Origin of the sequence: Gordonia sp. NPDC062954 (assembly GCF_044543825.1) — a bacterium.
GTDB lineage: Bacteria > Actinomycetota > Actinomycetes > Mycobacteriales > Mycobacteriaceae > Gordonia > Gordonia tangerina.
Window position 1 is genome coordinate 56,278 of record NZ_JBITWL010000020.1, and the last position, 49,553, is coordinate 105,830.

Genomic DNA, 49,553 nt, shown 5'->3' on the forward strand with positions numbered 1-49,553 from the left:
TCAAGGCCAGCACCGTCGCGAACCCCAAGAACCCGGCGAGCAACCATAATCCCTTGCGGCCCTTATTCGGTGGCCGACCACCGGGATGCGGCGGGTACACACCTCCCGGATAGGGCGCAGGCGCGCCGTACGGGACTCCCTGTCCCGGAAAGCCGGCGTTCGGCGGATGCTGCCCGGGCTGTCCGGGCGGGCCCTGGAACCCGTAACCGGGATGGCCAGGACCAGGTGGCGGCATGGTCACGCGCGTAGCCTAACCCGCCGCAAGCGGTCGGTCGCCAGGGACTTCACAGCGCGAAAACTGACGTACTCCCGGACTCTTCGACTCGACGGTATACGGATAGTCCGCGGTCGCAGACCTTGAGGTGGACAGTTACGGGTACTGTTTGCGATAGGTTCTCTGCTGCAGATCCCTGCTGGTTGCCGTCGGCGCGGGTCTGCTGAGAACCGCACGTTCACAATCAAATCGAAAGGTTGACTGATGCCGTCCAGTCACTCTCGCTCCACGCTGCCCACCCGCAGCCTCCGCACCCATCTCCTGGCCGCCAGTTCGGCGCTTGTCGTTGGATGCGCATCCATCCTCGGCGCCGGCGCTGCCGCCGCCGGGACCTCCCAAAATGGGTACCCTCTCATCACTCAGGCCCAAACCACCCAATGGGCCGTTAACGGGGTCAATTTCTGGACCGCCCCCGGTAAGCCCACCGAACTGCTCCGCGAGTTCGTCACCTGGTTCGACGCCAACGTCGAGCCCATCACTCTCGGCAACGGTGACGACTGGTCATGGGCCGAACCGGCACTCGTCCCGCCGACGAATACGGCCTACTCCAACCACGGCAGCGGCACCGCCGTGGATCTCAACCTCGAAATTCATGGCGGGCAGGGCTTCTCGGGCACCTTCACCCCCGAGCAGACCGGCAAGATTCGCGCCAAGCTAGCCAGCACGGGCGGTCAAATCGTTTGGGGCGGAGAATGGTCCAGCCTCCCTGACGATCCGCACTTCGAAGTGAGGTAACGGCCAGCGCAGCATTGAGCGTTGCTGGCGCCGATCTCGTCAGAACTAGACACCTGCTCGGGTGCCGATCGGGTTCGTCCGATGACAAGCACTGCGTCGTAGCCGATGTCGCCCGCCCCGTACGCGGTCGACGAGGGTGAGCATCGACGCATCGACGGTCACTACAGGCGCCCACCTTTCGGCAGCTTATGAAACCAATCACGTTGTGTAGCGATCACACACACTCCAAGAAGAGGTCACTATGGACATCACGAAGAAGAGAATGCGCGCCTCAGTGGTCGCCTGTGCCGTCGCCGCCGCCGGAATCGGTGCGTCCGTGGTCGTCGGCGGGCTCGCTGCGTCACCCGCGCAGGCGACCACCTACACCTACACAGGTTTCGTGGAATGCGACGCGTGGCGCAACACGGTCCTCGCGCAAAACTCGAGCCTGGGCGCAACGGCCTGCGCGCGGGGTTTCAAGGGCTGGCAGTTCGACACCTACCAGGCTCCGACGAAACAGCCGCAGCTCACCTGGTGATCTCCTGCCCGACTGTGTATTGCGCCCCGCCAACCGCATCAGTTGGCGGGGCGCGGTCGTACGGCGTCCTACTCCCAAACCCCAGCCGCTCGAGACGTCTTCAAATGCATAGGGGAGTGGGGCTGTCGGTGCGCTGGCCGTCGATGGTGGCCCATCCAGTGACACAGAGTCGGTCGGTGGGGTTGTCGCGGATGAGGAGAGTGCTGAACGCCGAGTGGGTGTCGGGTTCGGTGGCTAGCTGGCGCGATGGTCCGGAGGGGTCTGCATTGCGGTAGATGGTGACCGACAAGATGTTGTTGGTGTCGGCGCCGGCCAAGCGGGTGATCCGCCCCCACCCGGCGTCGCAGCTCGGAGAGAAGATCAACTCGAGCAAGAAGGCTGGGTTGTCGGTGCTGTTCGCGGCAGGGCGCGCGTCCGCCACGCAGTCGGTCGCGATGGGGTTGTCCCCGGTGCGAACAGCAGGCGGCGATGGTGTCGACATATGGCGGGTGATGAAGAAGGTGGCCGCGTTGCTGCCGATCAGCACAGCGACAATCGCAACGACGAGCAACCACCGCCGCTGTCGCCAGCCTGGGTAGCCGCCGGTAGTCGATAGCTCTGTTGGTGCGAGCGGAGACGGGGCCGCAGACGGGGTGAGATCGGCGAGACGTTGCTGCCAGTCAGCCACCTCGGCCGGGTCGTCTGTCAACGCCATCACCATGGCGGTCAGCGTGCGCGGCGTGGGCAGCGGCCGATCAGCGCGAGTCGCGTCATTCAGCGTGGTCTTGCCCACTGTCAGGTGAGGATGACGTCGGGCCACAGTCTTCTCCAACGCTTCGAAGCTGGAGTTCGGATGACGTTTACGGAACGCGTTGAGTTCGGTCTTGAACGCTGCCACGGCCGCGCGGTATTCGTCGTCTGGGTCCGATGAGGCAGGGGGCTGGTCGGAGAGTTCGTCGTCCGCCGATGACGTCATCGCCACATCACATAGTCCTTCCACGGTGCACGTTGGGTGTCGGTCATTCGATCTGACCGTCCAGGCTCGGCTGCGGCAACCGAACCGGACTGGACGACGAGCGCAGATCATCCGAGCTTGTCCGTCCAGGTGCGGACGGGCGGCCGGACGCCTCAGATCGAGAGGGCATACACCCATCCACACCCCGAACGGAGCACGCACATGTCATCGAAAGCACCCTCCCCTCTGGGGCCGCGGCGTATCCTCTCGCCTACGGTCACCATCGTAATTTCCCTGCTCCTAGGGTTGGCGATGACCTTCGCCGCCAGCTCCCCGGCCATGGCCCAGCCTTCCGCGACCCCGCCCGCATCAACGGCGCCCGCGACAGAGCTGGCCCCCGCCCACGCGCAGCCGAGTCCGCTGCTGGCCGACTCAGGTCGCCACCAGGTGAGTGTCGCCGGTGACACTGCACGCTTCGCCGGCTGCCTGGGCGGATTCGGAGTCGCTGCCGCCCCGATCGTCATCGGCTTCACCTTCGGCGGCCCCTCGGGCGCGATCTCGGCGGCCAAAGCGTGGATTCCGCGGCTCGGCCCCGTCGGGGCTGGAGTGATGAAGTGGTGCATGCAAGCCATCTTCGGAATCCGCATGTAGCCCTGCCCCCGGACACCCGCGCCGTGCGACCACCCGCCATGAACGGGGTGGCCGTACGGCGCGCGGCCGTAGTACCTGGCGAGACCGAACAGCAGGACTTCATCCTCGTTGTCGACGACGGTGCCGAGCGATGGCCGGCCCGCCGCGCTCGTTCGCGCGAAACGATGGGCCGCGGGATAGTTATGACATGGGTATGGCCAAGCACATGATGGAGCAGGGTTGGTCCTACTCTGACGCTGTTGTCTGTTCGCAGTGCCTCGACGACCCGATCCTCAAGCAGTCGGTCCATCACGCCGCTGACACCTCGGTCGGACCGTGCACGTTCTGCGGTCGGCGACCCGCGGCGTCGCTCGACGTCGTCCTGGAGCTGGTCGTCGACGGCCTGAGGACTGAGTACACCGACCCGATCAACGAGGCGTACTACGACTCCAGCGAAGGCGGGTATCAGGCCGCGATGCAGGACACCGAGGAACTGCTCTACGAGAACGACGTCAGCAGCGATCACGCCGTCATTGAGGAGATCGCGCGCAGCGTCCACACCACCGAGTGGTGCGACCGCGATCTCGCCATGCCCCCGGTGGGCATGGGCCTGGCGTGGAGCTGGAACCGGTTTCGCGAGGAGGTACGGACGCGGCGCCGCTACACGTTCCTGTTGCCCGATCCTGCCGAGGAAGACGAGCCGGGGATGCATCTGGTGCACGAGGTTCCCGCCGCCGTCACCAGAGCCGTCCAACTCGCCGATCTGGTCATCGACCAACCCGCCGGTGGCACCTGGTGGCGTGCGCGGGTCGGCAACGCCGGGGAGACGTTCGCGACCGCCTCCGACATTGGTCCACCGCCGTCGGAGTACGCGCGTAGCAACCGTATGACGGCGGCGGGGATCAGTGCGCTCTACGGCGCCTCGACGCGTGCCGGTGCCGTCGGGGAGGTGAGCAAGTATGCCGATCCCGGAAGCGGGCTCAGCGTCGGCGAGTTCGCGCTCCACCGTGGAGTGCGGGTACTCGATCTGCGTACCCCGCCGCCCGTTCCGTCCCTGTTCAACGCAGCGGACCGGGACCGGAGGCCGGCGACTGTGTTTCTGCGGGAGTTCATCAAGTCCATCGGTGAACCCACCCGCCCCGGTGGCTCCGATGACGTCACCTACATCCCGACCCAGATCATCACCGAGTTCCTGCGCTACGGCCTCCCACATGGTCCCGTCGACGGCATCCTGTGGCGGTCAACAGCAGTCGATGATGTCGACTGCTGCGTGCTGTTCGTGACCCCAGAGGAGTGTGCGGACCGCGGGAACGAGACACCGGACACCCGGCTCGTACTCGACCACCGGACGATCATTCATCAAGCAGTCTGACGACCGAATCGCGCGCAGACCCAACGAACGTCGGCTCCAATCATGCCCACTGACATGTTGTTGAACGGGTCGCGATGACCTGTGCCGCAATCACAGTCGTATGCGGTGCTACCGCAGCGGCCCTCAACAACGGACGCAGCACGACGTTGGTGTACGGCGCTGTGGTGCTTTGTCCGGGAGCGGCCGTATGCTTCCTTATTGCGCGGGCTCGCATTCCCGAGGCTCAGGACATTCGTGCCCTCGGCTTCGACGAGGGTGCCGGCGAGTAGTGGGTGTGGCGATGATTGAGTTACGGTGGATCGCCCGCTGGCCGGAGTTGTTCTCAGGTCTCACCGACCTCCAGGTCCGTGGAGTCGTGCAGGCGATCGACAACAACCTTCTCAACGGCTGGGATCATCCGCAACGTGACGACATCGAGTTCTCCACGCTCTACAGACTGGCCGACCACTTCGGCGTTCCGGTCTCGGACTTGTTGGCGGAGTAGAAAACGACGGTAGGGAGAGATGGCCGAGTGCTTTTTCTGCGGAACTGATGCCAAGCTCACCCGCGCGCACCTGTTCCATAAGGACATCCGCGCAGCGCTTCCGAATGAGTCCACGGAGGTGACTCTGGCGGCGTCGAGCATCGCTGGGGGGCTCGTACAAGACCTCATTTACACAGGTGATGTTCGTGAAATGAACGTCAAAAAGCTGTGTGGCCCCTGCAATCGACTCTGGATGGAACCGATCGAGAGGGCTGTTGGTCCTATCATCAAAGCCCTCATGGGAGGACACGGCGCTCCGCCCCCGAAAGACCTTTTCCGGCTGGCCCACTGGGCGACGATCGTCGGCGCACTCGCAACGCAGACAGGCCCGAGGTTCGACGTACCGGTCGAGCACCGTCGCCAGATCAGGTTCACGAGAACAGGGCAGCCTCGAGACTTCGGAACGCACCTCATCCTGACCCTAGATACCTACCCGGGCACACAGTTCGACTTCATGCGCTTCGAGACCGAGCCCGGCTCGACCGACGGAGGGGTGTCGTGGTTCAGCGCGCTGCACGCCGGACCGGTGGTGATCATCTCCGCCGAGTTCAGGGTCAACACGATGATCGCCCGCGAGCTGCACTACAGCGGCTTCGAGAGCTACCTCGGCGCGGTGTCGAGCAACCTCGCCTGCATTCCCCCCGCGATCCGCAACGGGCGAGCACTGGTCCCTGGGCTCAAGTTTCCCACCCACTTCGCGGTCCAGGAGATGTATCGAAGTCTCGTCGGCCCCAACGTGTCCTACGTCGACACCGCCCACGGAGGCTCACTGGTGTCAATGGACACCAAGACGTGGACGCACCCACAACCGTTCGACTACGACGGGACCCTTGTCGATATGCGATCCCAGCTCGATTTGAGCTACCTGGATGGCGTGTTCGAGGCGTAATGCCGACGGCCGTCGACGCACCGGCCCCGTTGCTATTATTGCTGCATGGCGGCACGGGTTTCGAAGTTGCGGGCGGTGGCTACGGATCAGTTCGGCTTGTTGGGGTCACGGTAGTAATGGCGCAAAAAACAACGAAGTTCGCGTAGTGCCTGGTCAGCGGGTAGACGGACGCTCTTGTTGGTGGCCGCTATCGGTGGCTGCGGTCGGGGCCGATGAGGCTGGTGATGCCGCGCATGGCTGCCGGTGAGGGTTTGAAGTAGCGGCGTAGGTTCTCGGGTTTGCGGTGGCGGGACTTGGCCATCAGCTCCACCAGGCTGGCACCGGCCTCGCCGAGATGCGTCAGGCCGGAATGCCGAAGTTCGTGCAGATCCCAACCGGTGCCGGGCCCATTCGTCGCGGTGGCGGCATCCAGCACGGCGCGGGCCTGGCCGTAGGACAGCCGGGCCAGCCCGGTGTCGGGGCAGATGTCCCGGTCGGCGGCGGCCTTTCCGGGGCCCGGTCGGCGGTGGGTGACGAACAGCGGTCCGCGGGTGCGGCCCTTGGTGAGGCGTGGCAGGAGCCGGGCGGTGCCCGCGTCCCAGTACACGAGCTCGTGCGCGTACTCGTGGTAGGTGGCACCGCGGCGGCGGGTGCGGGGCTTGGCGCCCTTGGACTTCACCGGGCAACACCGCCCGGCCAGATCGAGGTCCTCGATGTTGACCTGGAGCAGTTCCTCGGTGCGGGCGCAGGTTTCGTAGAGCATCCGCCACAGCGTCTTCTCCCGGAGGTCGATGTCGCGGCGGGCGATGAGCCGGTCGATCGCGGTGCGCGAGTGCACCGGGGTGGTGGAGTCCGGTGGAGTGGAGCGTTTCACCCAGGCCGGGACCGCCGGGGCGGTGTGGCCGTGCTCGCGGCACCACGCCAGCCACGACGCGACCGCGGCGCGGCGGGCGTTCCAGGTGTTGACTGCTGAGGAGCCCCACAGGGTTTCGAGGGTTTCACCGATCTCATCGTCGGCGACGTCGGCCAGCCGCCGGGTCTCGCCGAGCGTGGCGGTGGTCTTGTCGACGGCGATGCCGTAGGCGCGGCGGGTGTTCGGGGAGCCGATCGAGTCGAGGAAGCTGTCGCCGGCGGCGCGGACGGTGATCCCGGACGGCACGGTGGTACCTCCCTCACTGGGCTTGCCGCAGATAACAGGTCCGCGTCGCGCACCGCCGGAGCGGAGTCGGCGCAGGCCGGATGTCATGATGCTACAGATAACAGGGTGTTATCCGTGGCAGTCGGAAAATGGCCTCACCCGAGTACCGGGCGATGCTCATGGGGTGTCTATGCGCCGATTTCGCGGTGGACGCCGCCGGCGGCGGTGTTGACCGCTTCGGCGAGGGTGGGGTGGATGTGGATGGCTTGGGCGAGTTGGGTGTAGGTGGCGCCGGTGGTCATGGCGATGACGGCCTCGTGAACGAGGTTCCCGCCGTCGGGTCCGGCGATGTGGCAGCCGAGGATACGGTCGGTGGCGGCGTCGGCGACGAATTTGACCAGGCCGCGGGTGTTGCCGATGGCGCGGGCTTTCACGACGCCGGTGAAGTCCTGGCGCCCGACGACGACGTCGTAGCCGGCGGCGCGGGCGGCAGGTTCGGTGAGCCCGACGGCGCCGACTTCGGGGTCGGTGAACACCGCGTGAGGCACGATGCGCCCGGTTGTGGTGCGGTCCTGGCTTCGGAATATGGTGCGGTAGACGATGTCGGCGTCGTCGCGGGCGGTGTGGGTGAACATGGGCCCGCCGCGCAGATCGCCGAGCGCCCAAACATTTTCGGCGTCGGTGCGCAGGGAGGCGTCGACGGTGAGGAAGCCCTGTGGGTCGGGTTCGAGACCGAGGTACTCGAGGCCGAGATTGTCGCTGTTGGGGGTGCGTCCTGTCGCGATCAGCAGGTGGCTGCCGGTGATGTCGTCGGCTTCGCTGCCGGTGCAGCCGAGCCGGATGTTCCCGGTGGTGCCGGTGGCCGCGGTGCAGGTGGTGCCGGTGAGCACGGTGATGCCGTCGGCGGTCATGCCCTCTCTGACGGCGGCGGAGATGTCGGGGTCCTCGCCGGGGAGCAGCCGGTCGGCGCGTTGGATGAGGGTGACCTCGGAGCCGAATCGCCGGAACATTTGGGCGAACTCGCAGCCGACGTAGCCTCCGCCGACGACGAGCAGATGTGAGGGCAGGTCGGTGAGGTCCAGCAGGGTGCGGGAAGTGAAGTAGGGGACGGTGTCGAGGCCGTCGATGGCGGGGATGGTGCTGCGGGTGCCGGTGACCAGCAAGATCCGGTCGGTGGTCAGGTCGGTGCCGTCGACGGTGAGTGTGCGGGGTGCGGTGAAATGTCCTGTGGCGTGGTAGAAGTCGAGGTCCGTTGATTTCTCGACGGTGCGGTAGGAGCCCGCGCGGATGGAGTCGACGATGGTGTTCTTGCGGTCGACCACGGCGGCCAAATCGACGGTGACCGGTCCGGGTAGGCGGACCCCGAATTCGGCGGCGCGGCGCGCCTGGTGCGCCACGGCGGCGGAGGCGATCATGGTCTTGGTGGGGATGCAGCCGCGGTTGAGGCAGGTCCCGCCGAGCAGTTCTTTCTCCACGAACGCGACGCGGCCGTGCCGGGCCGCGCGCAGCGCGAGCGGCAGGCCGGCCATGCCGCCGCCGAGTACCAGGGTGTCGTAGCGTTCGCTCATGTGCTCGGTGCCTTTCCTCGATCGAATCGCTCTGGAAGGGGTACGGCAGTCGACCGGTCGGCGCGGTCAGCGCGCGTGTTTCTCCTCGATTGTGGCGGGTGCGGGGGCGCAGCAGTCGTTGTCGGGGGTGGCGTCGCGGTGTCGGGCCCGGGTGTTGCGGGCAACGACGGTGGCGGCAAGCGTGGCGGCCACGGCCGCCACGGCGAGAATGATGACCGTGCCGGTGTGGTTTTGAATCCAGATGCTCACCGCGGCGGACCAGGCGGTGGAGCCCATCGCGGCACCACCGGTACTGCCGATAGCGGCGGGCCACCAATACCAGACGAGGTAGGCGCCGGTAGCGACGAGCACGACGGCGGTGATGCGGGTGCCGTGGCGGGCGAGCACCGCGAGGTAGCGGGTGGCAGCGGTGCCCGCCGCGGCGGTGGCGAGGCTGACCAGCAGCAAGACCGTCGCGGCCCCGGCGGCGTAGACGGCGAACACCACCAGCAGCGCTGCCCATCCGGCGGTGGCCTGGGCTTGGGCGATCACGGCGAGCAGCACCCCGAAGGTGCACGACAGCGACGCGGCCGCATAGCCGGCACCGGCGGCCACCATACCGGTGGTGGTCATCGATGCGCGGGGCGGGCGCTGAGCGCGGCGGGGCAGGCGCAGGCCAAGGCCACGGCCGGTGAGCATGACCAGCCCGAGCACCGCCAGCGCCGCGCCGACGGCCAGGCCGAGGCGGGGGCCGCGGCGATGAGCGCGCGGGCGCCGGCGCTGACGGCCAGGCCCGCCGCGGCGAGGGTGCCCGCGAATCCGAGGGTGAGCGCGGTCCCGGCGCGCAGGGCGCGCGCCATGCGGACCGGGAACGCGTCGGTGGTGGTGTCGCCGAGGGTGTGGGTGATCCAGGCGGGCAGCAGCGCGAATCCGCACGGGTTGACCGGGGCGAGCATCCCGGCGGTGAACGCCAGCGCCAGCAGTCCGCCCATCACGCCGCTCCCGCGTCGCGCAGTGCGGTGGTGATCTGGTCGGCGGACGGGTCGGTGGCGCGGTAGGTGACCTTGCCCGCCGGATCGACCACGACCAGCGTCGAGAGCGACGCCACCGAGAGTCGTGTGGTGAGGGTGGCGCCGGTGTCGATCACGGCGGGCAGCGCCTGGGTGCCGGTGAAGTCCTGGAACCCGGCCACCGTCTGCGCGGATTCACCCGGATCCATGTCGACCAGCACGAACGACGCCTTGTCGCCGAGTTGTCCGGCCGCCTGCGCCACCGATTTCGCGCCGCCCACGCATTCGCCGCAGCCGACGGAGAAGAAGAACAACGCGGTCGGCTTGTCACCGGGCACGCTGATGGAGGTGCCGGTGACGGTGTCGACCTGCACCGGCGCCACCGGATCCTGCGCCGTCGTGTCGGTCGAGGTGCACCCGGTGAGGGCCAGGGCTGCGGACAGCGCCAGCGCGGCGGCGGCGAGGGCGGGGCGGCGAAAGCGTGGCAGAGTGGCCATTCGAGGACAGTGGCCTTTCGTGCGGGGGGCGAGGGAGTGTCAGCGCGGTCTCGCGACCGCTCATCGGGGTGTCAGAGTTCGAGACGGTCATGCCGGGGTTTCCGTCCGGTCGCGGTCGGCCGGAGCCGACCGAGGGGATCCGGGTCGGGGCGGACAACACCCCGTGGCCTTACGGGCGCGGCGCCGCAGGGTGTAGCCGACGGCGGCGGCCACGACCAGCACGCCTGCGGCAAGCAGCCACGGGCTGGTCAAGACACCGCCGAGACCGGCGAGCACGCCGCCGGCGATCAGGGCGGGACCGGCGCAGCAGGCGACCATCACCAGCACGCCACCGGCCACTGCGAGCAGACCACCGAACCCGCCCGAGTCGTTGTCGGGTGTGTTCATCGCCTTGTTGTCGGGTGTGTTCATCGCCGCCCACTACCGTCCGCGGCGGGGATGCGCGGGCAGCAGCCCAGCGCGGCGGAGTTGTCGGCCGCCAGCGACCGCGCCAGCATCACCAGGTCAGCTACCCGCGGATCACCCACGGAGTACCGCAGTTTCTTCCCGTCGCGGCGCGCGAGGACATACCCGCAGTCGGCCAGGCAGGACAGGTGTACCGACACCCGGGGCTGCGAGATGCCGGCGTGTTCGACGCAGTCGGCGGAGGTGCGCTCCCCGGCGAGGATGAATTCGAGGAGCTTGAGCCGGGTCGGATCCGACAGGGCGCGAAAAAACTTCGCCGTCGTATCCAGATGCGTACACGCCGACTCGGCACCGGGCACGGTGACAGTGGCGGTGGTGGACCGGGCCATGGGATCGCCTCCACGAGACTTGAACTATTCGGATAAACGCATAATATGGTTCCGGTAGATATTCGTCAACACGAATAGCAGCCGTTGTCGGTTCAGCGGTTGCCCGACCAGGAGGCACCCTCGTGACCTTGACAGATTCCCGCGCCGATCTGGCGATCATCGGTTCCGGCTCGGCGGCGTTCGCCGCCGCCATCGCCGCGGTCAACCTCGGCAAACGGGTGGTGATGGTGGAGCGCGGGACGGTCGGGGGCACGTGCGTGAACGTCGGGTGTGTGCCCTCGAAGGCGCTGCTGGCCGCCGCCGAGGCCCGCCACGCCGCCGAGGCGGCGGGCCGGTTCCCCGGGCTCACCCCCGCCGAGGTGCCGCTGGATTTCCCCGCCCTGATCGCGGGCAAGGACGCGCTGGTCGGGCAGCTGCAGGCGGAGAAGTATGTCGACCTGGCCGCCGACTACGGGTGGGAGATCGTCTCCGGCACCGCGGTGTTCGACGGCAGCGCCGAGGCACCCGTGCTGCGGGTCGCGCGCGCCGAGGGCGGTGTACGGGTGATCGAGGCCGACCAGTATCTGATCGCCACCGGTGCCGCGCCCTGGGCTCCGCCGATCGACGGCCTCGTTGAGGCCGGGTATCTGACCTCGACCACCGCCATGGACCTCCAGCAGCTGCCGGAGTCGCTGATCGTGGTGGGTGCGGGCTATGTGGGGCTCGAGCAGGCCCAGCTGTTCGCCCGCCTGGGCAGCAAGGTCACGGTGATCGCGCGTAGCCGGCTGACCTCGGGTGAGGAACCGGAAATCTCGGCCGCGCTCGAGGCCGTCTTCGCCCACGAGCGCATCGACGTGCTCACCGCCGCCACCGTCGAGAAGGTCCTCGCCGACGACGGGCACAAGGTGGTGACCGTGCGCACCGGCGGCGGCGCCAGCACCGAGCTGCGGGCCGAGCAGGTGCTGATGGCCACCGGCCGCCGCCCCAACACCGCCGGGCTGGGCCTGGATGCGGTCGGCGTCGCCGTCGACGAGCGGGGCGCGGTCGTGGTCGACGACCGCCAGCGCAGCAGCAATCCGCGCATCTGGGCGGCCGGGGACGTGGCCGGGGATCCGCAGTTCGTGTACGTGGCCGCCGCGCAGGGCACCCTGGTCGCCGACAACGCCCTGGCCGGTGCCGATCGCGTCCTGGACTACACCACGGTGCCGCGCGTGACGTTCACCAGCCCCGCGATCGCCTCGGTCGGACTGACCGACGCGCAAGCCGCCGCGGCCGGGCTGGCCTGCCAGTGCCGGGTGCTGGGGTTGTCGAGCGTGCCGCGGGCGCTGGTCAACCGGGACACCCGCGGCCTGGTCAAGATCGTCGCCGAAGCCGGCACCGGCCGGATCATGGGCGTGCACGCCCTCAGCGACGGCGCCGGGGACCTGATCACCGCCGCCACCTATGCGATGACCGCGGGTCTGACCGTCGACCGGCTCGCCCACACCTGGGCGCCGTACCTGACCATGGCCGAAGCGCTGAAACTGACCGCGCAGACTTTCACCACCGACGTCACCAAACTGTCCTGCTGCGCAGGCTGACGCCGTCGGACGGGAGGCAGTGATGAACGGACACATGACGATCGGGGACCTCTCGGCCCGCACCGGGGTGCCGGTGAAGGCGCTGCGCGAGTACACCGACCTCGGCCTGATCTACACCCTGGGCCGCAGCCCGGCCGGCTACCGCCTCTACACCGACGACGCGGAGTGGTGCGTGCGGTTCATCGGCGAGCTGCGCGGCCTCGGGCTCACCATCGCCGAGATCTGCCAGCTCACCTCCACCGACCGTGACGACCACGGCCGTTCGGTCGGCGCCCATCTCGCCGAGCTGCTGCAGCGGTCGCGGCAGCGGCTGCGCCCGATGCCGAGCAGATCCTCGACCGCATCGACGCCTTCGAAACCGCACACCGTGCGCATCTGGCCACCGACGACCTGTGCTGGGCCGGTGACCCGTGCGGATGCGAGCTACGGGCTTGACCCTCACCCCGGGGACAGACCCTACCGTCGGCACCGTCACTGTCCGATCGCCCTCGAGGAGTCCGATCCCATGAGTACCGACAACCTCACTGCCGACGTTTTCGCCAAGATCCTGCCCGCCGGCCGGGACCGGGCGCTGATGCGCGCCGCGCTGCGGCTGCTCGCCCACGGCACCCCGGTCACCGTCACCGAACTCGCCGCCGCCGCGGGAGTGCCCGACCTCGACCCCGCGCAGACGCCGATCGGCGCCGACGTCGAATACGACGAGGCCGGCCGGATCGTCGGCTGGGGCCTGACCCTCAACCCGACCCCGCACCGGTTCAGCGTCGGTGGCCACCAGCTCTACACCTGGTGTGCCCCCGACACCCTCATCTTCCCCGCCGTCATCGGCGCACCCGCCTGCATCGAATCCGACTGCCCGATCACGGGCACCACCGTGCGCCTGACCATCGACCCCGTCACCGGGGTCAGCGACCTGGAACCGGCCACCGCGATGGTGGCCTTCGTCGACCCCGACCGGATCCAGCCCGGTCACCTCCGCGCCACCTGCTGCAACCCGCAGATGTTCCTCGCCACCTCCGACGCCGCCCACCACTGGCAGGCGAAATTCCCAGGCATGACGGTGCTGCCGGTCACCGACGCCTACCACCAGCTCGCCCGCCCCCTCGCCGACGCGATCACCGACCCGACCACGACCACCGGAACCAGCGCCTGCTGCTAGATCGCGCCGCCGCCGATCCGGGCCGGCGCTGCGGGTCAGAACAGGGTGTCCCGCACGCGCAGCGGCCGGTACCCGGTGGGGCCGAGCTGGGCGAGTTCGGCGTCGATGTCGACCTCGATGGCGCCGAAGAAGTTGATGTTCTCGCTGTGGGCCGGGGAGATGTGCGTCAGCACCTCGTCGTCGATGCGCCGCCCGGCCCGCCGCATCTGTTCGGTCGCCAGCCCGTAATACTCTGTGGTCCAGGCGATGACGGCGTTGGTCGCCAACGTGAGGCACCATGCCTGTTCGGTCTGTCCCTCCAGGTGCCTCGCGCGCACGGCGCCTTCGTGCGCGTAGAGCAGGTCGCGGCGGAGCGCGTGCAGGGATTCGCCCTTGTTGAGCTGTCGGGAGATCTTGCGCCGATAGCCCGGGTCGGACAGGTACCGGGCGGCGTAGATCGTGCGCCGCAGCGCCCCGTATTCCTTGAGCGCCGCCGCGAGGGCGTTCTGCCGGCCCGACGCGGAGAGCTTGCCGACCAGCAGCGACGCGGTGGCGTGCCCGAACTTCAGCGACCCGCTCAGCCGGAGCAGGTCGTCGTAGTGCTCGGCGATGAGATCCAGATTCAGCTTGCGGGTCAGCAGCGGCCCGGCGTGCGGGAACGCGGACTCCACCTGGGCCCGAGGCGCCGCCCGATACAGGGTGATCCGGCCCAGGTCCCGGATGCGGGGCGAGAGCTGCAATCCGAGCAGGTCGAACAGCCCGAAGTTCACGAGGGTGACGCCGTGCGTGTCGGTCGCATGCTCGGTGATCGGCAGATCCGTTGCATTGCCGAGGATTTCGTCCAGCACGTAGTGAGCTTCGCGTCTCGTCGCGACGATGACCTTGGTGCCGTAGGTGGCGTGCTGATCGGTGACATGGGTATACGTGCTCAGTCCTTCGTTCGCGAAATAGCGGCTCAACGCTCTGGCGGTGACCGATTTGCCGCGGGTCGGGAACCGTTGCCCATCACTCGACGACAGGGTGCCGGCGCCGAAGACCGGGGTCAGCGGCAGCCTTTGGTGGTAGTCGATGATCGTCAGGTTCGCCGCCCGCAGCGTCTCCTCCCGCACATACCATTCGCTGGTCCAGGCCAGGATGTCGTAGGAGAGGCCCGACGCCTCGGCCATTCGGGTCAGCCCGAGGTTGGTGGAGTAGGCCAGCAGGACGGCGATGAGGTTGCGTTTCAGCTCCGGGCTGCGGGCCTGTTTGCCGCCGGCGTGGGTGAAGCAGTCCAGGTAGCCGGTGCGTTTGTCCAGCTCGATCAGCAGCGACACGATCGGCGCGAACGGCAGCATCTCCGTCAGCTCGGCCTTGAGCGCCGTCGCCTCCGCGGGCACATCCTCCGCCGACAGCGGTGAGATCACCAGGTCACCGGCCTCATCGAGACGGACCGGCCCGTCGCCGCCGGCGAGCACCTTCTCCAACTCGCCCATAGCGGCGTCGAGCTCGTCGGTGGCGGTCGCCAGCGCGCGAGCGGGATCAGCGGACTTGCCGACCAGGCGGCAGAACTCGTCACGCTGCGGCTCCCACGCCTGCGGGGTCAGCAGGTACGCGGCCGGGTCGGCGTAGCGGCGCGACCCCGGCACGAACACATCCCCGCTGCGCAACCCGTCACGCAGCCCCAGCAGCACGCACAGCTCCCAGTAGTGCCGATAGGCGGTGGTGTTACCGGCTTTGCGGGCCTCGTCGAGGTAGCCGCGCCACTTCGTCGGCACGAACCCGGTCGGCGCGTCGTCGGGCACCTTGCGGGTACCGGTCGCGTTCAGCTCCCGCAGCATGTGCACCCCGATCAGCAGCTCGGTCGCGGCGGTGCCGCCGGCGAACCGGACTGTCGACAGCACCTGCGGGGTGAACTGCCGCAGGTAGGAGTACGAGCTGTCCAGAGCGGCCAGGTGCCCGTGATCGCGCGGCAGCCGAGGCTTGGCCTGCGCGACCGCGGCCCGCAACCGCTCCCATCCGATCCGATCGCCCCGGATCAGGCCGCCGATCTCCTCGTCGGGGATCTGCAGGTCACAGACGATCGCCAGCAGGTCGTCGAGCAACCCCTGCCGATCCTCTCCGGCCTTACCGCGCTCGGCCAGCTCGTCGCGCATCCGGCGTTCGGCCTTGCTCAACCTGGCCGAGATCGCCTGATCGAACAGCTGCACCACCTCGTCGAGCACATCGGTGGCCGACTGCGCCAACACGGTGAGCAGAATCGGGTAGCGGCGTTGCGGATCCCGGCGTTCGAGGGCTTGGCCCGTCAAGCGGCGGCCCACCGTCGCCAGGAACCGCCGCCGCTCCGCCGGCAGCACCGACATGTCCAGCTCATCCGCGCCCAGGTTGCGCAGGAACACCAGCTTCTCGACCTCGGCCTTCACCGCGGTCGCCGACGCCTCCACCGGGCCGGTCGACAACCACCGCAACCGCGACATCTCGATCGACGGGTCGACGACCAGCAACGCATCCAGTTCCTTACACCGCTGCGGCGTGAACTCGCGCGCCAACCGGTCGTAGGTCTCCCGCTGCGCCCGCGTGCGAGCGTGCGCGACCCGGCGGACCACCGTTTCCGGGCCCGGCCGGATCACCCGCGCCGAGATCAGGTACTCACACGCCAGCCGGAACAACAGCGTCGGCGAATCGTGCTCCATCGCCCGCGCCAGCAGAAACTCATCCAGCTCCTTCAACTCCATCGCCCCGGCAGGCCGCCACCCCAGATACTGGGCCACCAGCCGCACATGCTCGGTCCGCGTCTGCGCCCGCTTGCCATACGAACGAAGCTGCGCTGCATCGATATTCAGCTGATCCGCCAGCCGGGCCACCGCCACCGGCGGCGCCGACGGCACCTTGTCCGGCACGAACCCCAGCCACGGCAAGGTGCACAACGCCACCGCCAGGCCCAGACGGACCGCAGGGCCCCTGCCCTGCGGAGCAACAAACGCCAGATCCGCCGGGGTCAGCGTGAAGTACCGGAACAACTCCTCACGACTGATCTCCGGGAACTCCCGCAGGCGCTGCAACTCCTCGTCCGCGAATACCCGCGTCGCCACGAACCCCAGCCTCCAACACGCCGACCAACCTCATCGGCAGACAAGCCAAGCACCAACCACCCCGGCCCGCAGCCCGAACCGAGAAATCGCCGCTGACCAGGCACTACGCGAACTTCGTTGTTTTTTGCGCCATTACTACCGGGACCCCTACTTCAGCGGTGCTCCATCGTTCGCGCGCGCCTCTGGTGTTGATGACCGCCAGTTGCGGCAGCGAGACAGCCTCGGCCAGGCCGTGGAGTGCGAGTGCGGTGGTCGCGGTGACGACGTAGTCAGGCCACTCGGCTGCCAATCGCTCGGCCGGGAACAAGTCGCCACCGGCGGCCACCCACGCAAGCCGAGCGCCATAAAGGACACCGGACCTGACTCTGCGAGGTCGGCGCATCACTCCGTGAGCAACCCCATCGAGGTAGCCGGGCTGGCGCAACCGCGTGATATGGGTGCGCGTCAGGCCCAGTCGTAGGCACTGGCCGGTGGTGATGAACCCCCACTGCTGTGCCAGCACGTCGTCGATGACGAGCGCCTGCCGCGCCAACTGTGGGCTCAGGCGGGGCGGAGAGGTAGGGGTCACAGTGTTCGTCAGTCGTCGTCGAAGTGGGTTTCCATAGTCTCGATCATCCGGCCGTCATACGCTTCTTGGCTGATAAATTGGGCGTCGAATCCCTCTTCGGCGTGATCGCCGGCAGCGGTTTGTTCGCCGAGGGCGATGATGCGTGCGTGGCGATCCTCGTCGTCGAGCAATGCTTCCAGCTTCAGTAACGGACAGACCGGCCGACCACGAAGTACGCTTCACCTACCGAGTGCTTTCTGCTGGAGAACATGGAACCTTAGACAAGTCCCAGTTTCCCCTGTTCAGGAAGCACTTCGGTCTATTTTCGCCCAGCGATCCGCAGATTCCCATGAATCACCCGGGTTAGCCTCGGTAACTCGACACTGACCTGGGCGATGCTCGTCACTATGGCAACCGTCGCCGTGGTCATTTCCTTCTTCTTCGGGCTCCGACTGCGGAGAATCGACTCTCTGGAATCGCCGCTGGCCTGAGGTGGTCCTGTCCACAGCACCACCGTCACCGGCCGTCGAGATCCTTAAACGAGCAAGTTCTGGATTTCTTTGGCGGCTGTCTGGAGCATAGCTCCGAGTTCTGTGCGGAGTTGTTCAGTCATGCGGTGAGCGGGCACGGATACATTGATCCCGTAGTATCCTCCGCTCGGGCTGGTGATGGGAACAGCGACTGACATGACGCCGTCTTCGCTTTCTTCCTGGCTCGTTGAGTACCCGGTTTGCCGAATCGTTTCGAGGGCACGCTCCAGATCGGAACGGGAAATGATAGATCCCTTGGTGAGACCCGGGAGCTCCTCATACGGGTACAGGGCATGCAGTTGTTCCGTGGTGAGTAGGCTCAGCATTGCTTTGCCCGTTGCAGTGCAGTTGGCAGGAAGCATCGCACCTTGACGTGAGGCAACGCGGACGGCACGTTGGCTTTCGATGGCCTCCAGAAAGTGTGCGTTCGAGCCTTTGAGCTCGGCAAAGTGCACCGTCTCTCCGGTTGCCTCGAATACCCTTTCCATTGCTGGACGAATTAGCGTTCCGATGTCGACGTGGCGCCGTATGGCGAAGGCGATGGAGCTGAGTGCTTGTCCGGGTTCGTACGCTTTGGTCTGAGGGTTCTGCCGTACGAAACCTCGGTAGAGGAGCATCCCCATGAGGCGATGGGCCGTAGATGACGCCACTCCGAGGTACTTGCTGGCATCGGTGAGCCGGATGCTCGGCCGAGTCTCGAAGAGCAGCAACAATCGGAGTGCGTTGTCGACGGATTCGATGGGGTACTGCGGAGGAGGGCCGTATCTGGAGTCGTCCTCCGCCCGTGATGCGGACATGAGCTTCATGTTACTGACCGGGGGTTCAGTCTCTGTCCGGCTAGGGCGCAGGCCATCAACGAGGCTCACCAAGTCGTGCGAGTTCATGTCTCCAAGCAGTCTCTGTGTTGAATGCTCCTCCGAGGTCGGGCAGTTCGGCCATATCGGCGTCGGGCAGATCGACGAGGTGCCCACCAGCCGAAGTCACTTGCAGTGCCAACCCGGACAGGCCGTCCACGCTGATGGCCTGGAGAACTGCTTGCTCGACGGTTTCGGCCGCGCTGGTGAGGCCGTGGCCCCGCAGCACAACAACGGGCCTTGTTCCCATAGCATCGGCCATTTCGGTGGCGAGCCGACGGTCGCGGATGAGTACTCCGCGGGGATAGACGGGCACCCCGTTGGCGGCGAGGCGGGCTCCGGGAATGTCGTACGCCCCTACGATGGGGCGTACTGCAAGCCCTGCCAGGTCGGCGGCAACCACTCGCGGGGGATGGGCGTGAACGACAGCCCGGATGTCTGGGCGGCGCCGGAAGAGCTCGGTGTGCAGCGGCAGTTCGTTGGGGACCGTGTATCCGCCCGCGAGCTCGCCGTCGGCGGCGGGATTGCCGTCGAGGTCCACCATGCGGATGTCTTCGGCTTGCGTATACGCCAGTCCGCGTTCGTACGGGCCGCGACAGCGCACCAGCAATGTGCTGTCGGTAATTTTCAGGCTGATGTGACCCAAGATTCCATCTGCAAGGCCCCGATGGGCCAAGACCCGGCAGGCGAGGGCGATACGTTCCCGGCTGACGCTCTCGGTCTGGGGCAGCAAGTTTCCGGGTGTCATGACGCCCTCCTCGGCGGTGGCTCCAACTGGGGTTCGAGCTTGGCGCGCAGATCCTGCACCGTGATGCCCCTGGCCATGCCCAGACGGCAGGCAATGAGGGCTTTGGGCCAGTTCACGATGGCTGCGCCCCGGACGGTGGTGCCGTCGATGGTGTAGAGGGCGGCGAACTTGCCGTGGACCTGCGGGTGTCCGATGAGGACGTGGTCGACATTGCCTCCGACGCGTCCCACGACCTGGATCTTCCAGTCGTGCTGGTCGCTCCACACGTATTCAATGGGCGTGTAGGCGCGCGGCTGTTCCGGATGGATGATGTTGTAGGCCACGCAGGCGGCCTGTTCCACCGCGTTAGTCCAGTGCTCGGTCCTGACGTCCTCGCCGTGCTTCTGGTGGCGCCAGCGGGCTACGTCGCCGACGGCGTACACGTTCGCAGCGTCGAGGGCTTGACAGTACTCGTTGAGCACGACCCCGTTGTCCACCAGCAGGCCGGATGCGCTAAGCCAGGAGTCATTGGGGATGACGCCAATACCGATCAGCACGGTGGCCGCCTGAACGCTCTCACCGTTGGTCAGGTGGAGGGAGAAGTTGCCCTCCTCGCCTTCGATAGCTTCCACTCCGGTGCCGAACATGGTGTCGACCCCGTTGTCCTGGTGAAGGTCTGCGAACCACTGGCCGATCTCAGGGTTAAAGAGGCGGCTCATGGGCACGGGCACCGGGTCGATGACGGTGACCTCCAATCCCAGGCCGCGGGCGGTGGCTGCCGCTTCGGCGCCGATGAACCCTGCCCCGATAACGGCCAGCGCCCCACCCCGGAGAAGGTCCCCACGTAGTTCGCGGGCGTCCTCAAGGGTGCGCAGCACGTGAATCCCTGGAGACTGGCCCCAGGGAGAGGGCCGGGGTGATGCTCCGGTGGCAATGACGAGGTTGTCGTAGCGAAGGGGGTCATGCCCTTCAAGCTTCAGCAGGTTCTCGGCGACGTCCAGATCGACAGCGCGGTGCCCCAGCAAGAGTTGGATGTCCTCGGCATCGGCCTGCTCCTGTGTCAGCAGCCGGATAGAGTCCTCGTCGGCGGATCCCGCAAGAACGGATTTCGACAATGGCGGCTTATCGTAGGGAAGTTCGGTCTCTTCTCCCACGAGGATGATCTCCCCCTTATAGCCTTCCAGCCGGAGGGACTGCGCGGTGCGCACCCCGGCAATGGAGGACCCGACGACGACGACGGTGCCCGGGCTCATGCGTCCTCTACCACCAGTGCGGAGACCGGGCAGCTGCGCGCGGCTTCGGTGACGCGGGCGCGGTCGGCTTCGGGGACTTCGGTCTGGAGCAGCACGACGATCCCGTCGTCGTCCAGGTCGAAGTAGTCAGAGGCTCCGACGACGCAGTTCGCGTATCCCTGACAGGCCTGCAGATCGGCTTTTACAACGGGCATGGTCGAACTCCTTAGCTTGAGACGGTGGTGCTCTGGCGGTTGGGGTGTTTATTCGTCTTCGGCCACGAGCGGCCCGAAAGGGTGTCCGATCATGGCCGAGAACGTGGCCGGGGCCTGCCAGGTCAGGGACTCCAGTTCCAGCGGACAGAGCGTTACCCACTGGCCCGAACGAGGAGATTGAATCATCAGCCGCGAACCGTTGCGGGTCTCGATGCGGGTGACCTGGACCTCCGAGAACTCGTTAGCGATCACGATCGGCTTGCCGGTGACGTGCTCTTCGAGCCGGCGGCGTTCCTCGGTGGCCTGGATCGCCGCGAGGCGGTCTTCCTCCTCGCCTTCCCATTCCAGTTTCACAGGAAGATCGCCAGGTTCTGCATGCGGATGACCGACTCGTCGACCATGATGGTGCGACGGGCCAGCTCCCACCCGGACCCGGATGAGGTACGGCGGAGGAGATCCTCGCGTCCTGCCGAGACAGTGGAGGACTCCCCGACGTCACCACGGCTGCGGAAGAGAAGAACCGCCGAGTCCACGATGATCTCTTGCGGGTCGGGGGTGCGGAAGGTGCGCACGTTGGTGATGTAGTGGCGCAGCCGTGATGGGGGGTCTTCGGTCCACGCGTGCTCGGTGGCGAAGCGTGCCACGCGGCGACTGAGCGAGTACTTGTTCTCGTCCCAGTGCGCCATCCCCGGTGAGGTGGAGTATCCGGCGCCCAGGGCAGTGGTGACGCGGACGGGCATGAGATAGTGCACGTCATCGGCGATCCGGGAGAGCCACTCGTCGTAGTCCTGGGCGTCCAACAGGTACGCCTCATCGACCAGCCAACGATGCGCCTCCAGGTGAAGTTCATCGTTGAAAGGCAGGGTCTGCCCCGTCCGCTGAGTACGCGGGGCGTGGGCTCCCAGCGCCGATTGTTCGGACAGCGTCAAGTTCTCGTTCTCGTGTGCCGTTCCAACACTCATGATCAGACCTCCTCGTGAAGGGTTGCTGCGGGCGCGGTCTCTGCGCTGCCGCAGGCCGGGCGGGCGGGCCCCGATCCGGCGGCCGGTGGCGCTTGCACCGGGTCCGAGCCCACGTGCACCTGCGCTGCGGCTTCTACCGGACGTTCGAGGTGATCGGCCCACCGGCGCAACAACTCCCGCTGGTTGTACTCGCTGTAGCCGACACGGGTGGCGCCGGGTCCCGAGTATTCCTCGGGGGACAGGGCCTCGACGACGTTCTCGCCGTTCTCGAGCATGCCCATCCGGCTGTTGAGCAGCAGACGCCGTGCCATGGAGCCGGCGGCAGTATTGGTGAGGGACACCCAGTTCTCGACGTCGTCCTGCTCGAACATGCCGCCACTGCCGAAGCACATGAGATACGCCTTGTAGGAAAGCGCTTTGTACTCCTCCGGCGCGTTCTTGTCGACGGCGAACCACGAGAGGACTTCCGTCTCGTTCTCGCTGATCGGCTGCCACACGCGGATAGAGATGAAGGGGAGCACCTCGTCGGAGCCCTCTTCGACCCGCGGCCAGTTATGGACGAAGCTCATGTTCGGGAACAGTGAGGCCGCCGAGATCATGAACCCGTCCTTGCCGACCACGTCGAGCTGCTCCTGGGTCCACTGCTCCTTCATCCGGGCGATCATCTCGTCCGGGTAGCCCACGTAGCGCAGGCGCTCCTCCAGGCCACCTTCGGGCAGCTTGTAAGTGGTGCCGCCACCGTTGCCAGCCCAGTACGTGGTGCCGTCCTTGCGCTTCTCCGCCTTGGGCTCGCGGAAGAGGCCGATCTCCACCACCGAGGTGTGGGTCTGGGGCGTGTGGTACATGTCCCCGGCGAAGTTCTCGGCCCCGATCTTCCAGTTCGCCTTGACCCGCCAACGCTGAGGGCCACGCAGCTCGATGCCGTCCGCGCTCTGCTTCGTGTAGTAGTCCAGGTAGAACTTGAAGTCCCCCAGGAACTCCTCCAGGGGCTCGGCATCCGGGTCCATGCTGATGAAGATCAGACCGTTGTACGTGGCCAGCGAGGGAGCAGGCAACAAGGTCTGGCCCTTCTTCTTGAAGCCTTCCTCCCCGCCGTATGCCTCCTTGTGAAACGGCAGGCCAACGAGGCGCCCGTCATTGCGGTAAGACCAACCGTGGTACGGGCAACGGAAGTGGGAGGCATTGCCCATCTCCGCCCGGCACACCTGCATGCCCCGGTGGAGGCACATGTTGAACAGGGCCCGGACCTGGCCCTGTTCGTCCCGAGAGATAATGAACGAGTCCTCGAGGACCCTGCGGACCACGTAGTCACCAGCCTCGGGGACCTCCGACTCGTGGGCGACGAACAGCCAGCTGCGGCTGAAGAGACGTTCCTTCTCGAGTTCGAAGAGCTCTTTGTCGTTGTAGATATGTGCAGGGATCATGCCCCGCCGTACGTCCTCGAGGACGCCGTGATGGTCTGCCATGGGAGAGCTCCTTCTCGATCATCGATCAGTCAGTCTGTAGAGCAGAGGTCCACTCTGTCGTGAAGAGGTTTCCGCATTTTGTGATCTACGTCAACCCCTCCCACTCTTCGTGCCAGGTACGGGTGGGTGCGGCAAGGGTCAGTGGCCGTTTTCGGGGGAGTCGGAGTCGCGGGCGGCGTTCTCTCCGCGGTCCAGCCTCGCCAGGGCGGCCATTTCCTCGGCAGTCAGGGAGAAATCGAACACCGAGATGTTCTCGACCAGCCATGCGGGTTTGGCGGCCTGCGGGATCGGGACGATTCCTTGCTGGACGTGCCAGCGGAGCAGAACCTGCGCCGGACTCTTTGCTGTCCGTTGCGCGATCTGCACCACGATGGGGTGGTCACGCAGTCCCGATTCGCGACCAATAGGGCTCCAGGCCTCGGTAATGATGCCCAGGTCCTGGTGCACTGCCCGCGGGGGTAGCCGTGCGAGATCGGGGCTGAGCTGGATCTGGTTCACGTCAGGAACCACGCCGGTCGCGGCAATGACCTTCTCCAAATGGTCCGGCTTGAAATTGGAGACACCGATCGCTTTGACACGGCCTTCGTCCAAGAGCTTGACGAGGCCTCTCCATGCCTCGGTGTACTGGTCCAAGGCCGGCACGGGCCAGTGGCACATGAACATGTCCAGGTAGTCCAGGCCCAAGGCTTGGAGACTGCGGTCGTAGGCCCTCTGCACACCGTCGACGCTGTGGGACTCCTTGTTGAACTTGCTGGAGACGAACAGCTCTTCACGCGCAACGCCGGCAGTGCGGACACCGCGTCCCACCGCGTCTTCATTGCGGTACTGGAACGCGGTGTCGACGAGCCGGTAGCCGCTTTGAATGGCGTAGCGGACGGCCGTCTCGCACTCTTCCCCCACCAGTGGCCAGGTGCCCAGGCCCAGATGCGGAATGCTATGCCCGTGCCGCAGTCGGAGCCTCGGGACCGTTGCGGGGTCATCGCTCGGATGGGTTTTCGTCGTCATGGACAGCCTCTCGTCGAAACGTCTTGCTTTCTTGTCACCGGAGGCAAATAGCGCGAGCCTCGGGGTCTGTGTCGGTCAGTCGACATCTTTGTTGGATCTCCAGGTGGTTGCAGCTGGGGTGATGATGTCTACTAACCTCGCGCTTTCACGCTGATTCGTGTCGTGAATAAAGAATGGTGCCCTGAACTGGGATGATTGAACTTGCGAAGGTATCAATCGGACCAGATCGAGGAGCACCATTCAGGTGAGCAAGTCTACGTCGCCGTACCCCACGCTGTCTGCAGATGGCACCGGAACCGGGGTCGTGTCGCACGCCGGCGCCGCGGTGTTACTCCGGGCTGCGGAGAAAACGGGTCTGACCAGCCGATTATCCGAGGCGTTGGCGCCGTGGCGCAAACCTTTGGCGACTCATGATCCGGGCAAGATCATCTCGGACCTGGCCGTGGCGGTCGCGATCGGTGGCGACTGTTTGGCCGACATCAACCAGTTACGCGCCGACCCGGCGGTGTTCGGTCAGGTCGCCTCTGATCCGACGGTGTCGCGCCTGATCTCGACGTTGGCCGATGATGCGCCGGCGGCGCTGTCGGCGATTGCGACCGCGCGTGCTGCCGCGCGGGCAGCGTGCTGGTCAGCAGCCGGTGCCACTGCTCCCGACCATGACGCCGACGTCGCTGACCCGGTGATCGTCGACCTCGACGCCACTTTGGTGACCGCGCACTCGGAGAAACAGGATGCGGCACCAACCTACAAGCGGGGGTTCGGTTTTCACCCGCTGTGTGCGTTCGTCGATCACGGCAGCGACGGCACCGGCGAACCCCTAGCGATCGAGTTGCGCCCGGGTAATGCTGGTGCCAATACCGCTGCCGATCACATCGCGGTCACCGCCGCCGCACTCGAGCAGCTACCGCACGTGGCGGGCTATCGGGTTGGCAAGTCGGTGCTGGTGCGCACCGACTCGGCCGGCGGCACCCACGAGTTCGTCGACTACCTCACCCGACGACGCCTGGCGTACTCGGTCGGGTTCGGGCTCACCGAAGCGACCGCAACCGCGATCGACCGGATCAGTCCCGAGGCCTGGACCCCGGCCTACGACACCGAGGGCATCGAGCGCGACGGGGCGTGGGTGGCCGAGTTGACCGGGCTGATCGACCTATCGGGCTGGCCCGAAGGCATGCGAGTGATCGTGCGCAAGGAGCGCCCGCATCCAGGTGCGCAGCTACGCTTCACCGATCGTGATGGGTTGCGGGTGACCGCGTTCGCCACCAACACCGTTCGTGGCCAACTCGCCGATCTGGAACTGCGTCACCGGCGACGCGCACGCTGCGAAGACCGGGTCCGCACGGCGAAAGACTGTGGCCTGACCAATCTTCCGTTGCACGGATTCGATCAGAACCGCATCTGGTGTGCCATCGTGATGCTCGCTTGCGAGCTGATCGCCTGGACCCAGCTGCTGGCCTTCGCTGATCATCCCGCTCGCCGGTGGGAACCCAAACGACTGCGCCACCGCGTGTTCTCGATCGCCGCCAAGATCAGCCGCCACGCCCGCCGAACCCGGTTGAAGCTTGCCGCCCACGCACCACATGTTGGACTGCTGCTCGACGGGATCTCAAGACTCGCAGCACTTCCCGCACCTGCCTGACATCAAGCCGACCTGACCTCTGATCCAGAAAGGACGTTCCACCTCGGGGCCGTGAACCCCGACGCCCACCGACGCGTCGGGCACCTCTCACGGCCTACGCCCGGAGATCCGGTCCTCAGACCACCCACCCGGGCCACCCAACAGACGACCGCCACCTCACGAAAGATCGAGGCTAAAGCGAGATGAACGCACCAACCGCGGCGTTGAACTTTTCGCGCTGGTCACTGAACACGTGATGACCAGCGTTGTTGATGAGATAGAGCGAGCTATCCAGGGTGTTGGCAGCGATCAGATCGAAGAGCCCCTTACCCATCGACACCGGCGCCGATCGATCATTGACTCCCCACACAACCAGCGTCGGCACCGGGATTCCTGCGTCGGCAAGCCGTTCCTGAACCCAGCGCCTGCCCTCGCTGAGGCTAGGCAACCAGTGCTCCTCCGCATTGCGTGCATATCCGGCGACAGCGTCGAGCTGCTTTTCGCTCTCGAGCCACTTTGTGGCGATCCCGATGTAGTCCTCGGGCAGATCTCCCTCATTAACCGCCTGGGCAGCATGATAGTGACGGATCAACTCGGCCGAACCTCCGGGGGCAGTCCTTTCGACTCGCTCGTAGAAGTCCATGTCGGTTCCGACGGGCGGCGCCGGTGCCGCAGTCGCACTGCTGATGATGACCAGCTTCTTTACCATCTCAGGGTACTTCAACGCGAGAAGGACCGCCGTCATGCCGCCGCGCGAGTGACCCACCAGGGTCAGGTTCTTGAGCCCCAACTGAGTTGCAAAGTTCGCAACGTGTTCGGCGACCGCGTCGACAGTCCAGTCTTCGTCATTCAGCGGGAGACCAGTCTCGCCCTGACCGAGTTTGTCGACCGCGAGGACACGGCCGTACTCGCCGAAATCCTCTAGAACGTTGCCCCAGGATTCGATTCCGGCCGGTATGAAGAACCCGAAATGCCCCCCATGGATGAGGAGGATCGGATCCTTGTCCTGGCCGTCGTCGAAATAACGCGTCTGAACCCCTTTCACATCGACGGTATGGAACTTCTGGGTGATTGAAGAGCTTGGCACGGATAACGCCTTTCTGTGCACGATAACGATTGAACAATTCATCGCAGTTCGACCCCTACCGACGTGGTAGTTCTGGCCAGTAGAAATCTCTTCTGCGTGTGCCTGAAAGCTACGCGCCTCCGCATCGACTGTCAATAGAAAGGGCCCTTCCGGATTCAGAGTGCATTGATCCGATCCTGAAGCTGTCCGGAGTGGATCAGTGACCGCAAGATGTAGTGCTTGAGGTTGCGGAAGCCCAGGGCGATTCCGCGGAGGTGTTCGAGCCTGCCGTTGATGGCCTCGACGGGGCCGTTGGAGGCACCCACGTCGAAGTAGGCGAGGATCTCGCGGTGCCGCTTCCATAGCGACCGGCCGAGCTGGGCGAGCTCGGGCAGCTCGGTGGGCACCCCGGTCCGGATCGAGCGCAGGAGCTTGTACATCGCGATCTTGCCCTCCCGCTTGCCCGAGGCCTCGTAGGCGGCGATGAGTCGCTGGTAGACGCCGTAGGTGACCTCCACCGCCGCGTGCGCATCGTTGGCGGTGAACGCCTTGAACAAGCGCACTTTCTGTTTGTCGGTCAGCAGCCCTGCCCGGGTGTTGAGCGTCCTGCGGATGCCGTACAGCGGATCGCCGGTGCGGCCCCGGTGCCCGGTGGTGGCCTGCTGGATGCGTTGGCGGCACACGGTGAGCTTGTCGGCGGCAAGATGCACGACGTGGAACGGGTCCATCACCGTGCGTGCTGCGGGCACGGCCTTGGCTGCGGCGGAGTGGTAGCCGGCGAACCCGTCCATCGTGACCACCTTGACTCGGTCTCGAAATGCCTGGTCGCGGGCGTTGAGCCACTCGGTGAGGACCTTCGCCGAACGGCCCGGGACCATCCTTTGGCGCGGCCGAGGAACTTGTGCCCGCCGCCGTCGGGGATGCGTCCGAGCTTCTTGATGTCCACGTGCACCAGATCGCCCGGTGCGGCGTGCTCATAGCGCTGCGGGCGTCGCTTGGTGGCGCGCACCGGGGCGCCGGTGGCCGGGTCGGTGAACGCCAGGCGCACGCACCCGAAGCGGGACAGGATCTTGTGCACCGTCGAGGGGTGCATTCCCAGGTGGTAAGCGATTCGGGCTGGCCCCCACCGGCGCGATACGCGCAGGCCGATCACCCGGCGCTCCCGACGACGCGGGGTGCGGTGGGGGCAGGTGTGCGGCCGGCTGGAGCGGTCAACCATGCCGGCCTTGCCCTGCTCGCGATACCGGCTGGCCCAGCGTCGGGCCGTGGTGACCGAGACACCGAACCGTTCCGCAGCTCGGGCCGGGGGCCAGCCGTCTTCGACGACACACCGGGCCAGGCGCAGTCTTCCCGTGGGCGTCAAGGTCGCGTTAGCGTGGGACACGAAGACCTCCGTTGTGGGTGTGGTTGCTTGGTCGCTTTCACACCTCACACGGAGGTCTTCCTCATTTCATCTCGCCATGCCGACCGGAGACACAACCTCCGTGGTCAGTACATCTAGCCGACTGGGCCAGTGCCCGAGGTGCGGCAGGAAGGCAGGCCGGTATCCTCTTGGGCGTCAACGATATGCCCGCCGCGGCGACCAAATGCTGTACGCGTGGCAGCCCGGGATGCTGGCATCGAGCCCCGGATCGCGAGTCGCCCGGTCTGACAACGTGGTCGTTGACCCGCTCAGCGATCGGCCATTGCGGCTGCCACCCCTCCAACCGAGAGCGCGAGCGGAGAGAACCTGCTGAACGGCGCAGCCGGCCGCTAACGTCGGTGGTAGCACGTTCACGAACCGGGGCACAGGGCGTACCGGCCACCGCCGCCCGACGGGGTTCGTTCTCGACCGCGGTTGCCACCGCGTCCGGCGAAACTCCGTCGGTCACCGGCCGCGCCGCGGCAGCGATGGTTCGTCCACCAGGGGGTCGGAGACGGTGATGGCCCGCATCGGGCAGCTCGCGGCGGCCTCGAGCGCTAAGGCGCGGGTGCGGGGGCCACCGTCAACAGGCTCCAGAACGACGGCGACGCTTCGCTCGTCATCGAGGTCGAAGAGCTCGGGCGCGGTCACAACGCACGAGGCGAAGCCCTCACACCGCTCGAGGTCCACCGTAATGTTCATCATGTTCATCGTCCCTCCGTGGTTAAGTCATGGGCAGTCTGTTCGGCGGCGAAGCGCCGCATCGGATCGATCCTGAGCGCGCCGGCCAGCTGCATGATCAGCAGTGGGTGGGCGCCCCTTTGCTGGAGGGTGACCAGGTCGCCCTCCAGGACGGCCGCAAGATCGGCCAGCCGTACGCCTGCGAGGTCGGCCGCGAGCTGGCCCGACTCTTCCGCAATAGAACGAAACTCCGGATCCCGGACGACCCGGCGGATGACCTGGTCCAGGGGTAAGTTCACGGTTCCTCCTCGGGGGCCAACCGAGCCAGCGCGATCCCGGTCGCCCAGTCCGGGACGGACTCGTATGCCAGGACGACCCCTCTCGGCCCACGGGCCGTCCGCTCAGGCTCCGACACTCCCCAGCCCTCCTGACGGGACGCGGCGGCCATCGCGGTGACCCAGTTGCAGATCTCCGGGGCACCATTGCCGGCCTCAGCGAGGACGTCGGCGGTCTTCATGGCGAGGATCGCGCCGAGGTCCCCTGCGCGCACGTGCTGCAGGAATCGCTCGTCGAAGGCGGAGTTGATCTGGCCCATCTCCGGCGTGCCGACCCAGTGGGAGAGCCCGCCGGTCCCGAGCACGACCACTGTTTCGGCTGCGGGCCGCCGCGTAATGACGTCGCGCAGCAGTTCCCCCAGTTGGGCGCTGCGCCACAGGGGTGGCAGAGGCTCGGTGTTGGCGTTCTGGAACACCGGGACCACCGGGATGTCCATCTCTGGTCGGATCAGGGTCAATGGTGCCATGAACGCATGGTCGATCTTCGGGTTGGCGGAGAACGCGAGGTCGAATCCGGCGGCCACCCCTTCGGAGAGCAGCTGGGCAGCGAAGGCGCCAGCAAGTGGGACCTCGGCGCTGGCCACTCCTCCATCGCCCCAACCGGTGGCTATCTCTCCGATTCCGACGCATATCTGCGGAAAGCTGTCGTAGCTGAAGGATGCTAGGTGCTCGCTGCTGACGACGACGAGCACGTCAGGGGACAGCCGGTCAATTTCCGCACGCACCTGAGCGAAGGCCTGATGGACTGCGGCGTGCACGTCGTTGTCCGGTTGGAGCTTTCGGATCATCATCGCCGTGTGGGACGTCGCGTACGCACCTACCAGCCTGCCCATCAGCGGGCCGCCCGTTGCCGGTTGGTGGCCGGATCCGTGGGGCCGCCGTCGCCGTCGCCGTCGGTGCGCCCACCTCGGCGCCCCGCGGTGACCGAACGCACGAAACCGCCGACGACAGCGTGGAATTCCGCCGGCTTCTCGAACTGCGGCCAGTGACCGGCGTCCTCCATCAGACGGAACGTTGCATCGGGAATGATCCGGCTGGCCGCCTCCCCCACCGTCCACGGCATGGTCGGGTTCTGCCGGGTCCACAGCACGAGCGTCGGGCAGTTGATCGTCGCGAGCCGCTCGGCGGTCAGCAGTTCCTCCGGCCGGGGCCGGGAGGTGAATGCGGCGACCATGTCACCGGCGGTGGCGGCGAAGTCCGGGCTGGCGTAGATCCGGTACCGGGTCTCCACCAGTTCGTCGGTGACCACGGACGGGTCATGGACCAGCCATTCCAGCCGAGTCCGGACCTTCTCCCGGGTCGGGGTGTCCAGAGCCTTGGTGGTAGCCTCCGCGACCTGCCGGCCGACGTTCTCGGTCAGCGTGGCACCGTCGGCGTCCACCTGCAGCCCCGCCCCGGTGACGCTGACGAGCGAGGCGACCCGCTCGGGGTGGTGGACGGCGAGAAACGCCGCGACCCAGCCACCGAGAGACTGCCCGACCAGGTGGGCTCGCGAGGCGCCGATCTCGTCGAGGAAGCCGAGCACGTGCTCGGCGAGCGCGCGGATCGAGTACTCGATCTGCGGCTTGTCGGTGAAGCCATGACCCAGCATGTCAATGGCATGCACGCGGAAGTCCCGGCCGAGGACGGCGACGTTGCGCACCCAGGTCTCGGCGTGCCCGCTCACGCCGTGCAGCAGGACTACCGGCTCACCGGCGCCTGCCTCGATGCTGCGGGTGCGGTAAGAGCTCGCCTGGCGGTACCGGACCTCGGTTCCCAGCAGGTCCACCCAGAACGAGTTCCCCTGGGGCTGGGCCATTCCCCCTTCAGTGCTCGTCACGTTGAAGCTCCTCTCTGTTCGGCCGTGCGGCCGGTGCGGGATGGTCGGTCACTCCGGTCCGAACGGCTCGGAGAGCAATGTCGTGTAGGCCCTCTCGTCGAGCCAGGTGAGGCTCTCCAGCTGCAGCGCGTCAAGGAAGACCTCGCGGCCGGTGCGCAGGCTACGGATGGCCAGGCGAAGGTCGTTGCCGTCTCGGTCGGCGCGTACCCGCACCCGGGCGAACTCGTTGCGGACTACGAGCTCGCCGTCGGCAGAGCCGATGCGCAGCCAAGAACTCGGCTCTGGTGCGCCATCAGCCCCGACGTCCCGACTGCCGTCGAGGTCAGCCGCCTGGGCCTCAGAAGAAGATGGAGATGGCACGGGGCAACACCCGGTGGTCGAGGAGCACGGTCCGTTCGGCGATCTTCCAGCTCTCACCGGAGGTCACGATCCGGTCGCGACGGGAGCCGACGAAGAACTGCTCGGAGTTGGCTCGCCGGGACTGGAAGATGATGAAGTTGCACTCCGCTACCAGGTCGCCGTCCGGCCCGGGGGTGACCAGGACGTTGCTGATGAACCGGCGCGTCCGCGACCGCGGCTGCTCCGCGTGGGCAAGGCCACCGGCCAAGCGCTCCATCCGCTTGGCGAGGAAACGGGCGTCCTCCTCCATGAGCGACCACTCGCCGGGGACGTGGTCCCGGTGCTGCCGCACCTCACGGGTCTCCGTGATCGGCATCCAGTAATGGACATCCTCAGTGAACAGGTCGAGCCACTCGTCGTAGCGTTGCTCGTCGAGCATCTTGGCCTCGCTGTAGAGGAAGTCCTCGACGTCGCGGCGCAGATCGGTGAGGGAATTGGTCATTTCTGCTCTCCCGGGGTGGTCATGAGTTCGAGCCAGTAGCGATAGAAGTTGCGGTGGTTCTGCTCCGAATAGTGGGGCCCCAAATGGCCGGGGTATCCCTCCTCGTGGATCTCGCCCTCGTGCCCCAGGCCCATCGCGTAGTTGAAATCCCGGGTCTGGGAGACCACCCCTCGGGCGGACTCGGTGATTTGCTCGAAGTTCTCGCCATCGTCCTGGCCAAAGATCCCGGCCGCGGCGTTCTCCTGGGACATCTGGGTGCGGGCGAAGTCCTTGACCGACTGCGGCGCGTCGCGGTCGAAGAGCGCCGTCTGCCAGACCTCGATCTCACCCGGTCCCCTCGGGTGCCATTGGAAGAGCCCGAAGACGTGGAAGACGCCGAACTTGATCCATGACAGGTTCGGGAAGATATTGCCCTGACCGAGCCCGTGCATCTCCGCCTGCAGCGGGGAGACCCGGGCCTTGAGCCGCTCGTGCACGGCGTTGACGTACTCGATCGCCTCCGGCCCGAGGAGCTGAGCCATCCCGACGTCGTTCTGATAGGCCCGGCCGGGCTTGCTGATGTCGCCCATCCCGTGGCCGTGGTCGAAGTATGCGATGTAGTCGCCGAGCGTGTCGTAATCGGGGAGGAAGCCGATCTGGAAGGCCGACCCATGTGTGTAGAGCACGTGGTAGTCGTCGCCGGCGAAGTTCTCCGCCGCCAGCTTCCAGTTGGCCTTGATCCGGAACTTCATCGTGGGGCCGATCACCTCGAGCCCGCCGAGCGGCGCCTCGAAGGCCAGGTCCAGATACCAGAGCTGGTCAGCGCCGAGGTAGTCTACCAGCGGGATGGCGTCCTCGTCCCAATTGGCGAAGATGAAGCCCTTGTAGTTCTCCACCCGCGGAACGGCCTTCAGACCTAGGCGCGGCTTGTCCAGCTCGCCATGGTAGACGGTATCTGCGCGCGGTGCACCGATCAGATCGCCGTTGTTGCTGTAGGTCCAGCCGTGGTAGGGGCAGCGGAAGAACTTCGAGGACCCGGCGTCGGTGCTACACACGGCCATGCCCCGGTGGGCGCAGGAGTTGAGCATCACCCGGATCACTCCGTCCGCACCGCGAGTGGCGATCACAGGGTCCTCGCCCATGAAGTTCGTCAGGTAGTCGCCCGGCTCACTCAACTGGGACTCGTGGCCGATGAACAACCACGTCTTGGTGAATACCCGGTCCAATTCCTTGCGGTAGGTTGCCTCGTCGACGAAGACTGTTCTGCTGACGGCACCCTCGTCGGGCTTCACCAGGTCGTGCAGTCTTGCGGCGGCCACGTCAACGGGGCGTTCGCTAATGCTGGTCATGATCGGGTCCTCTCGGGGTCTGACGGGTTGCGTGAGGTGAGATGGGAGGGCGGACCCGAACGGCCCACCTGTAGGCGGATCGTCTGGGCGTCTGCGGTATCACTGAGCGCTGTCATTGCTGGTCCAACTGTTCTGGGCCCCGAGGTTTGCCATGCCCGCGGCGTACAGGGCACCCTGCGCGTCGAAGGGGAGGTGGGCCACGCCGGCCCGCTCGTATGACGGGGTCGCGGCTTCCAGCCGGCTGTAGATCTCCTCCATGTCCGGAGGCAGCTCATGGTCCTGCCAGGCGGCGTAGTCCTCGTAGCCGTGGTCGTAGTTCCACTCCGGCACGTAGTAGAGGCGCCCGGACGTCCCCGCGCTGTCCTGGGCGGCGAGGAAGAGCGAGATCGGCAGCAGGTGCTCGGGAATCGCCGGGCGCATGAAGTAGGCAATGCCCTGCTCGTTGAAGGCCCGGGCGGTGGCGTCGAACCACGACGCTCGGGTGTGCCCCGGCATGATCGCGTTAACCGCGACCCCGTCGCCGCGCACTTCCTCGGCGAGGTAGAAGGTCAGCGCCATCACGGCGGCCTTGGTGGCCTGGTAAGGCATCTCGACCGTCCACGGGCGCAGCCCGTGGTAGCCGCCGCCGGCGGCGACGGCCAGGACGCCACTGCTGACGACGTTGACGATGCTGCCCCGCTGCTGGGCCCGCATCGGCTCGATGAACCGGCGGATGGCCTTCAGCGTGCCGAACACGTTGACGCCGAACATCACCTCCCAGTCGCGGTCGGTCGTGTCAAGGGTGTTCCGGTGGCCTGTGGGCGGGAAGAGGGTTTCGGAGACCAGAGACGCGTTGTTCACTAGGACGTCGACGGTCCCGAACCTGTCGATTACAGCGTCTCGGGCGGCGTCGAGGGCGTCGTCGTCGGTGATGTCCATGTCGACGGCCATGCCGCTGCCGTCCGACTCCAGCTGCTTGCGGAAGTCGTCAGCGTCGTCCCACGTCAGGTCCGCTGCAACGACCTTGGCGCCGGCGCGCAACAGTCCCTCGCAGAGGGAACGGCCGATGCCGCGGGCTCCACCGGTGACAACGATGACTCGACCCGCCGCCTCGCCCTGCCACTCACCGAGTGCCCGCTCGACCAGCTGACGCTGCCGCGCAGTGGCCACGGTTTCTCCACCAGACTCCGACATCCAATTCTCCTCAAGTTAGGACGGCTTTCTGCATTGCAGTACACATAAAAGAGTATGACCTTCATCACAGGCTGTCTATGGGCTATTTTGGTATCGAGCTATTCACTGGTGAAACTAGGAGCCGTGCGTGGAGCTGCGTCAACTCAGGTATCTCGTTGCGGTGGCCCGCGAGGGGTCGTTCCTCCGCGCCGCCGCCACCCTCGATGTGCCGCAGCCCTCGCTGTGGCGTTCGATCAAGGCGCTGGAGGCGGAGCTGGGCATCGCCCTCTTCGAGAGGTCCGGCCGCGGAGTACAGCTCACCGGTGCCGGGAATCAATTGCTGCCCCGCGCCCATTACCTGCTGAATCGAGCGGAGTCGGTCTCCCAGTTTGCCCACGAACTCGCTCGCGGTCGAGCGGGCGTCGTCACGGTGGCCTGCGCATATCCGCACGTGTCACGGTTCCTCGCGCCCCTGATCGGCACCTTCCGGTCGGCGCATCCCGCTATCCACGTCGCCGTCCACGAGTACTCGGGCCTGCCCGCGATCGAACAGGTGCTTAACGGGGACGTCGATCTCGTGACGGGCCTCGGGCAGGCCGACCAGCGTCTTGCGGGCCACCAGCTCGGCGACGTGCGGCTGGCGGTGGTGACCTCCGACGACCACCCGTGGCGGGGCCGGAGCCACGTCTTGGTCGCTGAATTGCGTGGCCAGCCGGTGCTCACCGGGCACGCCGATAGCCTCACCCGGCGCCTGCTGGAGCCGGCGCTGCGGGCAGGGGGCTTCGGGCTCGACATCACGTCGGAGAGCGTCAACGCCACCACCATCGTTGCGCTCGCCCGGGCAGGGCTGGGCGTGGCCGTCATCGCCGACGACAACCTCAGTGCCGACGACTCGGCCAGATGGCCAGTGCTGGTCGACGAGCACACCCCGATGAGCGCCCCGCTGTGGATCTACTGGTCACGCGAAGGAGGCATCGCCCCGGCGGTACGGTCCTTCGTGCGCCACGTCCAGGGGACCGGCAACCGGCTGGACCGGGACGGCGGGCAGCCCAGTCCAGCCTGAGGCCCAGCCGACTTCGGCCTGACCACGCCGATCAGAGCAGGAGATGGTCGATCTCCTCCGCCGCAGCTACCAGCCGAGTGAGGATGTCCTGCTCGGTCGCCGAGCTCATGCGACTGAGCGGCAGCGAGGCCTTGACAGCCAACCGCGGAGAGCGGGTCGAGGCCAGTGCGACGGCGAGGGAGGCGACATCCTCCTCGCTCTCCTCCTTGCTCGACGCGAACCCCCGGGAACGGATCGTGCGCACCGCGTCGAGAAGTTCGGTCCGGGTGCCTAGCGAATGGGCTTTACCGCCTGGTGGACGCCGCCTACGAGAAACGTGCCATCGCGATCAGCTCGAACCTGCACCCGGCCGGTTTCGACGAACTCATGCCCAAGACCATCGCCACCGCGACAGTGGATCGGCTACTGCACCGCGCCCACGTCTGCCAGACCAGCGGCGACTCCGTCCGCCTCTCCGAAGCACTCGCAGGCCAGGGAGTGAAGCCCTTGTCCTGACAACCCGAAAACCCGAGATGGCCAACTTCTGGGCAGATCCCATTGAAGTGCCCCGGGTAATCGATGTCTCCATCAAACCCGGGGCACTTCAGCGGTCAGGTCGTCGGTGAGGCAGCATCGTGCGCACAGTCCTCGGCGGTGGGGTTCGTCCTGGTCTCCGCAGCGGGTGCAGGTCAGTCGGGGGTCGTCGATTCCGGCACAGTCAGTGCAGATGGGCTGGTCGTTGGCGAGGCCAGGCAGCAGTCGATCCGGGCGTTGGCAGCGGGGGCAGGTGCCGCGTCGGCGGGTGGCCTGTTGGTAGCAGCGGCGGCAGACGAAGCCCTCGGGCCAGCGCACTCCGCGATGCTGCTGCTCGTCGTTGCACCGTGTGCAGTGGTACTTCGATGTGTCAGCCATGTGTCCGCCGCCTGCCTGGGGGTCTACGCCGTCGGTCCGGGTCGGTGGATGTGTGCCCGCTTCGGTCGCAGTGGCACGTCGGTTGCGGGGGAGGCGTCGGTGGCTGTGGCGGTGCGTCTGGAGGGGGAGGTGTCGACGTGGAAGACGCAGAGGTCTTCGACGGTGCAGTCCAGGACGTGGCACAGCGCTCCGAGTAGGGCCAGGGGCAGTCGCTCAGGGGTGCGTCCCAGGAGGCGGTAGAGCTGGGAGGCGGAGAGTTCGATTCCCACGTCGTGCAATGGCGTGATCAGGTCGGACAGGGTGTGCATATCTCGGTCGGTCATGACCTGGCGTAGTCGCCACTGGTAGGCGATCCGGTGTTTCATTGCTGGTCGGTCCTTTCGGGCAGGCGTTTGGCCGCGGCGCGAAGTGCGGCGGCCACGACACGGCTGCGGTAGTCGGGGGAGACGAAGGTGTAGAGCGAGGTGGTTGAGGCGTACTTGTGTCCGACTTGTTCCTGGATGAAGCGGGTGTCGTATCCGGACTCGACCAGCAGCGTGACGTAGCTGCGGCGCAGGGAGTGAAAATCCAGTCCGGGATCGGTCAGGCCGGCGGTGTCGCAGAGGTCGGCGAAGCTATGGGACAACGCGCCGTTCGAGATGCGCTCGGATCGCTCGGTCGGGAACAATGCGGTCCCGACCGGGTGGTCAAAGGTGGTGCGGCCCTGGTCGATCCATCGTTTGAGGCAGTCGATCGCCCAGGCGGTCTCCGGGACCGTCAGGACGCCACGCCGCTTGGCCGCAGATCCCTTGCCGGGTTTGCCGTGGCGGACGTAGCAGAACCCGAACTGGCCGAACTGTGGTGCTCGAGGGTTCGGTCCGAAGTCTGTCAGATCCAGCATGCGGACTTCGTTGCGACGCAGGCCCCACGCGTAGGCGACCTTGATGATCGTCGCGGTCCGCAGGGCCACCATCGCGCCCTTCGAGCCAGCCTCGAAACGGTGGTTGACCTGATCGTCCGCGAAATCGCAAAGGTCCTGCAGTTCATCGGTGGTGTAGGCCCGTTTGAGTGGATTGTCGGGGCCCTCGTAGGTGTGGCGGGCCGAGTTGGCCTCGGTGATGATCTGTATCGGATGCGTGTCGAATCGGTCCTGGCATTGCTGGGTCCACTCGTAGGCCGGATCGAGCAGGTAGTCCATGAAATGCCGCAGTGCACCCTGGTAGCTCAGCACCGTGCCCAGGGCCAGGCCGTGGACCCCGCGCAGTTCGGTGAACCAGTCATCGACCATCGGGGCGTCCAGTGCCAGGGGCCGGCGACACCGCAGAAGTCCTGGAACCGCCGGATCGTGGCGACCTGGGCCGCGATCGTGCCAACGGACAGGTTCCGGGCCATCTGCTGGTGCGACCACCCGGTGACCATCGCCTCGAACACCGCGGCTTCCGGCCGCAGGACAGCGATGCCGTCGGCCAATTGCAGCCGCGCCGACCCCGGCGGAGGATCCTGATCTGCCATCTCGCACCACCCAAACATGGTTCGCGATATATGCGAAAGTATCGCACTTTGCGCGAATCAACACAAGAGGTCGCAGGTAGCGGCATTGCCAGTCAGTCCGCGGAGGTTGGGCCACTGCACTCAGAGGCGGCCCCGGGAAGCGGTCCGTCACGTGACGACGTGCAGGTCAGTCGGGGTGCCGGACAGGGCGGGCGAGAGAATGTCCGGGAGGTGTCGAGTTCGCAGAACTTACAACTCAGCACCCGCTACTTGTCATAACGTCTGGTTACCGGTGCTCGATGTGGGTGGCAAGGCGACACGAGTTTTCGGACACTGCTGCCCTGCGGAAACGACTGGTTCTGTGAGTGTCGCGAAATCGATCGCTAGCTAGCGGACGCGCTCGGACGGGGGTTTGACTACCTTGAGCCACCGTCGTGAGGTGGGGTCGTCACGTCCCACGCTGACTTGCGGATACGAGATGAAGGTCGCTTCGTCGATGTAGGGCGGGACCGTGGCTCTTTCTGGTGACGTCCTGCCGTGTGTCAGTTGAAGCCTCCGGACGGTGTCGTGGCCTGCTCTCTTTGCCACATGACGATGGTCAGTTCGGCGTAGAGGACGGTGTGGTCGTCCTGATCGGTCAGCCGCATCTCCATCTTCACTCGCCCGCGTGTTCCGTCGAGAGTGACCTCGGCAATCCGGACGGTTCCGGTGAGAACGTTCCCGGGTCGGACGGGCACCGGGAACCGGACCCGGTCGAATCCGAGCCCGGCGATCACTGCCCATTGGTTGAGCACTGTTTGTGTGAGCAGCCGTTGAGCGATGGCGATGGTGTGTACCCCGCTGGCGATGAGTCCGCGGAAGTGTCCCTGATCGGCCGCTTCCTCATCGATGTGAAACCACTGTGCGTCCCAGCGTGTGGCGAAATCCACCAGTTCGGCCTTGGAGACGGTGTGATCGCCCAGTTCGAGGATCTGGCCCGGGGTGAAGTCTTCGGCGTAGACGGACGGACTTGGGGGAGTGGCGTTCACAGCGACCTGGCTACGAGCAGCTTCATGATCTCGTTGGTGCCGCCGTAGATCCGCTGCACGCGGGAGGCGGTGTACATCTGGGCGATGGGGTACTCCATCATGTAGCCGTAGCCACCGAACAGCTGTAGGCACTTGTCCACCACGCGGCACTGCATGTCGGTGGCCCACAGCTTGATCATCGAGGCGCCGGCGGCGTCGAGGGTGCCGTCGATCTGGCGGCGGATGCCGTCGTCGATCAGCGCCTTGCCGGCGTAGACGTCGGCCTTGCACTCGGCTAGTACGAACTGGGTGTTCTGGAAGTCCAGGAGTTTCTTGCCGAACGCATCGCGCTCTTTGACGTACCGGATGGTCTCGATCACCGCGGCCTCGGCCACTGCCACGCCGGCGACTCCGATGATGAGTCGCTCCCGCGGCAACTGGGTCATGAGTTCGGCGAAGCCGGAGCCCTCCTCGCCAAGGATGTTCTCCACCGGTACCCGCATGTCGTCAAAGAAGAGTTCGCGGGTGTCCCATCCGTGCATGCCGATCTTCTCGAGGACGGCGCCGCGGGAGAAGCCCGCGACGTTATTGTCGACCTCGGCGACTAGTAGGGAGATGCCCTTGCCGCCGGCCGCTGGATCGGTCTTGGCCACGATGACAACCAAGTCGCAGTGGGTGCCGTTGGAGATGAAGGTCTTGGCGCCGTTGACCACGTAGTGGTCGCCGTCGCGGATCGCTGTGGTCTTGACGTTCTGCAGGTCTGAGCCGGTACCAGGCTCGGTCATGGCGACGGCCACCACTTTCTCGCCGGAGGCGAGCCCGGGTAGCCAGCGGCGCTTTTGCTCCTCGGTCCCGTAGGCGTTGATGTAGTGGCTGACGATCGTGGAGTGCACGGTGAAGCCGAACGCGCTGTCGTGCGCGTACGCCAGTTCCTGGGCCACTACAGCCTCGTGGCCGAAGTCGCCTCCCCCGCCGCCGTCCTTTTCGGCGATGTCGGTGAGCAGTAGGCCTGCCGCTCCGGCTCTGTTCCAGAGTTCGCGGTCGACGTGGCCCTGCCGGGCCCAGTCCGCCTGGCGGGGGGTGACTTCTCTGGCGAAGAAGGCGCGGGCGTGGTCCCGTAGCAACTCGTGGGACTCGGTTTGCCAGGTGGGGCGGTGGTCGGGGAACAGGGTGGTGGTCATGATCTTGTCCTTGTCGGGCCGGGTCAGCGGCCGGTGAAGTTCGGCGAACGCTTGGCCACGAAGGCGGCCTGGCCCTCGTGGCTGTCGTCTGAGGCGAGTGAATAGACGAAGTTGCGCTTTTCGTGCTCGAGCCCTGCGGCTATCGACCCGGTCTGCGCGGCCAGGGCGGCGTCTTTGGCCAGGGCCACGGCCAGCGGGGAATTAGCCGAGATCCGCTGCGCCAGGGCGATCGCCTGTTCGACGACCTCGTCGTCGTCGACCACCTTTCCCACCAGGCCGAGGGTGGCGGCCTCGGTCCCGGTGACCAGGTCGCCGCTGAGCAGCAGTGCCATGGCGCGAGGTTTGCCGAGCGCCCGGATGAGTCGTTGGGTGCCGCCGCCGCCGGGGATGACGCCGAGCTTGACCTCGGGTAATCCAAGGCGGGCACCCTGGCCGACGATGCTGGTGTCGCAGGCCAGGACGAGTTCGAGCCCGCCCCCCAGGGCCAGGCCCTCGACGGCTGCGATCACCGGTTTGGGGAAGTTCTCCAGGTCGGCCCATAGAGTCCCCCCGGAGGCCCGCCGCTGCCCGATCAACGGATCGGCCCGCAGGGCGTCGAACGCGGTGATGTCTGCTCCAGCGCAGAACACGCCGCTCGCGCCGGCCAAAACTATGGCGCGCACGGAGTCATCGGTCCGCAGCTCGGCTAGGTGCCCGTTCAAGGCTGCGAACACCGCGGCGTTCAGTGCATTCCGGGCCTCGGGTCGGTTGATGCGCAGGATCGCGACGGCTCCGCGTCGTTCGCTGCGCACCACATCATCGTGTCCGCTCCGGTTGTTCATTCCTCGGCTCCCCGGTAGAGATCGGCGTGGTCGGTGCGTAGCGTCTTTTTGTCCAACTTGCCGACGCTGGTGCGCGGCAGCGCGTCGGCGAAGATGACGATGTCGGGCAGTTGCCACTTGGCGAACTTGTCTTCCAACACGGCGTGGATGTCGTCGACGTCAAGATCGGCACCGTCTTCTTGGACGACGATCGCAACCGGGCGCTCTTGCCACTTGGGATGCTCGATCCCCACCACGGCGGCTTCGCGGACCTGTGGGTGGGCGACGATCGCGTTTTCCATGTCGATCGAGGAGATCCATTCGCCGCCGCTTTTGACCACGTCCTTGATGCGGTCGGTCAGCTTGAGGTAGCCGTCGGGGCGGATCGTGCCGGCATCGCCGCTGCGCCACCACCCATCGGCGAACGCGCCGCCTTTGTCTTCCATCTTGTGGTAGCGCTCGATGATCCACGGGCCGCGCATGAGCACCTCGCCCTGGGAGACACCGTCGTGGGGTAGTTCGGTTCCGTCCGGTCCGACGACCTTGATGTCGATCCCGTTGACCAGCAGACCCTGGGCCCGCTTGAGATCCCACTTCTCCTTCTCACTGAGCACGTCCCGCAGCGTGTGCTTCAGGCCTGCGTTGACGGTGACCAGCGGAGTGGTCTCCGTGGCGCCGTAGGCGTGGATGATGTCGGCGCCGGTGAGGTCATGGAAGCCGCGCATGAGCGTCAACGACGGTTCGGTCGCCCCGGACAGCAGACGGGCGCGGCTGAAGTCCGGGCGCGTCTTGAGTGTGCGGATGTAGTCGAGCATCGGCTCGAAGATCGCGGGGGCACCGTTGGCTACGGTGACGGACTCGGAGATCATCGCGTCAACCAGCACAGAGGTGTCCTCGGCCGTATACCGTCCGGGCAGCACGACCTTGGCGGCCGAGTAGATGGCCGACTGCGGCAGTCCCCAGCCCTGGCCGTGGAACATCGGGGTGATGACCATGACGGTGTCGTCGTCGCCCATCTTCAACTGCGCTGCCTCGGCAAGAGTGTGGAGGTAGATCCCGCGATGGGAGTAGTACACGCCCTTGGGGCGGCCGGTGGTGCCGGTGGTGTAGCACGCGCTGTACGCCGAGGTTTCGTCGATCATCGGCCAGTCGAAGGTCGATTCCGCGGCCGTCAGCGCGTCTTCCCAGTGGACGACCCCGGGCAGGGTGGTGGAGATCTCCGAGAGTGGCTTGTCCGTCATGACCACCCAGGTCTTCACCCCGACGCCCTGCTCGACCAGCGCCTCGGCCACGGGCAGCAGGGACTCGTCGACCAGCACGATCGAGGCTTCGGCGTGGTCGGTGACATAGGCCAGGTCCACCGGGGCGAGCCGCAGGTTCATCTGCAGCATCACCGATGCGATACCGGGAATCGCCCAGTACAGCTCCATATGGCGTTTGGAGTTCCAATCCAGGATTCCCACCACCGTTCCGGGGCCGGCCCCCAGCCCGGTGAGCGCGTGGGCTGACTTCCCGACCCGCTCGAACATGTCTGCGTAGGTGTAGCGGTCCCAGCCCCCGTCGATGGTGCGGAATACGATCTCCTGCTCGGGGTAGGTCCGGGCGGAGTGCCGCAGCAGGGTGGTGGTGTTGAGCTGGTAACTGTCACCGTGTGTCGACGGCAGACCGGTGACGATGGGGTGGGACGTCATGTTGGTGCTCCTGAAGTGGGGTTGGGACGGTGGCTGGGACGGAGGGGGCTCGTCAGAGGCGTTCGATGATGGTGGTGTTAGCGGTGCCGTGGGCTTCGCAGATGGTCTGTAGCCCGTATCGGCTGCCGGTGCGTTCGAGCTCGGTCAGCAGGTCCGTCATCATGCGGGCGCCGGTGGATCCGAGGGGATGGCCCACGGCCACCGAGCCGCCGTTGACGTTGAGTTTGTCGTCGGGGACGCCGAACTCTTTTTGGAACATCAGCGGTACTCCCGCGAACGCTTCGTTGACCTCGAACAGGTCGATATCGTCCACCGTGAGCCCCGACCGGACCAGGGCCTTGCGGGTGGACTCGAGGATCGCGGTGAACTGGATGATCGGATCGGCCGCGGCGACCGCGTGGACCACGAAGCGGGCGCGGGGGGTGAGCCCGTGGGCCTCGGCGAACTCACGGTCGGCGATGAGTAGTGCGGCGGCACCGTCGCTGAGCTGGGAGGAGTTGGCTGCGGTGGTCTTGCCGTCCTCGGCGAACACCGCCCGCAGGGACGCCATCTTCTCCGGGTCGAGCTCGGCCCGGATCCCCTCATCCGCGGTCACGGGCTCGCTGGAGTCATCGAGCGGGTCGCGGCGCAACGGAACCAGCTGGGTCTCGAAGCGGCCGTCGCGGGTGGCAGCCAGCGCCCGCTCATGGCTCCGGCGGCTGAACGCGTCGAGTTCCTCCCGGCTGAGGTCGAAGCGGGTGTTCATCAGCTCACTGGACGGGCCCTGCACCAGCAGTCCGCCGTCGTAGCGGGCCAGCTCCCGGGGGGAGTACTGCGGGCCGAGCGGGGCGCCGGGTTGTAGTGAGGATGGCAGCGCCACCTGTGACATCGACTCCACGCCGCATGCGATGGCGAGGTCGTAGGACCCCGCCTCCACACCGTGGGCGGCAAATGCGACAGCTTGCTGCCCCGAGCCGCACTGTCGGTCCACGGTCACGGCCGGCACCGAATCGGGCAGGCCGGAGGAGAGTACAGCATGGCGGGCGATGTTGGAGCTCTGCTGGTCGTGCGTCATCACACAGCCAGCGATCACGTCGTCGATTTTCTCCGGCGCCACATCACTGCGGCGAACCAGTTCACTGAGGGTGGCCCCCAGCAGATCGGCGGGATGCCAGGCGGCCAGCGCCCCGCCGCGCTTGCCGACCGGGGTCCGGACGGCATCGACGATCACCGCCTCGCGGGTGGCTCGGGAACTACGGGGCTGGGGGGAGTCGGTCATGACTGGGTCCTTCCTCAAGGTGGTCAGGCGGTAGTCGCCGTGAGCGCGTGAGTGGTCTGCGCTGTGGCCGGGTGGGCATCGCGAACGGCGCTGAGCGGGATGTCGTGGCGCGCGGCCAGATCCTCCCAGTGGGCCGTGGTGCGCGCGGCGAAGGCGCGGGTGTAGGCGGCGGATGTGCCGTCGCAATCGAGTACCTCTCTGGTGCGGGCCTCGAAGTGCGGCTCGAGTGCCCCCAGGGCGATATGGCCGTCGGCGGTGGCATAGATGTTGTAGGAGGGCAGAGCCCCGCCCAGTGGTGCTCCATTGCCAAACAGGCCGTGCCGGAGGGCAGCCGCGGAGTCGTACGCGGCCGCGTCGAGAGTGATGCGTTGATGTCCACCGGAGTCGTGCTGTCCCCGCGCCAGCAGCAGTGCCAGGGCGGCCGAGATGGCCCGCTCCCCACCGACGGTGTCGGCGACCGGGACCAGCGGCAGGTGCGGCGGCCGGATGGTGCCGTATCTCGCCTGATAGGTCAGGTCGTGGCCCGCGACCTCCTCGTCGGCGCCGTCGTAGCCCACGATCTCCACATGGCACAACCGCGGGTAGCGGTCGCTGAGATCGCCGAGGCCGAGTCGGCAGAACGCTGACGGGCGCATGGCGGTCACCAACACGTCCGCCGTATCGAGCAGCCTGGTCAGCTCCTCCAGGCCGCTACGACTCTTGAGGTCGGCCCGACGAACCTCCACCCCCTGTGTCAGTTCTGCGTACCAGGAGGGCGCGGCCACGGCCAAGGCGTCACCCACCGGCGGCTCCACTTTGATCACCGCTGCGCCGAGGTCACGAAGGCCTGCCACGGCCAGCGGACCGGGCAGGTTGGTAGCCAAAGAGACGACCTGTATGCCGGCCAGGGGTCGGAGCGATCGAAGACTCATTCCAGCGACTATACAAGTAGTCAGTAAACTTAGCCACTGTATAGCTTTAGCGATTGGCGCGTCCCCGTAGACTCGTTTGTCGACCGAAGGGAGACCGCGTGGACCGCCCCGCCCAGCACTCCGGCGACCAAGATCTCACCGCCAAAGCGCGAATCCGCAACGCCGCTCTCGAGCTTTACGCGGCCAACGGCGAGGACCGCACACCGATGCGGGCGGTCGCGGCCGCCGCCGGGGTGACTGTCGGGCTGGTGGTCCATCACTACGGGTCCAAAGACGGCCTCCGCGAGGCCGTGGAGCAGATCGTCGTGGAGCGTTTTGCGTCGGCCCTTGCTTCGGCGCCGACCGACGGGGCCGGCGAAGAAATCGCTCGCGTCCGGAATGAATCCGTCGCGGAAATGCTGTTCAGAAACCCGGAGGTGGTCAACTACCTCCGCCGGGCGCTACTCGAACCCGGCGGCCAGCGGGGGCAACTGCTGGAGCGGCTCACCGAACTCACCCACCGGGAGGTCGTTGCGATGCGCGAGACCGGCGCGGCCTCGCGAGGTCGCGCCGACTCCGTCCAGGTGGTCGACGTGATCATCAACCAGATGGGCCGACTGTTCCTGCAGCCGCTGGTGGATGCCGTCTGGACCCACCTCGGGACCTTCACCCACACCGAGGGGCACAGCAAGCCCGAACTCGGCGTGAGCGTGTCCGGGGGAGGAGCTGTCGATCGTTCCCACGGGTCAGCCACCTGACCCGAGTTTCACTTTCACTGAACATCTGTACAAGCATCACGCTGGCGGTTACTGTTCCTGCTGTGTCCGGGGTCACATACCCGATCCCGGAGTCATCGACACCTCAGGAGTCACCATGGCCACTCTCGGAGGCGCCCTCGCGCTCAATGCCCGCCGGCACCCGGACAAGACCGCACTGATCTTCGGCGAGAGCACCTACTCGTACGAGCAGCTCGCGGCCCGGATCAATCAGTATGCGCACGCGTTGGCGTCGCTCGGAGTCGGCAAGGGCGACAGGGTGGCACTGCTGAGTCCGAACTCCGACGCGTACATCCTGGGCCTGTACGGAGCGTTCCGACTGGGGGCCGTCGCCGTGCCTCTCAACCCTCGCGTGCCGGCCCGCGAACTTCGCTACCTGCTCGAGGACTCCGGTGCGACGGTGCTGCTGTACTCCGAGGGGCTCGCGGTGGTGGTGGCCGGCCTCGACGAACTCGATCCGCTGCCGTCCGCGCCGCAAAGTCTGGTGCTGGACGAGCCCGCCGCGCAGGGCATCGCGCGGCTCGCAGACACCATGCCGACCACCGCGCCGGAAGTGGAGGTCATCGAGGACGACGACTGCATTATCCTCTACACCTCGGGCACGACCGGGCGTCCCAAGGGAGCGTTGTTCGACCATCACCGCATGCTGTGGGTGGGGAACTCGGTTTCCGCACTCGGTATGAATATCTTCGACCGGAATCTGCACGTCGCGCCGATGTACCACTGCGCGGAGCTGGTCCTGTTCGTTATGTCAGGGTTCAGCCTGGGCACCACTCACGTGGTGCTGCCAGCGTTCGAGCCCAAGGCGGTCCTGGATGCGCTGGAGAAGCACCGCATCACCGTGTTCCTGGGCGTGCCCACCATGTACCAGATACTGCTGCAGCACCCCGAGCTCGGCACGCGCGATCTGTCCGCGTGGCGGCTGGGCTTCTTCGGCGCCGCACCAATGCCGCCGAGCGCGGCGACCAGCTTGCTCGCCACCCTGCCGCACGTGCAGTTCTTCCAGCTGTGCGGCCAAACCGAAGGCGGCCCGACCGGCATCTTCCTCACTCCGGACGAAGTACGCGCCCGCCCAGATGCCACCGGACGGGCGTCCATCACTAACGCCGAGACGCGGATCGTCGACGACGAGGGCAACGACACCGCGGTCGGCGAGCCCGGGGAGATCATTTACCGAGGCGAGACCATCATGAAGGGCTACTGGAACAAGCCCGAGGCCACCGCCGATGCGCTCCGCGACGGCTGGCTGCACAGCGGCGACGTGGCGGTCCGGGACGCCGACGGGTTTATCACGATCGTTGATCGGATGAAGGACATGATCATCACGGGCGGGCGCAACGTGTACTCGGTGGAGGTCGAACAGGCCCTCGCCGGCCACCCGGACGTGGCCGATGTGGCGGTCGTCGGGCGGCCGGACGAGATGCTCGGGGAGAGCCTCATCGCCGTCGTCACCCCGGTCGAGGGCCGCGAGGTCACCTTGGAGTCGCTCCGCGAGTACGGATCCCAGTTCATTGCGGGTTACAAGCTTCCGCGCGAGCTCATCACCCGGCCCATTCCCCGTAACCCCTCGGGGAAGATTCTCAAGCACGTGCTGCGTGATGCAATCACGGAAGGCACAGTCGCCACCAGCTAACAATCGGATAGCTCGTTAGGCTCCTCTACCAAGCCACCTGCCATTTGGCCCGCTCTGGGAGAGGTCGAGTTCGCGGGATACTCGGCATCGCCTACTTTACATAATTACTATTATCGGCTAAACTTATGGCTAGTTAAAAGCGTGTATCACGGCTAAACTGTAGCCATGACGACAGTGCCACTCGGCGAGGCCAAGGACAAGCTCTCAGCCCTCATCGACAGCGCCGAGACCACCCACGACATCATCACGATCACCAAGCACGGCAAACCCGCCGCGGTGCTGATGTCGGCCGACGACCTCGAATCGCTGCACGAGACGATCTACTGGCTCTCACGCGTCGGCGTCCGCGACGATGTCGCTACCGCAGACGCCGAGTACGCAGCCGGTGAGACGGTGTCCATCAACGATCTGCGCGCTGAACACGGCATGCCACCGAAATGAGCGACGAGCCAACGTCCTCGCCCGACCCGTACCAGGTCGAAGTCGCCTCCCCAGCCCGCCGCGACCTCCAACGCCTCCCACCTCGGATCGTCCACGCCGTCATCGAATTCACCTCCGGACCCCTCGCCGGCAACCCGAGCCGGCTCAGCAAGCCACTGCGCGACGACCTCGTCGGCCTGCACAGCGCCCGCCGCGGCGATTACCGGATCCCTGCTGCGCATCGATGACCCCAACCACACCATCGTCATCGTCAGAATCAACCACCGAGCCCATGCCTACCGCACCTAGCTGCCAGTGGGACTGCTCCACCTGGACGAAGGAGAAGAATGTCGTGAACGACCCCGGGAACACGCTCGACCAGGCTGTCGACCAGCTCTACGACCCCATCATCGCGTTGCAACGCCAGGCCCTCGACATCGAGCGCAACTTCCGTGACCTCGCCCACCGCGACGATCTGGCCGTCGATACCCTCGGCGCACCCACCACGCCCGCCGAAGCCATCGCCAGCATCACCGAAGCCCTCGCATCCCTTCGCAACACACTCCGCGCCGCCGAAGAACACCAAGCCGCCGCCAAACGACACGCAGCACGCCTCTACATAGACCGCTAGACTTAGTAGATCCTCGACTCAGGGCCATTGGGCCATAAGCCGACAGCTGGCGACGGCGAGTACTACCGTTTCGGGCGTCAGCTCGGGTGGCAGGAGACAGAGGGTGGGGAGATCACGATGGACGGTTTGATCTTCACGAGCGAGCCGATGCTCACCCGTGCCCTCGCGGCCGAGATCCGTCACGCCCCCGGTGAATTTCTCGCTCTTCTCGCTGAACGGGGCGAAGTCGCTGCTCTCTCCGGTGCGCCTGTCGACCGTGTTCGGTGCGAGGGGACAGCAAACATCGACATCGTCATGGAACTGGTCGGCGGGCGAACAGTTGGGGTCGAGGCCAAGCTGGATCACCAAGTCACTGACGAGCAGATCGAGGCCGAGAAGCGTGCAGTCGACGACTTGTTCCTGCTAGTGCTGGATCGGGTCGATGCTGGTGATCATGCCGACCAGGTGCGGGGCGTGATCACCTGGAAAGAGGCTATTGATTGCTTTCCGGGATCGCGGGTGACCATGGCTGATATTGACGCCCTTCCTCCGCAGAAGGTCGCCGTCGAGCGTGTGCTCAGAAGTCTGACACCGTCGATTCGAAAGCTGCTGGGCGATGGGTGGTTCGTCGGTGTCGGTCGTGGGGGTAGCGGAATGCCGGCCATCACCATCGTCAGTCCGGACCTGAGCGATGGGCGAGAACTGCGCGGTCAGATTCAGGTGGTCGGCCGGAGCATGCCCGAAACCGCCGACGACCTTAAGTTCGAGTATCAAGTCGGGATTCAGACCAAGCCGACGATCGAAGACTTCGCCCCCGCTGATGAGACCCTCGGCCCGCCCGCCTGGGTGATCCATCTCGAACGTCTACGCGACGACGTTCTAGCAAACAACGTCGAGAGGTTCGGAATTCGCAAAGGACGTTCTGGAAACGGCCGCAGTGGACTCGGCAAGAACAAATCAGCGCTTGTGTCCAAGTTCCTTCCGGGGACCTCATGGATCGCCCGCGGCTACTGGGACTGGTCGATCGGACCGAAGTCCGAGCCTGTTGACCAGGACGGACTTCCTGATCTAGCCCGTCGCGCAGCAAGCCTCATGCAGCAATGGCATAAGGCATCGCTATGACTGGGGCTGAACGTATCTGACGTACGCCGGTCGAGGTCATTGTGATCGCTGTTGGGCAAAGCTCGGTCCGAGTTTCTCGGTAGCGGTCTCTGCCTGGGTCACCCCACCACGAGACTGGTGCAGCGTACGAAGGCCGAGGCCTACCGCACGCAGATCGTCGCCTCGATCCCGAATGCCCATGCGCCATCCATGCGCGGCAACTCGCGCGCCATCCAACGGTCGGTGTTTGCCCATTGATGTTCATCGCCTTCCATCGCGTGGAGGGGTGAGGTGGGCCCTTCGTAGTGGTCCAGTTGTTGTGCGACTCTGTTGCCCGAGTGTTTGGGCAGGAAGAATCGACGACGACATGGCAGGTAGCAA

53 protein-coding genes and 6 pseudogenes (1 of these 59 running past the window's edge) are annotated in these 49,553 nt (G+C 66.2%); 17 read left to right on the top strand and 42 right to left on the bottom strand.

All coding sequences use genetic code 11. The annotated features are described in order from the left end of the window. Positions 1 to 43 carry the 5' end (the start) of a hypothetical protein gene (locus tag ACIGKQ_RS18095; RefSeq protein WP_084813121.1) on the bottom strand. 512 nt of this gene lie to the left of the window's left edge, so only the first 43 of its 555 coding nucleotides appear in the window; the start codon lies at positions 41 to 43; its stop codon lies off the left edge, out of view. Between the two features lie 435 nt (positions 44 to 478). Here ACIGKQ_RS18095 and ACIGKQ_RS18100 point away from each other — a divergent pair, with 435 nt between their 5' ends. Both ACIGKQ_RS18100 and ACIGKQ_RS18105 read left to right on the top strand, forming a co-directional pair. Further along, entirely contained in the window at positions 479 to 1,009 is a 531-nt protein-coding gene (locus tag ACIGKQ_RS18100) for a M15 family metallopeptidase (RefSeq protein ID WP_075862415.1), read from the top strand. A gap of 241 nt (positions 1,010 to 1,250) precedes the next feature. Then, the gene (locus ACIGKQ_RS18105; RefSeq protein ID WP_075862414.1) at positions 1,251 to 1,526 is read left to right on the top strand and encodes a hypothetical protein; all 276 of its coding nucleotides are present in this window, start codon (positions 1,251 to 1,253) and stop codon (positions 1,524 to 1,526) included. A 100-nt stretch (positions 1,527 to 1,626) separates the two neighbouring features. Here the strand turns inward: ACIGKQ_RS18105 and ACIGKQ_RS18110 are convergent, their stop codons facing one another. After that, on the bottom strand, positions 1,627 to 2,481 hold the full coding sequence (locus ACIGKQ_RS18110) for a DUF2690 domain-containing protein (RefSeq protein ID WP_158037435.1): 855 nt from the start codon (positions 2,479 to 2,481) through the stop codon (positions 1,627 to 1,629). Positions 2,482 to 2,772: 291 nt separating this feature from the next. Between ACIGKQ_RS18110 and ACIGKQ_RS18115 the strand changes: the two genes are divergently transcribed. From ACIGKQ_RS18115 to ACIGKQ_RS18130, 4 genes are all read left to right on the top strand, one after another. Continuing rightward, positions 2,773 to 3,111, top strand: coding sequence for a hypothetical protein (locus tag ACIGKQ_RS18115; protein WP_262338805.1), 339 nt, complete (start codon positions 2,773 to 2,775; stop codon positions 3,109 to 3,111). 187 nt (positions 3,112 to 3,298) lie between these two features. Then, a complete protein-coding gene (locus tag ACIGKQ_RS18120; protein ID WP_075862411.1) occupies positions 3,299 to 4,462 on the top strand; it encodes a HEPN-associated N-terminal domain-containing protein in 1,164 nt (387 codons plus the stop codon). A 280-nt stretch (positions 4,463 to 4,742) separates the two neighbouring features. After that, entirely contained in the window at positions 4,743 to 4,946 is a 204-nt protein-coding gene (locus ACIGKQ_RS18125) for a hypothetical protein (protein ID WP_075862493.1), read from the top strand. Between the two features lie 19 nt (positions 4,947 to 4,965). Then, complete coding sequence (locus tag ACIGKQ_RS18130) at positions 4,966 to 5,874, top strand: hypothetical protein (RefSeq protein WP_075862410.1); 909 nt, start codon at positions 4,966 to 4,968, stop codon at positions 5,872 to 5,874. 187 nt (positions 5,875 to 6,061) lie between these two features. On the opposite strand, the gene ACIGKQ_RS18135 is transcribed toward ACIGKQ_RS18130, so the two are convergent. From ACIGKQ_RS18135 to ACIGKQ_RS18165, 7 genes are all read right to left on the bottom strand, one after another. Continuing rightward, positions 6,062 to 7,012 (bottom strand): site-specific integrase, encoded by a 951-nt coding sequence (locus ACIGKQ_RS18135; RefSeq protein WP_005195278.1) that lies wholly within the window; start codon positions 7,010 to 7,012, stop codon positions 6,062 to 6,064. 167 nt (positions 7,013 to 7,179) lie between these two features. Then, entirely contained in the window at positions 7,180 to 8,559 is a 1,380-nt protein-coding gene (locus ACIGKQ_RS18140; RefSeq protein WP_075862409.1) for an NAD(P)/FAD-dependent oxidoreductase, read from the bottom strand. Positions 8,560 to 8,625: 66 nt separating this feature from the next. Then, positions 8,626 to 9,171 carry a cytochrome C biosynthesis protein gene (locus ACIGKQ_RS18145; RefSeq protein ID WP_235194085.1) on the bottom strand — a complete coding sequence of 182 codons (546 nt, stop codon included), beginning with the start codon at positions 9,169 to 9,171 and terminating at the stop codon, positions 8,626 to 8,628. After that, a complete protein-coding gene (locus tag ACIGKQ_RS18150) occupies positions 9,168 to 9,530 on the bottom strand; it encodes a hypothetical protein (protein WP_235194086.1) in 363 nt (120 codons plus the stop codon). The genes ACIGKQ_RS18145 and ACIGKQ_RS18150 overlap by 4 nt, the downstream gene beginning before the upstream one ends. Then, positions 9,530 to 10,045, bottom strand: coding sequence for a hypothetical protein (locus tag ACIGKQ_RS18155; RefSeq protein ID WP_005180213.1), 516 nt, complete (start codon positions 10,043 to 10,045; stop codon positions 9,530 to 9,532). Before ACIGKQ_RS18155 ends, ACIGKQ_RS18150 begins: the two co-directional genes overlap by 1 nt. An 87-nt stretch (positions 10,046 to 10,132) precedes the next feature. Next, positions 10,133 to 10,456, bottom strand: a complete 324-nt coding sequence (locus ACIGKQ_RS18160) for a hypothetical protein (protein WP_005180211.1) — start codon at positions 10,454 to 10,456, stop codon at positions 10,133 to 10,135. Next, positions 10,453 to 10,839, bottom strand: a complete 387-nt coding sequence (locus tag ACIGKQ_RS18165) for a helix-turn-helix transcriptional regulator (RefSeq protein WP_004018626.1) — start codon at positions 10,837 to 10,839, stop codon at positions 10,453 to 10,455. The genes ACIGKQ_RS18160 and ACIGKQ_RS18165 overlap by 4 nt, the downstream gene beginning before the upstream one ends. A gap of 122 nt (positions 10,840 to 10,961) precedes the next feature. Between ACIGKQ_RS18165 and merA the strand changes: the two genes are divergently transcribed. Together merA and merB are read left to right on the top strand one after the other, a co-directional pair. After that, positions 10,962 to 12,398, top strand: coding sequence for a mercury(II) reductase (merA, locus tag ACIGKQ_RS18170; protein WP_005195274.1), 1,437 nt, complete (start codon positions 10,962 to 10,964; stop codon positions 12,396 to 12,398). Between the two features lie 34 nt (positions 12,399 to 12,432). Then, positions 12,433 to 13,554: an organomercurial lyase MerB gene (gene merB / locus ACIGKQ_RS18175; RefSeq protein WP_017681707.1), complete on the top strand. Its 1,122-nt coding sequence runs from the start codon at positions 12,433 to 12,435 to the stop codon at positions 13,552 to 13,554. A 35-nt stretch (positions 13,555 to 13,589) separates the two neighbouring features. Here the strand turns inward: merB and ACIGKQ_RS18180 are convergent, their stop codons facing one another. From ACIGKQ_RS18180 to ACIGKQ_RS18230, 11 genes are all read right to left on the bottom strand, one after another. After that, on the bottom strand, positions 13,590 to 16,601 hold the full coding sequence (locus ACIGKQ_RS18180) for a Tn3 family transposase (protein ID WP_005203168.1): 3,012 nt from the start codon (positions 16,599 to 16,601) through the stop codon (positions 13,590 to 13,592). 103 nt (positions 16,602 to 16,704) lie between these two features. After that, positions 16,705 to 17,169, bottom strand: coding sequence for a type IV toxin-antitoxin system AbiEi family antitoxin domain-containing protein (locus ACIGKQ_RS18185; protein ID WP_396574624.1), 465 nt, complete (start codon positions 17,167 to 17,169; stop codon positions 16,705 to 16,707). A gap of 8 nt (positions 17,170 to 17,177) precedes the next feature. Next, positions 17,178 to 17,339 carry a hypothetical protein gene (locus ACIGKQ_RS18190; protein ID WP_396574625.1) on the bottom strand — a complete coding sequence of 54 codons (162 nt, stop codon included), beginning with the start codon at positions 17,337 to 17,339 and terminating at the stop codon, positions 17,178 to 17,180. Positions 17,340 to 17,683: 344 nt separating this feature from the next. Beyond that, complete coding sequence (locus ACIGKQ_RS18195; RefSeq protein ID WP_016895390.1) at positions 17,684 to 18,484, bottom strand: IclR family transcriptional regulator; 801 nt, start codon at positions 18,482 to 18,484, stop codon at positions 17,684 to 17,686. A 46-nt stretch (positions 18,485 to 18,530) separates the two neighbouring features. Continuing rightward, a complete protein-coding gene (locus tag ACIGKQ_RS18200; RefSeq protein ID WP_006897053.1) occupies positions 18,531 to 19,280 on the bottom strand; it encodes a class II aldolase/adducin family protein in 750 nt (249 codons plus the stop codon). Then, positions 19,277 to 20,512 (bottom strand): NAD(P)/FAD-dependent oxidoreductase, encoded by a 1,236-nt coding sequence (locus ACIGKQ_RS18205; RefSeq protein WP_006897054.1) that lies wholly within the window; start codon positions 20,510 to 20,512, stop codon positions 19,277 to 19,279. The genes ACIGKQ_RS18200 and ACIGKQ_RS18205 overlap by 4 nt, the downstream gene beginning before the upstream one ends. Then, positions 20,509 to 20,706 carry a ferredoxin gene (locus ACIGKQ_RS18210; protein WP_006897055.1) on the bottom strand — a complete coding sequence of 66 codons (198 nt, stop codon included), beginning with the start codon at positions 20,704 to 20,706 and terminating at the stop codon, positions 20,509 to 20,511. Before ACIGKQ_RS18210 ends, ACIGKQ_RS18205 begins: the two co-directional genes overlap by 4 nt. A 48-nt stretch (positions 20,707 to 20,754) precedes the next feature. Next, on the bottom strand, positions 20,755 to 21,060 hold the full coding sequence (locus tag ACIGKQ_RS18215) for a hypothetical protein (RefSeq protein WP_006897056.1): 306 nt from the start codon (positions 21,058 to 21,060) through the stop codon (positions 20,755 to 20,757). Beyond that, positions 21,057 to 21,668, bottom strand: a complete 612-nt coding sequence (locus ACIGKQ_RS18220; protein ID WP_006897057.1) for a 3-phenylpropionate/cinnamic acid dioxygenase subunit beta — start codon at positions 21,666 to 21,668, stop codon at positions 21,057 to 21,059. Before ACIGKQ_RS18220 ends, ACIGKQ_RS18215 begins: the two co-directional genes overlap by 4 nt. Positions 21,669 to 21,670: 2 nt before the next feature. After that, positions 21,671 to 23,134, bottom strand: coding sequence for an aromatic-ring-hydroxylating dioxygenase subunit alpha (locus ACIGKQ_RS18225; protein ID WP_006897058.1), 1,464 nt, complete (start codon positions 23,132 to 23,134; stop codon positions 21,671 to 21,673). Between the two features lie 138 nt (positions 23,135 to 23,272). Continuing rightward, on the bottom strand, positions 23,273 to 24,139 hold the full coding sequence (locus tag ACIGKQ_RS18230; protein WP_006897059.1) for an aldo/keto reductase: 867 nt from the start codon (positions 24,137 to 24,139) through the stop codon (positions 23,273 to 23,275). Positions 24,140 to 24,383: 244 nt separating this feature from the next. Between ACIGKQ_RS18230 and ACIGKQ_RS18235 the strand changes: the two genes are divergently transcribed. After that, positions 24,384 to 25,778, top strand: a complete 1,395-nt coding sequence (locus ACIGKQ_RS18235; protein WP_280359634.1) for an IS1380 family transposase — start codon at positions 24,384 to 24,386, stop codon at positions 25,776 to 25,778. A 172-nt stretch (positions 25,779 to 25,950) separates the two neighbouring features. Here ACIGKQ_RS18235 and ACIGKQ_RS18240 read toward each other — a convergent pair whose 3' ends face one another. From ACIGKQ_RS18240 to ACIGKQ_RS18290, 11 genes and pseudogenes are all read right to left on the bottom strand, one after another. Then, on the bottom strand, positions 25,951 to 26,844 hold the full coding sequence (locus tag ACIGKQ_RS18240) for an alpha/beta fold hydrolase (RefSeq protein ID WP_286352952.1): 894 nt from the start codon (positions 26,842 to 26,844) through the stop codon (positions 25,951 to 25,953). A 155-nt stretch (positions 26,845 to 26,999) separates the two neighbouring features. Further along, positions 27,000 to 27,701, bottom strand: a pseudogene (locus ACIGKQ_RS18245) (ISL3 family transposase); the annotation flags it as partial. Next, positions 27,701 to 28,207: pseudogene (locus ACIGKQ_RS18250) on the bottom strand (helix-turn-helix domain-containing protein); the annotation flags it as partial. The pseudogenes ACIGKQ_RS18250 and ACIGKQ_RS18245, both read right to left, overlap by 1 nt. 483 nt (positions 28,208 to 28,690) lie before the next feature. Then, complete coding sequence (locus ACIGKQ_RS18255; RefSeq protein WP_006897064.1) at positions 28,691 to 28,936, bottom strand: ferredoxin; 246 nt, start codon at positions 28,934 to 28,936, stop codon at positions 28,691 to 28,693. Further along, on the bottom strand, positions 28,933 to 29,205 hold the full coding sequence (locus ACIGKQ_RS18260) for a hypothetical protein (protein ID WP_006897065.1): 273 nt from the start codon (positions 29,203 to 29,205) through the stop codon (positions 28,933 to 28,935). Before ACIGKQ_RS18260 ends, ACIGKQ_RS18255 begins: the two co-directional genes overlap by 4 nt. Continuing rightward, on the bottom strand, positions 29,202 to 30,074 hold the full coding sequence (locus ACIGKQ_RS18265; RefSeq protein ID WP_006897066.1) for an extradiol dioxygenase: 873 nt from the start codon (positions 30,072 to 30,074) through the stop codon (positions 29,202 to 29,204). Before ACIGKQ_RS18265 ends, ACIGKQ_RS18260 begins: the two co-directional genes overlap by 4 nt. Beyond that, positions 30,074 to 31,060, bottom strand: a complete 987-nt coding sequence (locus ACIGKQ_RS18270) for an alpha/beta fold hydrolase (protein WP_137809379.1) — start codon at positions 31,058 to 31,060, stop codon at positions 30,074 to 30,076. Before ACIGKQ_RS18270 ends, ACIGKQ_RS18265 begins: the two co-directional genes overlap by 1 nt. 48 nt (positions 31,061 to 31,108) lie before the next feature. Then, complete coding sequence (locus ACIGKQ_RS18275; RefSeq protein WP_006897068.1) at positions 31,109 to 31,420, bottom strand: hypothetical protein; 312 nt, start codon at positions 31,418 to 31,420, stop codon at positions 31,109 to 31,111. Continuing rightward, positions 31,398 to 31,901: an aromatic-ring-hydroxylating dioxygenase subunit beta gene (locus ACIGKQ_RS18280; RefSeq protein WP_006897069.1), complete on the bottom strand. Its 504-nt coding sequence runs from the start codon at positions 31,899 to 31,901 to the stop codon at positions 31,398 to 31,400. The genes ACIGKQ_RS18275 and ACIGKQ_RS18280 overlap by 23 nt, the downstream gene beginning before the upstream one ends. Continuing rightward, entirely contained in the window at positions 31,898 to 33,229 is a 1,332-nt protein-coding gene (locus ACIGKQ_RS18285) for an aromatic ring-hydroxylating dioxygenase subunit alpha (RefSeq protein ID WP_006897070.1), read from the bottom strand. Before ACIGKQ_RS18285 ends, ACIGKQ_RS18280 begins: the two co-directional genes overlap by 4 nt. Before the next feature lie 99 nt (positions 33,230 to 33,328). After that, positions 33,329 to 34,402, bottom strand: a complete 1,074-nt coding sequence (locus ACIGKQ_RS18290; protein WP_020171250.1) for an SDR family NAD(P)-dependent oxidoreductase — start codon at positions 34,400 to 34,402, stop codon at positions 33,329 to 33,331. A 127-nt stretch (positions 34,403 to 34,529) separates the two neighbouring features. Between ACIGKQ_RS18290 and ACIGKQ_RS18295 the strand changes: the two genes are divergently transcribed. Next, entirely contained in the window at positions 34,530 to 35,444 is a 915-nt protein-coding gene (locus ACIGKQ_RS18295; RefSeq protein ID WP_006897072.1) for a LysR family transcriptional regulator, read from the top strand. A gap of 31 nt (positions 35,445 to 35,475) precedes the next feature. On the opposite strand, the pseudogene ACIGKQ_RS18300 reads toward ACIGKQ_RS18295, so the two are convergent. Continuing rightward, positions 35,476 to 35,700, bottom strand: a pseudogene (locus tag ACIGKQ_RS18300) (IclR family transcriptional regulator C-terminal domain-containing protein); the annotation flags it as partial. 17 nt (positions 35,701 to 35,717) lie between these two features. On the opposite strand from ACIGKQ_RS18300, the pseudogene ACIGKQ_RS18305 reads away from it, so the two are divergent. Then, positions 35,718 to 35,939: pseudogene (locus ACIGKQ_RS18305) on the top strand (ATP-binding protein); the annotation flags it as partial. Between the two features lie 527 nt (positions 35,940 to 36,466). Here the strand turns inward: ACIGKQ_RS18305 and ACIGKQ_RS18310 are convergent. The 9 genes and pseudogenes from ACIGKQ_RS18310 to ACIGKQ_RS18350 all read right to left on the bottom strand — a co-directional run. After that, positions 36,467 to 36,700 (bottom strand): annotated as a pseudogene (locus ACIGKQ_RS18310) (helix-turn-helix domain-containing protein); the annotation flags it as partial. Beyond that, entirely contained in the window at positions 36,697 to 37,602 is a 906-nt protein-coding gene (locus tag ACIGKQ_RS18315) for a tyrosine-type recombinase/integrase (RefSeq protein WP_006897077.1), read from the bottom strand. The gene ACIGKQ_RS18315 and the pseudogene ACIGKQ_RS18310, both read right to left, overlap by 4 nt. Next, positions 37,539 to 37,826 (bottom strand): hypothetical protein, encoded by a 288-nt coding sequence (locus tag ACIGKQ_RS18320; protein WP_006897078.1) that lies wholly within the window; start codon positions 37,824 to 37,826, stop codon positions 37,539 to 37,541. Before ACIGKQ_RS18320 ends, ACIGKQ_RS18315 begins: the two co-directional genes overlap by 64 nt. Before the next feature lie 521 nt (positions 37,827 to 38,347). Next, the gene (locus tag ACIGKQ_RS18325; protein ID WP_055476448.1) at positions 38,348 to 38,833 is read right to left on the bottom strand and encodes a MaoC/PaaZ C-terminal domain-containing protein; all 486 of its coding nucleotides are present in this window, start codon (positions 38,831 to 38,833) and stop codon (positions 38,348 to 38,350) included. Continuing rightward, positions 38,830 to 39,993, bottom strand: coding sequence for an acyl-CoA dehydrogenase family protein (locus ACIGKQ_RS18330; protein ID WP_008382198.1), 1,164 nt, complete (start codon positions 39,991 to 39,993; stop codon positions 38,830 to 38,832). Before ACIGKQ_RS18330 ends, ACIGKQ_RS18325 begins: the two co-directional genes overlap by 4 nt. A gap of 23 nt (positions 39,994 to 40,016) precedes the next feature. Further along, the gene (locus ACIGKQ_RS18335; RefSeq protein ID WP_008382197.1) at positions 40,017 to 40,814 is read right to left on the bottom strand and encodes an enoyl-CoA hydratase/isomerase family protein; all 798 of its coding nucleotides are present in this window, start codon (positions 40,812 to 40,814) and stop codon (positions 40,017 to 40,019) included. Beyond that, positions 40,811 to 42,484: a long-chain-fatty-acid--CoA ligase gene (locus ACIGKQ_RS18340; RefSeq protein ID WP_006897082.1), complete on the bottom strand. Its 1,674-nt coding sequence runs from the start codon at positions 42,482 to 42,484 to the stop codon at positions 40,811 to 40,813. The genes ACIGKQ_RS18335 and ACIGKQ_RS18340 overlap by 4 nt, the downstream gene beginning before the upstream one ends. A gap of 52 nt (positions 42,485 to 42,536) precedes the next feature. Continuing rightward, a complete protein-coding gene (locus ACIGKQ_RS18345) occupies positions 42,537 to 43,742 on the bottom strand; it encodes a thiolase family protein (protein ID WP_055476449.1) in 1,206 nt (401 codons plus the stop codon). A gap of 23 nt (positions 43,743 to 43,765) precedes the next feature. Continuing rightward, positions 43,766 to 44,653, bottom strand: a complete 888-nt coding sequence (locus tag ACIGKQ_RS18350; protein ID WP_055476450.1) for a CoA transferase — start codon at positions 44,651 to 44,653, stop codon at positions 43,766 to 43,768. A 98-nt stretch (positions 44,654 to 44,751) separates the two neighbouring features. Between ACIGKQ_RS18350 and ACIGKQ_RS18355 the strand changes: the two genes are divergently transcribed. The 6 genes and pseudogenes from ACIGKQ_RS18355 to ACIGKQ_RS18380 all read left to right on the top strand — a co-directional run bounded on the left by ACIGKQ_RS18355 (position 44,752) and on the right by ACIGKQ_RS18380 (position 49,193). Beyond that, positions 44,752 to 45,390, top strand: coding sequence for a TetR/AcrR family transcriptional regulator (locus ACIGKQ_RS18355; protein WP_055476451.1), 639 nt, complete (start codon positions 44,752 to 44,754; stop codon positions 45,388 to 45,390). Between the two features lie 115 nt (positions 45,391 to 45,505). Next, the gene (locus ACIGKQ_RS18360; RefSeq protein ID WP_055476452.1) at positions 45,506 to 47,041 is read left to right on the top strand and encodes a long-chain fatty acid--CoA ligase; all 1,536 of its coding nucleotides are present in this window, start codon (positions 45,506 to 45,508) and stop codon (positions 47,039 to 47,041) included. 165 nt (positions 47,042 to 47,206) lie between these two features. Next, complete coding sequence (locus ACIGKQ_RS18365) at positions 47,207 to 47,482, top strand: type II toxin-antitoxin system Phd/YefM family antitoxin (protein WP_396574626.1); 276 nt, start codon at positions 47,207 to 47,209, stop codon at positions 47,480 to 47,482. Beyond that, positions 47,479 to 47,770 (top strand): annotated as a pseudogene (locus ACIGKQ_RS18370) (type II toxin-antitoxin system RelE/ParE family toxin). Before ACIGKQ_RS18365 ends, ACIGKQ_RS18370 begins: the two are co-directional and overlap by 4 nt. 43 nt (positions 47,771 to 47,813) lie before the next feature. Next, positions 47,814 to 48,092: a hypothetical protein gene (locus ACIGKQ_RS18375; RefSeq protein WP_396574627.1), complete on the top strand. Its 279-nt coding sequence runs from the start codon at positions 47,814 to 47,816 to the stop codon at positions 48,090 to 48,092. Between the two features lie 117 nt (positions 48,093 to 48,209). Then, a complete protein-coding gene (locus ACIGKQ_RS18380) occupies positions 48,210 to 49,193 on the top strand; it encodes a hypothetical protein (protein WP_396574628.1) in 984 nt (327 codons plus the stop codon). A 140-nt stretch (positions 49,194 to 49,333) separates the two neighbouring features. Here the strand turns inward: ACIGKQ_RS18380 and ACIGKQ_RS18385 are convergent. Beyond that, a partial coding sequence (locus tag ACIGKQ_RS18385) for a hypothetical protein (protein ID WP_396574629.1) occupies positions 49,334 to 49,553 on the bottom strand: 220 nt, incomplete at its 5' end.

Bases quoted from the DNA above. Each gene is read 5' to 3' on its own strand.
- ACIGKQ_RS18100 (WP_075862415.1), top strand. From the start codon at position 479: ATGCCGTCCAGTCACTCTCGCTCCACGCTGCCCACCCGCAGCCTCCGC.
- ACIGKQ_RS18105 (WP_075862414.1), top strand. From the start codon at position 1,251: ATGGACATCACGAAGAAGAGAATGCGCGCCTCAGTGGTCGCCTGTGCC.
- ACIGKQ_RS18110 (WP_158037435.1), bottom strand. From the start codon at position 2,481: ATGACGTCATCGGCGGACGACGAACTCTCCGACCAGCCCCCTGCCTCA.
- ACIGKQ_RS18115 (WP_262338805.1), top strand. From the start codon at position 2,773: ATGACCTTCGCCGCCAGCTCCCCGGCCATGGCCCAGCCTTCCGCGACC.
- ACIGKQ_RS18120 (WP_075862411.1), top strand. From the start codon at position 3,299: ATGGGTATGGCCAAGCACATGATGGAGCAGGGTTGGTCCTACTCTGAC.
- ACIGKQ_RS18125 (WP_075862493.1), top strand. From the start codon at position 4,743: ATGATTGAGTTACGGTGGATCGCCCGCTGGCCGGAGTTGTTCTCAGGT.
- ACIGKQ_RS18130 (WP_075862410.1), top strand. From the start codon at position 4,966: ATGGCCGAGTGCTTTTTCTGCGGAACTGATGCCAAGCTCACCCGCGCG.
- ACIGKQ_RS18140 (WP_075862409.1), bottom strand. From the start codon at position 8,559: ATGAGCGAACGCTACGACACCCTGGTACTCGGCGGCGGCATGGCCGGC.
- ACIGKQ_RS18145 (WP_235194085.1), bottom strand. From the start codon at position 9,171: ATGACCACCACCGGTATGGTGGCCGCCGGTGCCGGCTATGCGGCCGCG.
- ACIGKQ_RS18150 (WP_235194086.1), bottom strand. From the start codon at position 9,530: ATGGGCGGACTGCTGGCGCTGGCGTTCACCGCCGGGATGCTCGCCCCG.
- ACIGKQ_RS18155 (WP_005180213.1), bottom strand. From the start codon at position 10,045: ATGGCCACTCTGCCACGCTTTCGCCGCCCCGCCCTCGCCGCCGCCGCG.
- ACIGKQ_RS18160 (WP_005180211.1), bottom strand. From the start codon at position 10,456: ATGAACACACCCGACAACAAGGCGATGAACACACCCGACAACGACTCG.
- ACIGKQ_RS18165 (WP_004018626.1), bottom strand. From the start codon at position 10,839: ATGGCCCGGTCCACCACCGCCACTGTCACCGTGCCCGGTGCCGAGTCG.
- merB (WP_017681707.1), top strand. From the start codon at position 12,433: ATGACGATCGGGGACCTCTCGGCCCGCACCGGGGTGCCGGTGAAGGCG.
- ACIGKQ_RS18195 (WP_016895390.1), bottom strand. From the start codon at position 18,484: ATGAAGCTCATGTCCGCATCACGGGCGGAGGACGACTCCAGATACGGC.
- ACIGKQ_RS18200 (WP_006897053.1), bottom strand. From the start codon at position 19,280: ATGACACCCGGAAACTTGCTGCCCCAGACCGAGAGCGTCAGCCGGGAA.
- ACIGKQ_RS18205 (WP_006897054.1), bottom strand. From the start codon at position 20,512: ATGAGCCCGGGCACCGTCGTCGTCGTCGGGTCCTCCATTGCCGGGGTG.
- ACIGKQ_RS18210 (WP_006897055.1), bottom strand. From the start codon at position 20,706: ATGCCCGTTGTAAAAGCCGATCTGCAGGCCTGTCAGGGATACGCGAAC.
- ACIGKQ_RS18220 (WP_006897057.1), bottom strand. From the start codon at position 21,668: ATGAGTGTTGGAACGGCACACGAGAACGAGAACTTGACGCTGTCCGAA.
- ACIGKQ_RS18225 (WP_006897058.1), bottom strand. From the start codon at position 23,134: ATGGCAGACCATCACGGCGTCCTCGAGGACGTACGGCGGGGCATGATC.
- ACIGKQ_RS18230 (WP_006897059.1), bottom strand. From the start codon at position 24,139: ATGACGACGAAAACCCATCCGAGCGATGACCCCGCAACGGTCCCGAGG.
- ACIGKQ_RS18255 (WP_006897064.1), bottom strand. From the start codon at position 28,936: ATGAACATGATGAACATTACGGTGGACCTCGAGCGGTGTGAGGGCTTC.
- ACIGKQ_RS18265 (WP_006897066.1), bottom strand. From the start codon at position 30,074: ATGGGCAGGCTGGTAGGTGCGTACGCGACGTCCCACACGGCGATGATG.
- ACIGKQ_RS18280 (WP_006897069.1), bottom strand. From the start codon at position 31,901: ATGACCAATTCCCTCACCGATCTGCGCCGCGACGTCGAGGACTTCCTC.
- ACIGKQ_RS18285 (WP_006897070.1), bottom strand. From the start codon at position 33,229: ATGACCAGCATTAGCGAACGCCCCGTTGACGTGGCCGCCGCAAGACTG.
- ACIGKQ_RS18290 (WP_020171250.1), bottom strand. From the start codon at position 34,402: ATGTCGGAGTCTGGTGGAGAAACCGTGGCCACTGCGCGGCAGCGTCAG.
- ACIGKQ_RS18315 (WP_006897077.1), bottom strand. From the start codon at position 37,602: ATGGTCGATGACTGGTTCACCGAACTGCGCGGGGTCCACGGCCTGGCC.
- ACIGKQ_RS18320 (WP_006897078.1), bottom strand. From the start codon at position 37,826: ATGGCAGATCAGGATCCTCCGCCGGGGTCGGCGCGGCTGCAATTGGCC.
- ACIGKQ_RS18330 (WP_008382198.1), bottom strand. From the start codon at position 39,993: ATGACCACCACCCTGTTCCCCGACCACCGCCCCACCTGGCAAACCGAG.
- ACIGKQ_RS18335 (WP_008382197.1), bottom strand. From the start codon at position 40,814: ATGAACAACCGGAGCGGACACGATGATGTGGTGCGCAGCGAACGACGC.
- ACIGKQ_RS18340 (WP_006897082.1), bottom strand. From the start codon at position 42,484: ATGACGTCCCACCCCATCGTCACCGGTCTGCCGTCGACACACGGTGAC.
- ACIGKQ_RS18345 (WP_055476449.1), bottom strand. From the start codon at position 43,742: ATGACCGACTCCCCCCAGCCCCGTAGTTCCCGAGCCACCCGCGAGGCG.
- ACIGKQ_RS18350 (WP_055476450.1), bottom strand. From the start codon at position 44,653: ATGAGTCTTCGATCGCTCCGACCCCTGGCCGGCATACAGGTCGTCTCT.
- ACIGKQ_RS18360 (WP_055476452.1), top strand. From the start codon at position 45,506: ATGGCCACTCTCGGAGGCGCCCTCGCGCTCAATGCCCGCCGGCACCCG.
- ACIGKQ_RS18365 (WP_396574626.1), top strand. From the start codon at position 47,207: ATGACGACAGTGCCACTCGGCGAGGCCAAGGACAAGCTCTCAGCCCTC.
- ACIGKQ_RS18380 (WP_396574628.1), top strand. From the start codon at position 48,210: ATGGACGGTTTGATCTTCACGAGCGAGCCGATGCTCACCCGTGCCCTC.